Genomic DNA, 54,180 nt, shown 5'->3' with positions numbered 1-54,180 from the left:
CAGCCCAGGCCGGATTGTTCGGGTTATGGTTCAGGAAATCACGCCACAGCACTTCGGCAATGTCAGCCATACCCATCGGGGCCCCCGGGTGGCCGGATTTGGCTTTCTGTACAGCGTCCATGCTCAGGGCGCGCAGCGCGTTGGCGCATTGGCAGCGAATGGTTTTTGTCGTCTTCATCAGTCTTTATCCCTGCGGCTTACAGCATCTGCTGAATCTGTTGTTCCAGTTTCACCTGATCGACAGCAAACAGTCGGATCCCTTCCGCTAGTTTTTCCACTGCCATGGGATCCTGATGATGCTGCCAGAGAAACTCCGCCTGCGTCATCGGGCTGGGACGAGTTTCCGTCACGCAGCCGGGGGTCAACTGACGGGTCAACACTCCTTCGCTGGCCGCCAGCTCGTCCAGCAGTGCCGGAGAGATAGTCAGGCGATCGCAGCCCGCCAGCGCCTGGATCTGCTCAATACGACGGAAGCTGGCGCCCATTACCACCGTGTCATAGCCATGGGATTTGTAATACTGATAAATCTGGCGCACAGAGACCACGCCCGGATCGCTGTCCACCTGATAGGCTGACTGCGGCTGGTGCTTCTGATACCAGTCGTAGATGCGGCCCACAAAGGGCGAGATGAGAAAGACGCCCGCTTCGGCGCATGCCCGGGCCTGAGCGAAAGAGAACAGCAGCGTCAGGTTGCAGTTTATACCGCTCTGCTCCAGCTCTTCGGCAGCGCGAATGCCCTCCCAGGTGGCGGCGAGCTTAATTAGAATCCGCTCGGGACCAATGCCATTTTTTTCATATAACTGGATGAGCTTGCGCGCCTTCGCGACGCACATCCCGCGATCCCAGGCAAAGCGGGCATCCACTTCGGTGGAGATACGCCCGGGCACATGGCGCAGCACCTCGCTGCCGATATCCACTGCCACCTGATCGCAGGCGTTAATCAATTGTGTTTCTGCGCTGCCTCCCTGGCGGCGTGCCTTGCCAATCGCATCGGCAATCAGCGGCTGATACTGCGGCAGCTGCGCGGCCTTCAGCACCAGCGAGGGGTTGGTGGTCGCATCCTGGGGTGCAAACTTTTTAATCGATTCAATATCGCCGGTATCAGCAACAACCGTGGTGTATTTTTTCAGTTCGTCTAACTGGCTCATCATCTGTTCCTTATCTTACGACTGCGGAGATTAATCTCTGGCATGCTGGTGTTCGTAATAATCAATACGTTCCACTTTGGGCGCGGAGCCGCCGCCTTCATATTCGGACTCAAGCCACGCCTGAATAATTTTTTTGCCCAGCTCAGTGCCAATCACCCGCGCGCCGAGGGTAATAATCTGCGCGTTGTTACTTTTACGCGCTCGCTCAGCGGAGAAGGTATCGTGACACTGGGCGGCACGGACCCCGGGGACTTTATTGGCCACAATACTCATCCCAATGCCGGTACCGCAGATCAGAATGCCGCGCTCGTGTTCGCCCTGTTTAATCGACATCGCCACCGCATGGGCAACATCCGGATAAACGGTACTCCCCTGGCGCTTATCGCTGCTGTAATCCGCGACGTTTATTCCCAGCCCATTCAAATAAGCGACGATAGTATCGCGAAAAGCATAGGCGGCATCATCCGCACCAATAGCGATTGTTTTCATGGTTATTTCCTTAATTTAACAGTACGTCTTAATGACAATTCGGGTAAAACGAAATTTGGTCGCCGGGCTGAATAATTTGTGGTGGTTCGCCGTAAAGGTGTACCGTCCCGGGTAATTCAGCGATATCTGCGCCATCAAAATTTAGCGTGATATGGCCAAGCTGTCGTAAATTTGCCGTTGCCACACTGCCTACCGCGGTCACCCGATAATTTTTATCATTTAATTTCATTCGCTGACCGGGCGATAACTCGGCGGTCAGTTCGCTGGCCTGGTGTACGGCGCAATAACTCGCAATATCGTCGGGAACGGCATCGGAGAATAAAATAAGCCGCTGCTCCCGCAAAGAGCACTCAACATATTCCCCGACGGCGGTAATTCGTAATGAATACAACGGCACGCTCATACTATTTGTGTCCTTTGGCGGCAGGGGAAGATAATGTCACGCTCTCTTCACTTTTCGCGTCTTTCAAAGGTTCAGCGGCTGGCGCCCGCTTTTTCAGCCGTTTATCAAACCAGGCGACCAGTATCGGCGCGGTGATCATGGTGATAATGCTCGCCGTCGCCAGCTGCGCGGTGGCGGCATCCACGTACATCGCCAGCGAAGGATCCGCCTGGGCAACCATCGCCGGCGTCAGCGCTGAGCTGGCGGCGGTGGTTCCCAGCGCGGCGCCCAGCGCGCTTTTCTTCTTCAAAAACAGGTTGTAGATAAAGTAGAACACAATCCCGGTGAGCGCGGAGATAATCCCCAACAGGATCCCGGACAACCCGGCGGTGAACACCGTATTGATACTGGAATTGGCGCCGATGGCGAACGACATAATAATGATCACCAGCGGCTGCGCCGCGGCGCATAACTGTTTAAAACGTTCGTCCAGATTGCCCCACAGCATGCCAATCAGCAGTGGGATCAGCATCGACAGCAGCGCGGCGAAGGGAATATTGGCCAGGCCGCTGACGCCCAGTACCATCATGGTAACAAACGGACCATCCTTGATGCAGAACACGGAGATCGCCCCGGCATCACTGGCATCGCCATAGTTGCTGCACAATGCGATATAGAGGGAGCTGTTCGAGCTGGTCAGGCAGGCAATCAGCGCCAGGGTCGATATCCCGAGAAATCCGCTCGGGCCAAACAACGTTCCCGCGGCCCATACCGCCAGGGCCCCGGCCAGACATTTGAGAAACAGCAGCACGGCGCCTTTATAGAGCGGCAAACCGGCCTGACGGATATTGATTGAGGTTCCGCAAATGAGCAAAAATATGCCCATCATGGCGCTGGAACCGACTTTAAATAAAGCGGTGGTTGGGCCGCCAATGCTGAGCACCTGGGGAGCAAAGGTATTAATCAATATTGCCACCAGCAGTGGAATAATGATTAGCCCACCGGGCACCTTATTCATTTTCTCAAGTATATTAATATTCATAGGGTGACTCTTAAATTAAGATTTAACAGAGATAACGACGCAATACTACCCTGACGACCATTACGTCGTTTATTTTTTATTAGATGACTGGGTTATTGCTGTGCTTCTTGATAAATTCGGTCAACAATGATGCCAATAATATCTTCCGGTCCGGTTAACCCTCCTTTTCCGACACAAATTAAGCCGGCATAATCACCACCAATAATCCGCACCATATCGGTTTGCGGGATGACATAGTCAATCATTTCTATTCCGGTCGCGCCCAGCTCTTTTAGGACATTGACCATGGTGTCACCGCCGGTCATATACAATCCTTTAATTTCACCCGACGCACAGTTAAGCACCTCGCGTACAATACTGCCCAATCCGTGGTTAATATTTTGCGCAGCCTCACCGTGGGCCAGACCAAATCTCTGCTCCTCTTCCTGAAGGTTTAGCAACCGCCCGGTCAAGGCGGATTCAAAAACAAAGAGCGCGTTGTGCTGCGCCGGAACGCACTGTCGGGCATGCTGTACCACGCGATTGACTTCAATCTCAGCGGCGTTTTTCCTGTCAACCAACAGCTCGGCATCAACCGGGATATGGCAGACCCGGTCATCCCTGGCGATCAAATACTGGAGCTGTTTTTTGGTTACTGGCGTTGCGCTGCCGGCAACGATCAAAATCGAGCCGCGCTGGCCGTCCGCTGTCAGGCTCGCGGGCGCGCTGCTCCGCGCTTCGCGCATCAGGCCGCGACGAACCGCCAGCCGTTCGGTAAAGGGCCCCGGATCGACGGCCAGCACGTTCCAGTTCAGGGCCACTACCGCCCCGGCGATGGCATCGACATCGTCGACGGTTATCGCATCGACCACTATCACCCGCACGCCGCGTTGCTGTTGCTCCTGCAAATCCTGCTGGATTTGCCCTTCGCCTTTCATCACCGACGTCAGCGCGATATGCCCGACCTGATGATGGGTCTGCGCCGCCAACAGTCCCGGCACCCACGACTCGGTGACCGGGGTACGTACATCGCGAGCCACATCGGTCCGCGACAGGGCTACCGAATCAATCACCGAATAACCGCCGACGAGAATACGCCGTGACTGCGGCATCGCCGGCACCACAACCGCCACCGTCTCCTGCGGCAGTTGTTCCAGCATGGCATCGATTTCAAATCCGATGCCGCCGCGCAGCGTGGTATCAATCCGCTTGGTGAAGTAGTGCGCGCCGCGAGCCTGCAGCTGTTTCACCGCAGCGCTCACTTTGTGCTGGGCCTCCGCTTTCGGCAATGGGCGGCTGTCGCTGCTGACGACCATCGCCGGATACTCGACCTCATTGCGGGAGAAGGATTCGGTATCGAAAAACGCGGCGGTTTTTAAACCGCTACGTGCCAGCAGCACCCCGACGGTGGTCGCCCCGGTCAAATCGTCAGCCACGATCCCAAGCTTTCCGCCTTCCCCTTGTGGCCAGACCATCTCAATGCAGGCAGGCGTCACCCCGGAGACGTAGATCCCTTCGTGTATAAATTCCGCCAGCGGGCCGCTTTTGCCGGTGGGATGCAGGTTAATGGTGGGAATTCCCCGCTTCGGATAGAGTCCGCAGCGCAGCGTGCCGCCGCAGTCGATGACCATTAAACCAATCTCTTCTGCCGGCGGTTCGCCATTTTTGAATACATCAATGGAGGGCCAGCCGGTCAGTTCGCTCAGGCGGTCCACGACCGGGGGACGGATCCCCCCGGTAATGTACGCAATCTTTTTTCCCTGACCCAGCGTGATAGTCAGAGGCCCACCCCAGCCCTTACAGCCCTTGCTAATCAACAGATGTTTTTCCATTTCTCTGTCCTCGTGATTCGCATGAACCTCAGCGATTATTGATGCTTCATTTTCCAGTAACGGGCCGCCACCAGCGTCGACTCCAGCATACTGACAGTACCCGCCTTACCGGTACCGGCGATATCAAACGCCGTCCCATGGTCAACGGAGCTGCGCATAAACGGCAGGCCGAAGGTAATGGTGATTGAACGTTCAAAGTCGAGGGTTTTACAGGCGATATGCCCCTGATCGTGATACAGCGAGAGAATGGCGTCGTAGCGCCCCTGTTTGCCGAGATGGAACACGGAATCGGCCGGTACCGGCCCGATAGCGTTGATCCCCATCTCCTGGGCCGCTTTCACCGCCGGGATCAGATTGTCTGCCTCTTCGTGACCAAAAAGACCGTTGTCGGAACCATGCGGGTTCAGGGCGGCCACGGCAATACGCGGATTGTTGATGTTCAGGGCAGTAAATTCATGATGGATCTGCTGAACGCAGGCCAGCACCCGCGCTTTATTGGCATAGTCACAGGCAGCTTTTAGCGCCATATGGCGGCTCACGAAGAAGACGCGCAGGTTGTGGACGTGGAACATAGTCAAGCCATAATCAGATTGGGTTTCCACCTGATAGATTTCGGTATGGCCCGGGAGCTTACATCCCGCCAGCTTGATGGCTTCCTTATGAATAGGTGCAGTAGAGACCACGTCGATCAGCCCCGCTTTGCCCAGTTCGATCGACTTCATCACATAGTCCAGCGACATTTGCCCCGCCAGCTTCTGCACCTTGCCCCATTCGATGCTGTCGCAGTCGTAGTCGCCGGTTTCCAGGACATCCAGCGTCCCCCAGCTGAAACGGGCCTCCTGAGGATGAGCAATTTTATGGATAGCAAAATCGCAGCCCATGATTTTCATCGCCCGGCTGATAATCGGTACCGAGCCGATCAGGAACGGTTTGCACTCGTCATACACGCTTTTGTCCATCATGGTGGCCACTGTGATCTCTGGGCCGATCCCTGCCGGATCGCCGATGGTAATCGCCACAACGGGTTTTTTCTCTGCTGACATCATGCGCCTCTCTTGTCTCAGTTGATTGTTCATATGTTCATAGTCAAATCATATGCTCAAAACATTACCTGATGAATGAGCCGCCATTAGTGATGAGGATCACATAAAAAAATTCATAGATTTTTTTCATCGAAAAATGTGATCTAACATATGTTCATGTACTGATAAAAAGTTCAACCTCAATACAGGGTATGACACCCACATTTTGCAAGCGTTTGATTTTATTAACAGGAGAAGCAAAGATGACCCCGATATGGTTAGGAACCAGCTGGAAAATGAATAAGCCGCTGTCGCAGGCCATGGCCTGGTGCGAAACGCTGGCAGCGCGGATGCCAGAGGGCTGTCACCCTGCTATTCAGCCCTTCGTCATTCCCCCCTTCACCGCGATCCAACCCGTCAGCCATTTTCTGCAAATGCATCAGTTACCACTTTTGACCGGCGCGCAGAATATGCATGAAGCGGATCAGGGCGCCTGGACCGGGGAAATCTCGGCGGCCATGTTGGCAGAAACCGGCGCCACGCTTGTTGAGCTGGGACATTCAGAACGACGCGCCGCCTTTAATGAAAGCGATGCCGCGATTAATCGAAAAGTACATAGCGCCTTAGGTCATGGCCTGCGCCCACTGATCTGTATTGGCGATAGCGCCGAGGAGAAACGCTGGCAGGTGTCGCGTGAAAGCGTGGTGCGGCAGATGAAGATCGCCCTGTATGGCCTGAGCCACCAGCAAGCGCTGCAGATCCTGATTGCGTATGAACCGGTGTGGGCCATTGGCGAACATGGTACGCCCGCCTCACCGCAGGAGGCGGGCGTCATTCATCAGGCGTTGCGTGAGGCGCTTTGCGAGCGGTTTGGTCATGAGACGGGAATCCGTATCCCACTGCTCTATGGCGGCAGCGTTACACTGCAAAACGCGGTGGAACTGCTGCGCCAGCCGGAGATCAATGGCTTGTTTATCGGCCGCGCGGCCTGGGACGCACAAGGCTATTGCGACATTGTTCAACGCGTTACACAGGAATTTATTTTGCAGGCGCAGTAATATAAGAGGGACACCAGAGATGGAAATTCCAGGCCATGATTGAACAAGACTCAGATTACGCCCTGCTCACTGAAATTGCGGTGGCTTATTACGATCAGGAACAAACGCAGGAAGAGATCGCCAAACGATTCGGCATTTCGCGTATCAAAGTCGGGCGCCTGCTGAAAAAAGCGCGCCAGGAAGGGATTGTTGAGATCAGCGTCAAATACCATCCGGTCTTCAGCTCCCAGATTGAGCAGCAGTTTATTTCGCACTTTGGCATTAAGCGCGCGCTGATTGCCCTGGATCACCATGATGAAGATGAACAGCGCCAGCAGGTGGCGGCCCTGGTCAGTAACTATCTGGCTGGGGTGTTAAAAAACGATATGACCGTCACCGTTGGTCAGGGGCGCAATGTGGCCGCGGTGGCGAATCACGTCGGTGTGTTTCCTGAGCGCCACTGCCGCTTTATCTGCGGCATCGGCGGAACCAAGCGCGACAATCAGCTGATCGACGCCGACCACATCAGCCGGAATCTGGCGCGCAAATTTAACGGCTTCAGCGAAACGCTTTACGCCCCGGCCTATGTGGAAACCCCGGAGCTGCGCGCCGCCTTTATGCAAAACCGCCTGATTAAGGCCACGCTCGAACAGGCCAGCAAAGCTGACGTGGCGATCATTGGCCTCGGCGATATGAATGAAAACAGCTTTATGGTCCAGCTCGGCTGGTTTACGCCGCAGGAAATTGCCACCGCGCGTCAGGAACAGGGGGTGGTGGGCGATCTGGCGGGGTACAGCTTTTTCAATATTCAGGGCAAACCCGTCGATACGGTGATGAATGACCGGGTCATTGGCTTAAGTCTCGAACAGCTGCGGGCCATTCCCTGCGTCATCGCTATCGCCTCCGAAAGTACGAAAGCGACGGCGATCCTGGGGGCATTACGCACCGGGGTTATAGATGTGCTGGCTACCAGCGCCTCGAACGCCCGTTCGGTCATTAATATGCAAAAGGCGCTATAAATAAGCCACGGCGCAGGCGGCGGATCAGCGTCGTCCACCGTCGCGCTGGCCTTTGCCCTTCCCTTTTTCGGCTCGCTGTATCAAAAAATCATCAATGATGCCGACAACCCAGTTGAGAGGTTTCCACAGTACCAGCAGCAGCAGCATGGGGCCGTATATCCGCACACCCCCTGTCGCGATCTGACCGATGCACAGCAGGGCTAAGATATCCAGCAGCAGGGACAATGCGCTGCCAGTGCCGACGAACAGACACAGCAGGAAGAGGATCGGCCGGCTATCGGCGTGTAGCGGTAAAGCGCGCTGGCTCCAGACGCCAACGATAATGGCCGCGATCAACATGATCGCTTCGATAACCAGCGGATTATGCATGGTCTGACTCCTGTCATGACGTTTCATCCTTGTCAGCAGCGCTGCCGGAAGCAGTGGCCAGGGCCCTGGCTACCGGCAGGCGGCTTCAGTTTATAGCGGGTTTTCCTGCAGCAGCTTATCGATAAAGGCAGGCACCACTTCGCTTGCCAGCCCGTAGTGCTTCTCGGCAAACTCGCTGCCCACCTGGCTGGGTTCCAGGTTCAGTTCAACGGTATGGGCGCCGTGCAGCCTCGCCTCGTGCACAAAGCCAGCCGCCGGATAGACATGGCCGGAGGTACCGATGGCGATAAAAATATCCGCGTCGGCCAGCGCGCTGTAGATCTCATCCATCCCCAGCGGCATCTCGCCAAACCAGACTACGTGCGGACGCAGCGCCGCCGGGAACTGGCAACAGTGGCATTTGTCCTCAGCGGTGACGTCGCCGGTCCACTCCAGCACCTGGCCGCTCCACGAACAGCGCACCTTTAGCAGCTCGCCGTGCATATGGATCACCCGGCGGTTGCCGGCGCGCTCGTGCAGATTATCAATATTCTGGGTGACCAGCAGGAAATGGTCGCCCAGTAGATCTTCCAGACGCGCCAGCGCCAGATGCGCCGCGTTCGGCGCGATCTCCGGGCTCTGCAGCTGGCGACGACGGGCGTTGTAGAACGCCTGCACCAGCGCCGGATCGCGGGCGAAGCCTTCCGGCGTCGCCACATCTTCCACCCGATGCTCTTCCCACAGGCCATCCGCCGCGCGGAAGGTTTTGATCCCCGACTCTGCCGAGATGCCCGCGCCGGTTAACACCACCACTCTCGGTTTTGCCATCGCTTCAGGTTTCATCCTGTCCTCCCTAAAGAAAATCCGCTGACGCAGACGGTCACGCAACCGACGTTTATTGCGACGAAAACGGCTCAATCGATGTAAACGGCGCGACTGCATAGCTACCTCTGTGATTAATGGGTCAGGTGAAGGAAGGCCGCACCGCGCATTCCCCCGGCATCGCCGTGGCGTGCGCGCTCAATGCGCGGAACCCTGGCGACCGGCAGAAGATGGCGCGGCAATCGTTGCGCCAGCCCTTCGCTAATGGCCGTAAAGTTAGATAATCCACCGCCGAGCACCAGTAAATCCGGGTCGACAATGGTCAGTATATTCCCCAGACACACCGCCAGCAGATCGAGATAGCGCTCAACGTGCGCCTGGGCGCGCGGATCGTGCTGCTGCCACTGCGCCACTATCTCCGGCGAGGAGAGCGGTTGCTGGTAAAAATGTTCGTACAGCCAGGCGAAACCGCGGCCGGAGAGATAATTTTCAATGCAGCCCAGCTGGCCGCAGCCGCAGCGCAGCAGCGGAAAATCGCGCCCGACCACCTCCAGGGCATCCACCGGCAGGCGAATATGGCCGAACTCGCCGGTGATATAGCTATGTCCGGTAATCGATTTACCGTTCAACACCAGGCCGCCGCCCACGCCGGTGCCGAGGATCAGCCCCATCACCAGCGGGTATTGCGTAAACTCATCGTCCCACGCTTCAGACAGCGCGAAACAGTTGGCGTCATTATCGAGGCGCACATCGCGCCCCAGCCGCGCGCTGAGGTCGGTGCGCAGCGGCCGGCCGCTGGCGGCTGGCACGTTAGCGGCATACAGCGTGCCGTCTGCCGTTTCCGGCATCCCCGGAATACCGATCCCGACCGACCCCTGCTGGTCGAAGCGCTCATCGGCCTCGCGGACCAGCGCCTCCACCGCCTGGAGAAAATCCTCATAACTGCTTTTCGGCGTGGCGACGCGTTTTTCCCACTGCAGTCGCCGCTCCTGATTAAATACGCCCAGCGCTATCTTGCTGCCGCCAATGTCAAATCCATAATACATTTCAGCAATTCCTCTTGTGTCGTCAGCAAAGCCGACGATGACGATAAATTACTGGCCACTCAGCACCCTCGCCGGGTCGATGCGGCTGGCGCGGCGGGCGGGATACCAGCTGGCCAGCAAACTCAGCAACAGTGCTGTCACCAGCACATAAAAGACGTCCAGCCAGTGCAGTTCTGACGGCAGGAAGTCAATAAAATAGATGTCGCCGGAGAGGAATTTATGCCCAATCAGGTATTCGATACCGTTGATGATTGACGTCAGGTTCAACGCGCAGATCACGCCGATCACTACCCCGAACAGGCTGCCTACCGATCCGGCTAATAAACCATACCACACGAAAATCGCGCGAATTAAGCCGTCTTTTGCGCCAAGCGTGCGCAGCACCGCAATATCGCCGCTTTTGTCTTTGACCGCCATCACCAGCGTCGAGACGATGTTAAAGCAGGCCACGCCGATCACCAGCACCATCGCCAGGTACATAATGGCGCGGATCATCTGGATATCGCGATACATATAGCCATAGGTGCCGATCCAGCTCTTGATGTAGACGTAGCTGTTGGTCACCTCGCCGGCGTCGCGCACCAGCTTGTTCGCGTGGAAAACGTCGGTGACCTTGATGGCGATGCCGGTCACGCTGCTGCCCATCTCCAGGTACTGCTGCGCATCCTGCATCGGGATCATGGCAAAACTATGATCGAGCTGGCCGCTCAGCTGTAAAATTCCGGTCACATGCAGCCTGACGCGTTTTGGCTGCAGCAGTTGATGGTCGGCGTCGGCGTTAGGGATCATGATCGACACCCAGTCCCCCTGCTTCACGTGCAGCGCATCGGCGACCCCTTTCCCCAGAATCACCTGCTGTTCGCCGGCCTTGAATCCGGCCCACGCGTTATTCTGCACAAAGGTGGGCAGCGCGCTGAGCCGGGTTTCCTGCTGCGGGTCGACCCCTTTCACCTGGATGGCGCGCATATTGCTGCCGCTCTCCACCAGGCCGGTGAAGTTAATATAGGGCGCTGCCGCGACAATCCCCTTCACCTTCTGCACCTTCGCCAGCGCCTCCTGCCAGTTATTCCACGGCTGGTTCACGGGTTCGATTTCGCCGTGCGGCACCACCGCCAGCACGCGGTTGTTCAGCTCGCGTTCAAAACCGTTCATCGCGCTGAGGCCAACGATCAGCACCGCCACCCCCAGCGCAATGCCGATGGTGGAGATCACCGAGATCAGCGACACCATGCCGCCGCGCCGCCGTCCGCGGCTGAAACGTAATGCAATCAGTAACGATAACGGAGACGCCATTACTCGGCCCCCATCAGGGTCAGGTCGGCGGTCAGACGGCCATCACGCATCTCCAGCTGGCGGCTCATGCGTTTCGCCAGCTGCAAGTCGTGGGTCACCACCAGAAACGCGGTGCGCTGCGCGACGTTCAGTTCGCCCAGCAGCTGGAAGATGCTGTCGGCGTTGCGAGCATCAAGGTTACCGGTCGGTTCATCCGCCAGCACCAGCCGCGGTTTATTCACCAGCGCGCGGGCAATCGCCACCCGCTGGCGTTCACCGCCGGAGAGCTCCGACGGACGGTGATGGCTGCGGTGTTCAAGCCCGACCGCCTGCAGCATCGCTTTCGCCTGGCGTTCAATATCCGCTGGCTTCTTTTTGCCAATCAGCAGCGGCATCGCCACGTTTTCCAGCGCGCTAAAGTCCGGCAGCAGATGGTGGAACTGATAGATAAAGCCCAGCTCGCGGTTACGCAGGTCGGCGCGCGCGGCGGTGGAGAGTTTACTCATCGGCTGGCCGGAGAAAATCACGTCGCCAGAGGTGGGCGTATCCAGGCCGCCGAGCAGATGCAGCAACGTACTTTTGCCAGAGCCGGAGGTGCCGACAATGGCCATCATCTCGCCTTCACCAATGCTGAAGCTGACATTGTGCAGGACATCGGTTTGCACATTGCCTTCCTGATAGCGTTTGCACAGGTTGTCGCATTGCAGCAGGATCTTATTCATAACGTAAAGCCTCAGCGGGTTGGGTGGCGGCAGCGCGCCAGGAAGGGTACAACGTAGACAACAAGGCCAGCACCATCGCCACCAGGGCGATAACAATAACCTGCAGCGGCTCAATCGCCACCGGCAGCGCCGCGCCGTCAAGGAAGGCGCCGATGATCGGCATTAAATTATTCAACTGGCTGGCGAGCAGCGCGCCAAGCACGGCTCCCAACAGCGCGCCGACGATCCCGGCGCTGGCGCCCTGCACCATAAAGACGGCCATGATCTGCCGCGGCGTCAGCCCTTGAGTTTGCAGGATAGCCACTTCGCCCTGCTTCTCCATCACCATCATCCCCAGCGAGGTAATAATGTTGAAGGCCGCGACGGCGACGATCAGGCTCAGCAGCAGGCCCATCATGTTTTTCTCCATGCGCACCGCCTGGAACAGTTCGCCCTTGCGCTCGCGCCAGTCCTGCCACTGGGTACCTGGCGGCAGCGTCTGCTGACTCAGGGTATCCACTTGCAGCGGTTTATCCAGCCACAGGCGCCAGCCGGTGATATTCCCCAGCGGATAACGCATTAAACGAGAGGCGTCGTCGATGTTGGTCAGCATCTGATAACCATCGACTTCGCTGTTGGCGGCGAAGGTGCCGATAACCGTGAACAGACGCTGGCTCGGCACGCGGCCCATTGGCGTAAACTGACTGGCGGAAGGAACCATCACACGAATTTGATCGCCACGATTAACCCCCAGCTGGCCCGCCAGCTGTTCGCCGAGAATAACGTTATATTTGCCCGCCTGCAGATCGCTCTGTTTGACGTTCACCAGGTACGGAGTCAGGGGATCGTTCTGCGCCGGATCAATGCCCAGCATGACCCCGACCGCCACGCTGCGCGCGCTCTGCAGGACGACGTCACCGGTGGTGATCGGCGCCACGCGGGTCACCCCCTGGAGTTTCGCCTCGCGCTCCGGCAGTTGCTGAGGGTTCACCGAGCCCTGTTTGGCGCTAAGAATGGCCTGCGGCATCAGCCCCAGGATATTGTTTTGCAGCTCGCGTTCAAAGCCGTTCATCACCGACAGGACCGTCACCAGCGCCATTACGCCAAGCGTAATGCCGATGGTTGAGAGCCAGGAGACGAATCGACCGAAGCGGTCGGCTGCGCGCCCGCGCATATAGCGCAGGCCGATAAAGAGTGCGGCAGGTTGGTACATGTCATCCATCTGGTTGCTGATAGCCGATGCCCGAGTATATAAGCGAATACGAGCAGCGTAAATGACTGATACCTGACGACTTTATTAGCAATAATCCTAAAAACCAAGCAAATACAATTGGATAGATAAGACCTTGCTGATATATCTTTACGCTTATCCGCAACCCGGATGTTTGTTGAACCAACACCTGATGGCAATTCGGGTTGGCGAATCCAGACCAATCGCGGATAATCTCACTATTGAATATCAGCGAGTTGCCCTCCATATCGGCAGAGCGAATCCCCAAGAGACCATGAAACCGTCTATGCCTGAACAATATCGATACTCATTGCCGGCCAAAGCCGGTGATCTGCGCCAGCTTGGCGAGTTGACCGGCGCGGCCTGCGCTACCCTGGTGGCAGAGATGGCCGAACGCCACAAAGGCCCGGTGGTGCTGGTGGCACCTGACATGCAAAACGCGCTGCGTCTGAATGACGAGATCAGGCAGTTCACCGACAGCATGGTGATGGGGCTGGCTGACTGGGAAACGCTCCCCTACGACAGCTTCTCGCCGCACCAGGATATCATCTCCTCCCGTCTAGCCACCCTTTACCAGTTACCCACCATGCAGCGCGGCGTACTGATCGTCCCGGTCAGCACCCTGATGCAGCGCGTTTGCCCGCACAGCTTCCTTCACGGGCACGCGCTGGTGATGAAAAAAGGCCAGCGCCTGTCGCGCGATGCGCTGCGCGATCAGCTGGAGGGCGCCGGCTATCGCCATGTCGATCAGGTGATGGAGCACGGCGAATATGCCACCCGCGGCGCGCTGCTCGACCTGTTCCCGATGGGCAGCGACCAGCCCTACCGCCTCGATTTCTTTGACGATGAAATCGACAGCCTGCGCCTGTTCGACGTCGACAGCCAGCGCACGCTGGAGGAAGTGGCGGCCATTAACCTGCTGCCGGCGCACGAGTTTCCCACCGACCAGACCGCCATCGAGCTGTTCCGCAGCCAGTGGCGCGACCGTTTTGAGGTGAAGCGCGATGCCGAGCATATCTATCAGCAGGTCAGTAAAGGGACACTGCCTGCCGGTATCGAATACTGGCAGCCGCTGTTCTTCAGCGAGCCGCTGCCGCCGTTATTTAGCTATTTTCCGGCCAGCACCCTGATCGTCAACACCGGCGATCTCGAGGCCAGCGCGGAGCGTTTCCAGAATGAAGCCCGCGCCCGCTTTGAAAACCGCGGCGTCGATCCGATGCGCCCGCTCCTGCCGCCGGAACTGCTGTGGCTGCGCAGCGATGAGCTGTTCGGCGAACTGAAAAAATGGCCGCGCGTACAGCTGAAAACCGAGCGCCTGGCGGACAAAGCGGCGAATACCAATCTGGGCTACCAGACGCTGCCGGACCTCGCGGTGCAGGCGCAAAACAAAGCGCCGCTGGATAATCTGCGCCGCTTCCTCGAGTCCTTTACCGGCCCGGTGATCTTCTCCGTGGAAAGCGAGGGTCGCCGTGAAGCGCTGAGCGAAATGCTGGCGCGGATTAAAATTGCGCCAAAACACGTGCTGCGTCTGGAAGAAGCCACCGGCAATGGCCGCTATCTGATGATTGGCGCCGCCGAACACGGGTTTATTGACAGTCAGCGCGGCCTGGCGCTGATTTGCGAAAGCGACCTGCTCGGCGAGCGCGTGGCGCGCCGCCGGCAGGATTCACGTCGCACAATCAACCCTGACATCCTCATTCGCAACCTTGCCGAACTGCATATCGGCCAGCCGGTTGTCCATCTGGAGCACGGCGTGGGCCGCTATGCGGGAATGACCACCCTGGAAGCCGGCGGCATCACCGGCGAATACCTGATGCTGACTTACGCCAACGATGCCAAGCTATACGTTCCGGTATCCTCCCTGCATCTTATCAGCCGTTACGCCGGCGGGGCGGAAGAGAACGCGCCCCTGCACAAGCTGGGCGGCGATGCCTGGACCCGGGCGCGACAAAAAGCGGCTGAGAAAGTACGCGACGTGGCGGCAGAGCTGCTGGATATCTACGCCCAGCGCGCGGCGAAGGCGGGCTTTGCCTTTAAACACGACCGCGAACAGTATCAGCTGTTCTGCGACGGCTTCCCGTTTGAAACCACGCCGGATCAGGCGCAGGCGATTAACGCCGTCCTCAGCGATATGTGCCAGCCGCTGGCCATGGACCGCCTGGTGTGCGGCGATGTGGGCTTCGGTAAGACCGAAGTGGCTATGCGCGCCGCCTTCCTCGCCGTGGAGAACCACAAGCAGGTGGCGGTGCTGGTGCCGACCACCCTGCTGGCTCAGCAACACTATGACAACTTCCGCGATCGTTTCGCCAACTGGCCGGTACGCATCGAAATGCTCTCCCGCTTCCGCAGCGCTAAAGAGCAGGCGCAGATCCTCGAGCAGGCCGCGGAAGGCAAAATCGATATCTTAATCGGCACCCATAAGCTGTTGCAGAGCGAGGTGAAGCTGCGCGATCTGGGGCTGCTGATCGTCGACGAAGAGCACCGCTTTGGCGTTCGTCACAAAGAACGCATCAAAGCAATGCGCGCCGATGTCGATATCCTGACCCTCACCGCCACGCCGATCCCGCGGACGCTGAACATGGCGATGAGCGGGATGCGGGACCTGTCGATCATCGCCACGCCGCCGGCGCGCCGTCTGGCGGTGAAGACCTTCGTTCGCGAATACGACGCCCTGGTGGTGCGCGAGGCGATCCTGCGCGAAACGCTGCGCGGAGGCCAGGTCTACTATCTGTTTAATGACGTCGAAAACATCCAGAAAGCCGCCGACAAGCTGGCGGAGCTGGTGCCGGAGGCGCGGATAGCCATCGGCCACGGCCAGATGCGGGAGCGCGAACTGGAGCGGGTGATGAATGACTTCCATCACCAGCGCTTCAATGTGCTGGTGTGCACCACCATCATCGAAACCGGGATCGACATTCCCACCGCCAACACCATCATCATCGAACGCGCCGACCATTTTGGCCTCGCCCAGCTGCACCAGCTACGCGGCCGCGTTGGCCGTTCGCATCATCAGGCCTATGCCTGGCTGCTGACGCCGCATCCGAAAGCGATGACCACCGATGCGCAAAAGCGCCTTGAAGCCATTGCGTCGCTGGAAGATCTCGGCGCCGGCTTTGCGCTGGCGACCCACGATCTGGAGATTCGCGGGGCCGGGGAACTGCTCGGCGAAGATCAGAGCGGTCAGATGGAAACCATCGGTTTCTCTCTGTATATGGAGCTGCTGGAGAACGCAGTCGATGCGCTGAAAGCCGGACGCGAACCCTCGCTGGAAGATCTCACCAGCCAGCAGACGGAGGTCGAACTGCGCATGCCTTCCCTGCTGCCTGACGATTTCATCCCTGACGTCAATACGCGACTGTCATTCTATAAGCGCATTGCCAGCGCCAAAAACGAACTCGATCTGGAGGAGATCAAAGTCGAGCTGATCGATCGTTTTGGCCGCCTGCCCGATGCCGCCCGCAACCTGCTGGATATTGCCCGTCTGCGTCAGCAGGCGCAGAAACTGGGGATCCGCAAACTGGAAAGCAACGAAAAAGGCGGCGTGATTGAATTTAACGAGAAAAACAACGTCAATCCGGTGTGGTTGATCGGCCTGCTGCAGAAGCAGCCCCAGCACTTCCGGCTGGACGGGCCGACGCGCCTGAAATTCATGCAGGATCTGGAAGAGCGTAAAACGCGGATGGACTGGGTTCGCCAGTTTATGCGTCAGCTGGAAGAGAACGCCGTCGCCTGACTGGCAGGAGATACGGCCCCCTGGCCGTATCTCCCTTCTTACATACCTGGCAATCTTTACAAACATTTTGCAATCCGCCTGGATTTCCCCACACAGACTCACGCCATAATCTCATCTGCTTTTCATATAAAAATAACCACTTATATATTTTGGAGTTATGGTAATGAGAAACCGTTTCCCCGTTACGCTCTGGCTGGCGCTGGTCGCGCTGGTCGCCGCGCTGGCTCTGCCCGCGCGTGCCAACACCTGGCCCCTTCCCCCGCCGGGCAGCCGGCTGGTAGGTCAGAATACGTTCCACGTGGTGCAGGATAACGGCGGTTCGCTGGAGGCGATTGCCAAAAAGTACAATGTCGGTTTTCTGGCCCTGCTGCAGGCCAATCCCGGGGTTGACCCCTATGTTCCCCGCGCCGGCAGCGTGCTGACCATCCCCCTGCAGACGCTGCTGCCCGATGCGCCGCGCGAAGGGCTGGTGATTAACCTTGCCGAGCTGCGCCTCTACTATTACCCGCCGGGTAAAAATGAAGTGACCGTCTACCCGATCGGCATCGGCCAGCTGGGCGGAACCACCATCACGCCGACGATGGTCACGACCGTGTCTGACAAGCGGGCCAATCCGACCTGGACGCCCACCGCTAACATTCGCGCCCGCTACAAGGCAATGGGGATTGAGCTGCCGGCGGTGGTGCCAGCCGGTCCTGACAACCCGATGGGCCATCACGCCATCCGCCTTGCCGCCTATGGCGGAGTCTATCTCCTGCACGGCACCAATGCCGATTTCGGCATCGGCATGCGCGTCAGCTCCGGCTGTATTCGTCTGCGCGACAACGATATCAAGGCGCTGTACAACGCCATTTCGCCAGGCACTAAGGTGAATATCATTAACACGCCGATCAAGGTATCGGTAGAGCCGGATGGCCGCCGTCTGGTTGAAGTCCATCAGCCGCTGTCTGAGCATATCGATGACGACCCGCAGACCTTGCCCATTACGCTTAACGCGACCATGACGGAGTTCAAACAGGCGCCGCAAACCGACGGGACGGTGATGGAGCGCGCGATGAATTACCGCTCGGGCATGCCCATTGACGTCACGCGTCATGCTGCCCCTGGACCGCAGTCGTTGTAGTCTTACGCTGCACAAAACAAAAAACCCGCCTGATGGCGGGTTTTTTGTTGGCAAGGGTCAAACAGGGGTACAACAGGGTCTTACTCATCGCTGTCCGGTGAAGGGGGCCGGGCAACGACGCATCGGGCTTACTTGTAGATAACAGCGGTGCCGTGAAGGGTATTCGGACCGGTTACCGAAGTAATACGGAATGAGGTGGCGCCCATCTCATCCGCTTTCTGCGCCAGCTGATCTTCCAGCGAGCCCAGGTTAGTCCCGGCAGAAGCAGAGATGGTGCCTACTTTATGCTGACCCGCTGGGGTGGACTGCACCTCAACAGCGGCAAAGCTGGCGAAAGAGAGTGAGCTAAGAACGGCGGCAATAGCCAGAGTATTAACGGTTTTCATGATTATTATACCTGTGCAGATGAATTTTTTAGTAGGGTCGTAAGTATTAACTTAACGATCGATAGGTAAATAGTAATGTGATCTACATCACACGTCAACGCATTTTTATAACGATCGTTTAACTATTTATAAAATGCTTAAATTTCATACGCATATGATTTATTTATTTTTAAACCAACAGCGCTGGCCCCGGCGATCGTTTATTTTTATAATGGCTTTTCACCAAACCAACATAGGTACAACGGCACCATGACAACTGACGTTCAAAGTTGCGCCAAAAAAAGCCGTGGCCGACCGAAGGTGTTCGACAGGGATGCGGCGCTGGACAAAGCCATGACACTCTTCTGGCAGCACGGCTATGAGGCGACCTCGCTCGCCGATCTGGTCGAGGCGACAGGAGCAAAAGCCCCCACCCTGTATGCGGAATTTGTGAATAAAGAAGGCCTGTTCCGCGCAGTGTTGGATCGTTACATTTCGCGCTTTGCCGCGAAGCACGAAGCCGTGCTGTTGGCCGAAGGGAAATCCGTCGATCAGGCGTTGCGCGACTACTTCACGGCGGTCGCCACCTGCTTTACCAGCAAAGAGACGCCGGCCGGCTGCTTTATTATCAATACCTCCGCCGCGCTGGCCGCCTCCTCGACGGATATCGCCAATACCATCAAATCCCGCCATGCGATGCAGGAGCAGGCGCTCACTCAGTTTCTGCAGCAGCGGCAAGCGCAGGGCGAACTCCCCGCGGGCCGCGACGTCGCGCCGCTGGCGCAGTTTCTCAACTGTGTCCTGCAGGGGATGTCGATTAGCGCGCGGGAAGGCGCGGATTTCGACAAGCTGATGCAAATCACCGACACCACTCTCCGTCTCTGGCCGCAGATCCTCGAGTCCTGATGTGCCCTGCCTCCGGCGGTATTCTGCCGCCGGATCCACTCTCCTGTTGGCTTTATCCCCACAAAATAGATTGATTTTTATTACCTTTTCTCGTGCAAGATAAACGCAAATGATATTGATTGCGATATTCATTATGTGCAAAATCCTTTTTTGAGTTTTTCCAGATGTTTCGCATTGTAACTAATGCCGACCCGGCGTCGGCCTATAACAACGACAAAGCAACTTGCTCATAAAAGGAATGGATATGAAAAAGCGCCTCTGGGTGCTCCACCCCCTGCTGCTGGTCAGCTCGCTGCCTGCGCTGGCGGCTCAGTCTGATGAAGACAGCATCATCGTTAGTGCAAACCGCACCCATCGCACCGTGGCCGAAATGGCCCAAACCACCTGGGTCATTGAGGGCCAGGAGATTGAGCAGCAGGTCCAGGGCGGGAAAGAGTTCAAAGACGTGCTGGCGCAGCTGATCCCGGGCATCGATGTCAGCAGCCAGGGGCGCACCAATTACGGGATGAACATGCGCGGGCGCGCCATCGTCGTGCTGATCGACGGCGTCCGGCTCAATTCCTCACGCACCGACAGTCGCCAGCTCGACGCCATCGACCCCTTTAACATCGAACATATCGAAGTGATCTCCGGGGCGACCTCGCTGTACGGCGGAGGCAGTACCGGCGGGCTTATCAACATCGTCACCAAGAAAGGGCAGCAGGATCGCCAGGTCGATCTCGAGGTGGGCAGCAAGAGCGGGTTTGCGAACAGTAACGATCACGATGAGCGCATCGCGGCGGCCGTCAGCGGCCGGACAGACCATGCATCCGGGCGCTTATCGGTAGCCTATCAGCGTTTCGGCGGCTGGTACGATGGCAATAACGATGCGCTGATCCTCGATAACACGCAAACGGGGCTCCAGCACTCTGACCGCCTCGACGTGATGGGGACGGGGACGATTGAGATCGATGACAACCGCCAGCTGCAGCTTGTCACCCAGTATTATAAAAGCCAGGGCGATGATGACTACGGCCTGTGGCTCGGGAAGAACATGTCCGCTGTCACCAGCGGCGGCAAAGCGTACACCACCGACGGGCTCAATTCCGATCGCATCCCCGGTACAGAGCGGCACTTAATCAGCCTCCAGTACTCCGATGCCGACTTCTTCGGCCAGAATCTGGTGAGCCAGGTATACTATCGCGATGAGTCCCTCACCTTCTATCCGTTCCCGACGCTCACGAAAGGCCAGGTCAGTAGCTTCTCCTCGTCGCAGCAGGATACCGATCAGTATGGGGCAAAGCTGACCCTTAACAGCCAGCCGCTGGCGGGATGGGACCTCACCTGGGGTCTCGACGCCGATCATGAGACCTTCAATGCCAACCAGATGTTCTTCGATCTGCAGCAATCGCTGGCGTCGGGCGGGCTGCACAACGAATCGATCTACACCACCGGCCGCTATCCGGGATACAGCATCTCCAACGTCGCGCCGTTCCTGCAGTCCAGCTACGATCTGAACGAGATCTTTACCCTCAGCGGCGGGGTTCGCTACCAGTGGACCGAAAATCGGGTTGACGACTTTGTCGGCTACGCCCAGCAACAGGATATCGCCAACGGCAAAGCGCGCTCCGCCGACGCCATCAAAGGCGGCAAAACCGATTACGATAACTTCCTGTTTAACGCCGGGATCGTGGCGCATCTGACCGAGCGTCAGCAGACCTGGTTTAACTTCTCGCAGGGCGTCGAGCTGCCGGACCCCGGTAAATACTACGGCATCGGTAAATACGGCGCGGCGGTCAATGGCCATCTGCCGCTGATCTCCAGCGTCAACGTCGATGACTCGCCGCTGCAGGGGATCAAAGTTAACTCGTATGAGCTGGGCTGGCGCTACACCGGCGATAACCTGCGCACCCAGCTGGCGGCGTATTACTCGACTTCGGATAAGACCATCGTCGTCAACCGCACCGACATGACCATCGACGTGCAGTCCGACAAACGGCGTATTTACGGCGTTGAGGGAGCGGTCGATTACTTTATTCCGGACAGCGACTGGAGCGTCGGCGGTAACTTCAACGTGCTGAAATCACAGGTGCAGACCGACGGCCGCTGGCAAAAATGGGATGTCACCCTCGCCTCACCGTCCAAAGCCACCGCCTGGGTGGGTTGGGCGCCGGATCCGTGGAGCCTGCGCGTGCAGAGCCAGCAGGTGTTTGACCTCAGCGACGCCGCCGGTAACAAGCTGGAAGGCTATAACACCGTTGATTTTATTGGCAGTTACGCGCTGCCGGTGGGGAAACTGACCTTCAGTATCGAAAACCTGCTTAACGAAGACTATGTCACCATCTGGGGCCAGCGGGCGCCGCTGCTCTACAGCCCGACCTACGGCAGTTCATCGCTGTACGAATACAAAGGCCGTGGCCGTACCTTCGGTCTGAATTACGCGTTAACCTTCTGATAAAAAAAGCCCCTCAGCCTGAGCGATTGAGGGGCTAATCAATACATAAATCTGTTTTTAGATTTTGTTGTTCAGGACCAGCTGGCCGTTGTTGTCCAGCGGGATCTGGCTGCCAGGATTGTGATCCATACGGATTTTCCCCTGCTGATCGCCTATTTTATAGGTCACATCGTAGCCCAGCATTTTATCGGATTTGTCATACACCGTTTTACAACGCTGCTGGGTGGTAGTGTAGGTATCGTTGTCCTGCATCGCCCCCTGGAGCTGGTTGCCGGCATAGCCGCCGCCCAGCGCACCTACCACCGTCGCTACACTACGTCCGCGACCGCCGCCAAACTGGTGGCCAATCACCCCACCGGCCACCGCGCCGAGTACCGAACCGGCGATACGGTTTTCATCCTGGACCGGACGACGATGGGTCACCGTGACATTGCGGCATTCCTGACGCGGCGTTTTCACGGTTTCTTTAATCGGTGTACTGGAGACCACTTGCGCATACTGCGGGCCGCGATCTAACACGTTGAGACCAGCGACAGCTGCAACGCCCAGCGCGGCAGCCACGCCTATCCCTATACCCGCCAACATAGATTTATTCACGGGAGATCCTCCTTTGTTGCTGTTGATACAATTTTGCAACCGGAGCCGGGAGGGCGCAAATCAGATAGCGGATGAAAAGTGCGAGAATTCGCAGCAAATCAAGGGGATTCAGAGGATTCCGAGCGGGATCGCCGCGGTTTCAGCAGAAGAGCCCGGAGCGCCGTCAGGGCGGCTCCGGGTAAAGACAGCGTATTAGTGCAGCTTAAGACGCGGGCGAATGATGCGGTTGATACGCCCGACCAGCATCATCAGGCCGGTTTTGAAATAGCCGTGCAGGGCGATCTGGTGCATACGGTACAGGGAGATGTACACGAAGCGCGCAATACGCCCTTCCACCATCATCGAGCCGCGCATCAGGTTACCCATCAGGCTGCCGACGGTGGAGTAATTGGACAGTGACACCAGCGAGCCATGGTCTTTATAGGTGTACGCCTTCAGCGGTTTGCCTTTCATCTGCGCCAGGATGTTGTTCAGCGCGCAGGTAGCCATCTGGTGCGCCGCCTGGGCCCGCGGAGGGACAAAGCCGCCTTCCGGACGCGCACAGGAGGCGCAGTCGCCGATGGCGAAAATATCCGCATCGCGGGTGGTCTGCAGCGTCGGCTCGACCACCAGCTGATTGATACGGTTGGTTTCGAGGCCGCCGATCTCTTTCATGAAATCTGGCGCTTTGATCCCGGCCGCCCAGACCATCAGATCCGCTTCAATATATTCGCCATCTTTGGTGTGCAGACCGCCTGCATCCGCGCTGGTGACCATGGTCTGCGTCAGCACCCGTACGCCCAGCTTGGTCAGCTCATTATGCGCCGCCCCGGAAATGCGCGGCGGCAGTGCGGGCAGAATACGCTCGCCCGCCTCGACCAGCGTGACGTTCAGCGCTTCGTTAGTCAGCCCTTTGTAGCCGTAGCTGTGCAGCTGTTTCACCGCATTATGCAGTTCAGCGGAGAGTTCCACGCCGGTGGCGCCGCCGCCGACAATGGCGATGTTCACTTTACCGTTGGCACCCAGGTTGGCGGAGTATTTGAGGAACAGGTTGAGCATTTCCTGATGGAAACGACGCGCCTGATGCGGGTTGTCGAGGAAAATGCAGTTCTCTTTCACGCCAGGGGTGTTGAAGTCATTCGAGGTACTGCCCAACGCCATCACCAGCGTGTCGTACGGCAGTTTACGCTCAGCCACCAGCAGCTCGCCTTTTTCATTACGCAGCTCGCCGAGGGTGATGGTCTTCCCTTCGCGGTTGATATCCACCACCGAGCCCAGCTGGAACTGGAAACCGTGGTTGCGGGCATGGGCCAGATAGCTCAGCGCATCGACACCTTCATCCAGAGAACCGGTCGCCACTTCATGCAGCAGCGGCTTCCACAGATGGCTGTGGTTACGGTCCACCAGGGTGATTTTCGCTTTTTTATGGCGCCCTAACTTTTTCCCCAGCTGAGTTGCCAGTTCCAGTCCGCCAGCGCCGCCACCCACAATTACGATTTTTTTCAATGGCGTAGTCATGTGTACCCCTAAAATTATTAACCAATTGTTAAATAAAAGTTATGATAATAGCCTTTATTTAACAACAAGTTACGTCAATGAAACCATTCAGCACCGTCGAGAATACCATGAACGGTGCATTGGTCATACCAAAATTGATATGCATCAAGTTTTGTCGCGTATTTTTTCAGCGAAACCAATAAGTGTAGGCATAAAAAAACCCGCGCGGTGAACACGGCGCGGGTTTGGCGACAGGGGAAAAGGCTTAACCGAGGGTTTTAAACGCTTTCAGCCGCTGCAGGTGCGGCGAGATGTTTTTAAATTTATGGGTCTGCTCTTCATCCCAGATAATTTCATAATAGTGGTGCAGAAGATCGGCGGAACGCTGGCTGTCCAGCGCTTCGTCCTGCCGGGAAAGCACCACCAGACAGCGATCGCGATTCTTCTCACGGAAGTTGGTTACACACTTGGTGGCGATGTCAGCATACTCTTCCGGGCGGTCGATTTTGCCTTCCATGTTCTCATGCGGAAACAGGTTTGGATTGAACACCGCCTGGCGGATATCGCACAGAAAACCAATCCGCTCCGCCCAGTAGCCGCCAAGGCCGACGCCGCAGATCAGAGGCCGGTCATCGGCGGTAAGCTGCAGCATTTTATCGACCTCTTTCAGCAGATGCTGCATGTCGTGCTTGGGGTGGCGCGTGCTGTAGCTAATCAACCGCACGTCCGGGTCGATAAACTGCAGCTGCATCACCTTCTCATGGTTACCGGGGCTGTTCGAGTCAAAACCGTGTAAATAGATAATCATCGCATCCTCACCAGACAACAACGCCCCGCAGAGCGTTACGCGGACTTCGCCTCTTGCCAGCGCGCATGAAGCTGCTCCAGCTGGGCACTCACCGTTTTCCAACGGGCTGAATCCCTTAACTCCTGACGGGAAAAGGAACCTTTATGATACAATTTCGTAACACGCTCTGCTTTGATCGGCGACAGGTTATCCAGCACACTGACCGCGCCTTTACGATTATTGCAGACCAGTATCATATCGCAACCGGCGTCAAGCGACGCCTGACCGCGTTCGGCATAGCTGCCCATGATCGCCGCCCCTTCCATCGACAGATCGTCGGAGAAAATCACCCCGTCGAAGCCCAGCTCGCCGCGCAGCACCGTTTTTAACCAGTACGCTGAGCCGCTGGCCGGACGCGGGTCGAGCTCCGGGTAAATCACATGCGCGGGCATGATGGCATCCAGACGCTGTTCGGCGATGAGGCTTTTGAATACCGCCATATCGTGGTCGCGAATCACCGATGCCGGCCGCGGATCGAACGGGGTCACTTTGTGCGAATCGGCAGTCACCGCCCCGTGCCCCGGAAAGTGTTTGCCGGTGGTTTTCATGCCCGCGGCGTGCATCCCGTCAATAAAGTGACGCGCCATCGTCAGCGCTTTCTGCGGATCTTCATGATAAGAACGTTCGCCGATCGCGGCGCTGATGTGGCCGACGTCCAGCACCGGCGCAAAGCTGATATCGATGTCCATGGCGATCATTTCGCTGGCCATCAGCCAGCCGGCTTCGGCGGCCAGTTTGCCCCCCTCTTCCATCCCCAGCAGCGCGGCGAAAGACTGGGCCGCCGGTAAACGGGTAAAGCCTTCGCGGAAACGCTGAACACGCCCCCCTTCCTGATCCACCGCCACCACCAGATGGTTCCGGGAGGCATCGCGGATCTGGCGCACCAGCTCCCGCAGCTGCGCCGGATCGTGATAATTACGGGTAAAGAGGATCAACCCTCCCACCAGCGGATGCGCCAGAATCTCTCGCTCTTCCGCATCCAGTTCATACCCTTCGACATCCAACATGACTGGGCCCACACTGACCTCTCTTATCCTTTACGTTCGTTGTCTAACTGACACCATATTTCATCTGCCAGCGTGATAAATTGCCGATCGCCGCTCTGCTGCCAGCGCATTTCATACCATCCCGCCATCAGCAGCAATACCCACGGGCGCCAAAGTACAACCTGCCGCCAAAGCTGCTGCGCGTCGATGGCCGCCCGCCGGGCATACGCCGCCACCAGCTGGCGGCGCTGGTGAGGGGAAATCCACACCGCGGCCAGCTCCAGCGCGATATCGCCATCGCCGGCATATTCCCAGTCGATCAGCCTCAGGCCGGACTCGCTGTGGATAATATTGCCGGCATGGACGTCCATATGCAGCGGCGCCAGCCGCAGAGGACGGGGCTCGCCCCGGCGGCGCAGCCGCTGATGCCAGCGCAGCCAGCGCGGCGTGCGCCGTGCCGGATCGCACGTCTGCCAGTACTGGGCCAGCAGCGGTGCGAGGGTAACACGCCAGCCGAATCGCGGTTGCTGATGCACGTCATACAATAAGTCTGACAGCATAGGGCAGGCCGGTAACTCGCTTTTCACCTCCCCTGCGCAATATTCCACCACCATCCAGCAGGGTGAGTAAAACAGCGGGGCTGGCGCCAGCCTGGCAGGCAGTCGGCGGAGCGCGCGATACTGACGGCGGAAATAACAGGAAGCGGCTGACGGGTCGTGCGGCTGACGTAGCACGTGCCGCTGGTCGCCGTCGCTGATAATCACACTGCCGCCGCTGAGGCCATTCTGGCTCAGCGAGGCGACAGGATGATAGCGGGGGAAGAAGCGCGACAAGAGCTCATCGCGCGTCAGCTTATTGTTGCTGAACAGCACCTTTACCTGACCAGATAATCTCGCCGGTTTGCACCAGCATCAACTGCATCTTCAGTTCAGGCGCGTTGACGTTGCCGGTGGCATTGGAGTAAAGCACATACTGCGCGCCCACGTTGCGGGCGATCCCCATGGCTTTGCTGCGGCTGCCGAGGCTGTCCTGCGGCGACAGGCCCAGCTGCTGTTTGGCGACCCCAAGCTGCTGCGCCGAGACCAGCGTAAACTTACCGTTGCCGGCCAGCGCATTACGCAGCGCGGTAGTGGCTTCTCCCGCATTCAGCGTACCATTGGTGCGGTTGTTCACGCTGTCAACCAGCAGAATACTGCCCGCATTGACGCCGCTGGCCTGCAGCATCTGCCCCACCAGCGGCTGGACCGCGCCGTTCCAGTCATAATGACGCACGCGCGGCGCCGGCTGGCCAGACTGCTGATCCTGATGCTCAATGGGCCCCGGCTGCGACGGTACGGCAGGAACCGCCGGTACCGTCGGCACCGTGGGCTGCGGCTGCGCAGGCTGCTGCGGCTGCGGTTTGGCCTCTTCGACCGGCGCAGGCTGCTCACGTAACCCCGCACAGCCTGCGAGGAATATCGCCAGTGCTGTGATTAACGCATAGCGACACATTTTCATCATTATAATTACCCCTTACAGATAAAGATAAAGGCGGGCCTTATGCGCCCCCAGGATATTGGCGCTACCATACAATGTCACCGAAGAGCGTGCCGGAACCACGATGGTGCGCGGCGCTTCCAGCGGATGCATCTCCAGCCCTCGGGCGTCATACCAGAAAAAACGATAGTGCACGGTGACCGGCTGCTGGCGCTCGTTATACAGCGTTGAGGAGGCGGTAGCCTGAATCTCCGTCGCCACCACGGCAGGCTCGCTGGCGCTGATCCCGGCCGCCAGCACGCTCGACTCCATCACCAGCGCCTGCTGGTCAGAAACCGGGATCTCCGGATGTGAACTACACCCGGCCAGCAGTCCCGCCGCCAGGCAAGCGCCCAAAAGGGTCCTGAGCATGGCGTTAGCCTTTATGCGCCAGCATCGGGCCCAGCGGACGACCGCCCAGCAGATGCATGTGGATATGGTAAACTTCCTGGCCGCCGTGGCGGTTGCAATTAACGATCAAACGGTAGCCATCGTCGGCAAGACCTTCATCGCGGGCGATCTTCGCCGCGACGGTCATCATCCGGCCCAGCGCCAGCTCATGTTCGGTGGTGACGTCATTCACGGTAGGAATCAGAACATTCGGGACAATCAGAATGTGGGTGGGTGCCTGCGGGGAGATGTCGCGAAAAGCGGTCACAAGCTCATCCTGATAGACAATATCCGACGGGATCTCCCGGCGAATGATTTTGCTGAAAATCGTTTCTTCTGCCATGACTGATTCCTTATTAGTTTTATCCCATACGCTGGCCTGCTTCTGCAGATAAACGCGGACGCACAGGTTCAGATAAGAGTATGAGCGACATCCTCCCTCTCTTTCAACCTGAAAGCAGTTTTTCTTATTCAACTATAGACTTAGCTGCTGAGGGATTAAGCATTTGCCGGATACTCTTCAGGGTTATCGCCTCAGAAAACCTCACCTCGTAACGTAAAAAAGGCAGCCAATAGGCTGCCTTAGTCTCCCCGATACTACGTCTTAACTGTTACGGATGTACTCATCCATTTCAGTTTTCAGGTTATCGGACTTGGTACCGAAGATGGCCTGTACGCCAGAACCTGCCACTACCACGCCAGCGGCGCCCAGTTTTTTCAGGCCAGCCTGGTCAACTTTCGCTACATCCGCCACGCTAACACGCAGACGAGTAATACATGCGTCGAGGTTGGTGATGTTCTCTTTACCGCCGAAAGCGGCGATCAGAGCCGGAGCCATCTCGCTGGTTGCGCCAGCTTTGCTCTCTTCGGTGGTATCTTCACGACCCGGTGTTTTCAGATCCAGGGCTTTAATCAGCACGCGGAAAATGACGTAGTACACGATCGCATAGCAGATACCGACAATCGGGAACAGCCACAGCTTGCTGCTGTTACCGGACAGGACGATAAAGTCGATCAGGCCGTGAGAGAACGAGGTACCGTCACGCATACCCAGCAGGATACAGATCGGGAACGCCAGACCCGCCAGAATGGCATGGATAACGTACAGGATCGGCGCCACGAACATGAAGGAGAACTCGATCGGCTCGGTGATACCGGTCAGGAACGAGGTCAGTGCGGCGGAGATCATGATACCGCCCACTTTGGCGCGGTTTTCCGGTTTAGCAGAGTGCCAAATCGCGATTGCCGCTGCCGGCAGACCGTACATTTTGAACAGGAAGCCGCCAGACAGTTTGCCCGCGGTCGGGTCGCCTGCCATGTAGCGCGGGATATCGCCGTGGAACACCTGACCAGCCGCGTTGGTGTATTCGCCGATCTGCATCTGGAAAGGAACGTTCCAGATGTGGTGCAGACCAAACGGCACCAGGCAACGCTCGATGAAACCGTAGATACCAAACGCTACCACCGGGTTCTGATAAGCAGCCCACTGGGAGAAGGTCTGGATCGCGGAACCGATCGGCGGCCAAATGAAGGAGAGGATCACGCCGGTGAAGATAGCGGCCAGACCAGAGATAATCGGTACAAAGCGCTTGCCCGCAAAGAAGCCCAGGTATTCTGGCAGCTTGATACGATAGAAGCGGTTGAACATGTACGCGGCGATAGCACCGGAGATAATACCGCCAAGCACGCCGGTATCAGCCAGGTGTTTTGCCGCAATCTCTTCAGCAGGTAAATGCAGCACCAGCGGCGCAACCACCGCCATGGTTTTCACCATGATGCCGTAAGCCACGACTGCAGCCAGTGCGGATACACCGTCGTTATTGGTGAAGCCGAGGGCCACACCGATAGCGAAGATCAGCGGCATGTTGGCGAAAACTGAACCGCCTGCTTCTGCCATAACGTGGGAGACCACGGCTGGCAGCCAGCTGAAGTTTGCGGAACCGACGCCCAGCAGGATACCTGCGATAGGCAGTACGGATACCGGCAGCATCAGCGATTTACCGACCTTCTGCAGGTTAGCAAATGCATTCTTAAACATAATTGAGAGTGCTCCTGAGTATTTGGTACTTTTTTACGTTTTCACGCATTGGCCCGGGGGGAGAACCGTGCCGTGGACAGGACATCTAAGCGCCCTTTATTTATTACACAGAGTAAAATAATTAACGGGATGATTGTTTGACGGCTATCACGTTTCAATCAGCCTTACGGTAAAAATTTACATCAGCTTACATAAGTTGTATCCAGATGTTGCCAAAAAACCTTCACCGCCACTTTTGTGGCGGTGAACTTTACTCGCTTTGGTTATTAATTACGAGCCTTAAAATAATAAGCAGATCAAGCAGGTTGTAAGCGGGCGGGGTCAATATGGAACAGAGTGGCAAAATTATCGGTGGTCTGCTGGGCCAGTTGCTCCAGCGACACGCCTTTCAGTACCGCCATGTATTCCGCAACGTCACGGACCAGCGCCGGCTGGTTCTCTTTGCCGCGATGGGGGACTGGCGCCAGGTACGGCGAATCGGTCTCCACCAGCAGGCGATCCAGCGGAACATAGCGCGCCGCATCGCGCAGCTGCTCGGCGTTACGAAAAGTGACGATACCGGAAAACGAGATATAGAACCCCATGTCGAGCAATTTACCCGCTGTCTCCCTGTCCTCAGTGAAACAGTGTAGTACGCCACCGCAATCCGTCACCTTTTCTTCGCGTAAAATGGCCAGGGTATCGGCGCGCGCGTCGCGGGTGTGGACGATCACCGGCTTATTCAGCTCGCGGCCAATGCGTATGTGGTCGCGAAACGAGGTTTGCTGCTGGGCTTTGGTTTCCGGGGTATAAAAATAATCCAGACCGGTCTCCCCCATCGCCACAACGCCCTCTTCCGCCGCCAGCGTGCGCAGGGTCTCCACCTCGTAGGCTTCGTCCTGGTTTAACGGATGCACGCCGCAGGAGAAGACGACGTTGTCACGCGTCCCCACCAGCTCACGCATACTGCGGTAGCCGGGCAAGGTCGTGGCGACCGCCAGGCAGAATTTCACATCGCGCGCGGCCGCTTTTGCCAGCACGTCGTCGACGTTTTTGTGCAGAGTTTGATAATCCAGACCATCAAGATGGCAGTGGGAGTCGACTAAAAACATAATGTCTCACTCAGAGGTGGGATACGGGTAAAACCGTCCCGGGTTGCAGGTAATGTTCCCAGCGCAGCAGGCGCTCGGTGAGCAGCAGTTCGCGGTTGACGCCGACGACGTTCAGCAATTGCTCACGGCAGGTACAGACGTCATGGGCGATCGCCTGCAGCCGGGCGGCGGGCAGGCTGTGCGCCAGCTGCTCCAGCAGCGGCCAGACGTCCGGGTTACTCACCAGGGCAATCCCCTGCTGTCGTTTTTGCGCATCGACCAGCAGCGATGCCAGCCAGTGCAGGCGAACCGCCGCCTGTTCATGATTGAGTATCGGCAGCAATGCCAGCCAGTCACCACTCGCCAGGGTGGCCGCCAGCGCCTGACACAGCTGCTGCCGCGCCGTCCACTGCGGTTCCTGTAATAGTTCGAGCGCCGCGGCCGGCGCGCTGGCGCACAGACGCAACGCGGTCAACAGCGACTCCTGCGGCAGGTTCACCTCTCGCTCCAGCCAGGCCAGGGCATAAGACTCCGACGGCGGCGCCAGGTGGTGCAGGCGACAACGGCTGCGCAGAGTCGTCAGCAGACGCGCCGGCTCCTGGCAGGCGAGGAAGAACCAGGTATTCTCCGGCGGCTCTTCCAGCGTTTTCAGCAACGCGTTGGCGGCGGCATCGGTCAGCAAAGCGGCATCGCTAATCCACACCACTTTCGCCCCACCGAGGCGCGCGCGCTCATAGAGCTTTTCATTGACATCGCGCACCGCATCAATGCCCAGCGCACTCTTGCCCTTTTCGGGGATCAGCGGATAGTAATCGGGATGTGTGCCGGCCTGCATCAGCTGGCAACTATGGCAGTGGCCGCAGCTTTTATGTCCTTCGGGCTGGCGGCACATCAGGAAGCGGCACAGCGCGTAAATCAACGCCTCACCGCCCATCCCGCTCAGAGACTGTAACAGCAAGGCGTGGTGGCCTCGTCCGGCCTGATAGCTTCCGACCAGTTGCTCGAACGACGGGCGCAGCCACGGATACCATTTCATGCCGGTTGCTCCGCCATCCACTGGGCGATTGTGGCGCGTATGTCGCGAGCGACGGCGTCGAGCGGCTGGGTCGCGTCAACCGTACGGATCGACGGGTCTGCAGCGGCCAGCTCAAGGTAGCGCGCGCGGGTGCGATTGAAGAAGTTCATGGACTCCTGCTCAATGCGATCCAGTTCGCCGCGGGCCCGGGCGCGCTGCAGCCCCACTTCCGGCGTGACGTCGAGGTACAGCGTCAGATTGGGGCGGAAATCGCCGAGTACCGCGTCGCGCAGCGTCGCCAGCATCGTACGGTCAATTCCCCGGCCGCCGCCCTGATAAGCCTGAGTCGACAGATCGTGACGATCGCCGATCACCCACTGGCCGCGGGCCAGCGCGGGCTTAATCACGGTCTCCACCAGCTGGACGCGCGCCGCGTAAAACATCAGCACTTCCGCTTTATCATTAATGACCTCATCACCCGTGGACTGGATATCCAGCACCAGGCTACGCAGTTTTTCGGCAAGGACAGTGCCCCCCGGCTCGCGGGTAAACACCATATCGTGAATACCTGCCGACTGCAGCGTCTCCACCACCAGCTGACGTGCGGTGGTCTTCCCGGCGCCCTCCAGCCCCTCGATGACGATATAGTTACTGCGCATTTTTTTCCTTAAGTACTTTCAGATAGTCCTGCACCGCACGGTTATGACTGACCAGGTTTGTGGTAAACGTATGGCCCCCTTTCCCGTCGGCGACAAAATAGAGGTATGACGTTTTCGCCGGATGGGCGGCCGCCTTCAGCGACGCCGCGCCCGGCACTGCGATAGGACCAGGCGGCAGGCCGCTGATGGTATAAGTGTTGTATGCGGTCGGCGTCTCGAGATCCTTACGCGTTAACTTACCAGTATACCCCTCGCCCATCCCGTAGATCACGGTCGGATCGGTCTGTAAGCGCATACCGATGCGCAGGCGATTGATAAATACCGACGCGACGCGGTCGCGCTCTTCCGCCACCGCGGTCTCTTTCTCAATAATCGAGGCCATGGTCAACAGCTGGTTCTGATCGGCATAGGGCAGATTGTCCATCCGTCCTTCCCAGATCTTCGCCACTTCGGCGACCATTTTCTGATGCGCGCGCTTGAGGATGGCGATATCGCTGGTATTGGCGGTGTACATCCAGGTATCCGGCCAGAACCAGCCCTCCACCCAGTCGGCATGCTCAAGACCTAACGCCTTAGCCACCGTCGCATAGCTATCATCATCGAGAGTGTGCTTCACGTACGGGGCATCGCGCAGCTGGCGCAGGTAGTCGCTAACGCGCATACCTTCGACAAAGCGCAGCGGAAACTGCGCCTCTTTACCGCTGGCCAGCAGCTGCAGCATCTCGCGCACCGTCATCTGCGGCGTGAAGCGATAGGTCCCGGCTTTGAAGTGAGACAGCTCAGGTTCCACCCGCAGCAGCCACTGGAAAACGCGCGGGCGGTTGATCACCTTCTCGCGATAAAGATCCTGGCCCAGCGCCAGACGGCCGGTACCGGGCTCCAGGGTGAAGATGGTCTCTTCTTTAATCAGCAGCTTGCTGTCCGCCAGCTGGCGTACTTTCCACATGCCTGCCGCCGCGGCGATGCCCAGCACCACCACTAACAGCAGAATAAAACGTAACATTTTCTTCATACTAACCAGACAGCTCACACAAAGGGGCTAAAAAATGGTAAAGCTCGCGCGAGGACCAGACGGTCTCCTCCCAGCGACGAACCGGCACCAGCGGCATCAGCGCATTGCAGATCAGCACTTCATCGGCTTCACGCAATACCTCAGGACGCGCTGTCACTTCGACAACGCGAAACGCCGATGGTGCCAGCTGTGCGATACAGCGCTGCCGCATAATGCCGTTGACCCCGGCGTAATCGAGCCGCGGAGTAAATACATCCCGTCCCTGACGCCAGAATAAATTCGCGGCACAGCATTCCGTAAGCCACCCGTCACTGTCAAGGACCAGCGCCTCATCGGCGTCCGTCTGCTCAAGATGAGAGCGGATCAGTACCTGCTCAAGGCGATTAAGATGCTTCAGTCCGGCAAGCCACGGGTTGCGCCCCAGGGGCACCGGGCTCTGGGTCAGGGTAATGCCCTCCTCCCGCCAGCGCGCATAATGCGCCGGGAATGGAGAGACACTGAGAATGCGGGTGGGCGACACGCAGCCCGCCGTACTGTATCCCCTTCCCCCAACGCCGCGGGTGAGGATCACCTTCAACACGCCCTGCGCGTGCGGCCGCGCCAGACGCTGCATCTCTTCGCTCAGCGTCAGCCAGTCGTGAAATGGTATTTGTAATTTTTCACAGGTTGTCTGCAAACGCTGCAGATGGGCGTCCAGTAGCGCAACCTGCCCCTGCTGAATGCGGGCGGTAGTAAAACAGCCGTCGCCAAACTGGGTGGCGCGATCGTTCGCTGCCAGCGTGTCCTGTGCAACGCCATTTATCAAGAACATAAAGGACTCCTTTTCACTGGTCGGTCAGTGTCTCAGGACCCAGAGCAGAGGACAAGCGGAGAAAACTGAATAAAAAAAGGCCCGACAAACGGGCCTTTTGTTAAAGCAGTACCGGGGCAAGCCCTGTCACACTTTTTTGAAGATCAACGAACCGTTAGTGCCGCCAAAGCCGAAGGAGTTGCACAGGGTGTACTCCATACCGGAAACCTGACGCGCTTCGTGTGGCACGAAATCGAGGTCGCAGCCCTCATCCGGGTTGTCGAGGTTGATCGTCGGCGGAACCGCCTGGTCGCGCAGCGCCAGGATAGAGTAGATCGACTCTACGGCCCCTGCCGCGCCCAGCAGGTGCCCGGTCATGGATTTGGTGGAGCTCACCATGACGCGGCTCGCCGCATCACCGAAGACTGACTTAACGGCCTGCGCTTCTGCTTTATCGCCAGCCGGCGTCGAGGTGCCGTGGGCGTTGACGTAGCCAATCTGGCCCGGTTCGATGCCCGCATCGCGAATGGCATTCACCATCGCCAGCGCGGCGCCCGCACCATCTTCCGGCGGTGACGTCATGTGGTAAGCATCGCTGCTCATGCCGAAGCCAACGATCTCGGCGTAGATTTTGGCACCGCGTTTTTTAGCATGCTCGTACTCTTCCAGCACCACCATACCCGCGCCGTCGCCCAGCACGAAGCCGTCGCGATCTTTATCCCACGGACGGCTCGCCGCCTGCGGGTTGTCATTGCGCGTGGAGAGCGCACGCGCCGCGCCGAAGCCGCCCACGCCAAGCGGGGTACTGGCTTTTTCCGCACCGCCTGCCACCATCGCATCGGCATCGCCATAGGCGATGATGCGCGCGGCCTGGCCGATGTTGTGCACGCCTGAAGTACATGCGGTCGCGATAGAGATGCTTGGCCCACGCAGACCAAACATGATGGTCAGATGCCCGGCCACCATGTTAACAATTGTGGAAGGAACGAAGAATGGGCTGATCTTACGCGGTCCGCCGTTAACCAGCGAACTGTGGTTTTCTTCGATCAAGCCGAGACCGCCAATACCGGAGCCGATAGCGGCGCCAATACGGGTTGCATTCTCTTCCGTCACTTCAAGGCCAGAATCCTGCATGGCCTGAACGCCAGCGACAATTCCATATTGAATGAAGGCATCCATCTTGCGCTGTTCTTTGCGCGAGATAATGTCATCACAGTTAAAATCCTTTACTAAGCCAGCAAATTTCGTTGCATAGGCGCTAGTATCGAAATGGTCGATCAGGCTGATGCCACTCTGACCGGCAAGGAGAGCTTTCCAGGTAGACTCTACGGTATTGCCGACAGGAGACAACATGCCCAGTCCGGTCACAACTACACGACGCTTAGACACGTTTGTCCTCCAGGGAGGGAAAATAGATTCTTGTGGGACAATAAAAAGATAAAACTCAGGCGGTCGAATGACCGCCTGGAGATGTTCACTTACGCCTGGTGGCCGTTGATGTAATCAATGGCAGCCTGAACGGTGGTGATTTTCTCAGCTTCTTCGTCCGGAATCTCAGTATCAAACTCTTCTTCCAGAGCCATTACCAGCTCAACGGTGTCAAGAGAATCAGCGCCCAGGTCTTCAACGAAGGAAGCATTGTTGGTAACTTCTTCCTGCTTAACGCCCAGCTGCTCGCCGATAATTTTCTTAACGCGTTCTTCGATAGTGCTCATACTCTTAAATTTCCTATCAAAACTCGCTTTCGCGATGGTTTTCGTAGTGTATAAAATGTTGAAAAATTTGCAACTAAATCCCGGCAGGTCTTACCACGATTTTGCGCTATTTTGAGGCCGTTTGCCCTAAGAACGCAAATCTTTTCGCACAAAACCGCACAGGGAACCGTGCGAAGTGCGCGGTTCCTGAACGTTTTGCACAAATCTCGGTCAGACCATGTACATTCCGCCGTTGACGTGCAGCGTTTCACCAGTGATGTAACTTGCTTCGTCAGAGGCTAAAAATGCAACCGCGCTGGCGATTTCATTTGGGGTGCCAAGGCGCCCCGCAGGAACTGCCGCCAGCGTACCCGCACGCTGCTCATCGGTCAGCGCACGCGTCATGTCCGTTTCAATAAAGCCCGGAGCAACAACGTTTACAGTAATACCGCGGGACGCAACTTCACGCGCCAGTGATTTACTGAAGCCGATCAGACCCGCTTTCGCCGCAGCGTAGTTGGCCTGACCCGCATTTCCCATGGTACCAACCACAGAACCGATAGTGATAATACGTCCATGACGCTTTTTCATCATAGCGCGCATTACCGCTTTTGACAGACGGAAAACCGATGACAGGTTGGTTTCGATAATATCGTTCCACTCGTCATCTTTCATGCGCATCAACAGATTGTCGCGAGTGATCCCGGCATTATTCACCAGGATATCCACTTCGCCAAACTCTGCGCGCACATTTTCCAGAACAGATTCAATAGATGCCGGGTCGGTCACATTCAACATCAGACCTTTACCGTTGGCGCCTAAATAGTCGCTGATGGCCTGCGCGCCGCTTTCGCTGGTCGCAGTACCGATAACTTTCGCGCCACGAGCGACGAGCGTTTCAGCGATTGCACGGCCAATACCGCGGCTTGCACCGGTAACCAGCGCGATTTTTCCTTCAAAACTCATGGTTTTCCTCTTTTATTGCTCAAGCGCCGCAGACATCGCCGCCGGCTCGTTAAGCGCGGAAGCGGTCAGGGTGTCAACAATACGTTTGGTCAGGCCGGTGAGGACTTTACCCGGGCCAACTTCATACAGATGCGTTACGCCCTGCGCCGCCATAAACTCAACGGTTTTGGTCCACTGGACCGGGCTGTACAGCTGGCGTACCAGCGCGTCGCGAATGGCGTCCGGCGTGGTTTCGCATTTCACGTCGACGTTATTCACTACCGGAATCGTCGGCGCGTTGAAGGTGATTTTCTGCAACTCCAGCGCCAGTTTTTCTGCAGCTGGCTTCATCAGCGCGCAGTGGGACGGCACGCTCACCGGCAGCGGCAGCGCGCGTTTGGCGCCAGCGGCTTTACAAGCGGCGCCAGCGCGTTCAACGGCCTCTTTATGCCCGGCGATAACCACCTGGCCCGGGGAATTGTAGTTCACCGGAGAGACAACCTGCCCTTCGGCCGATTCTTCACAGGCTTTGGCGATAGAAGCGTCATCCAGGCCGATAATCGCGGACATGGCGCCGGTACCTTCCGGTACGGCTTCCTGCATGAATTTCCCGCGCAGTTCAACCAGACGAACGGCATCAGCGAAACCGATAACCCCTGCGCAAACCAGCGCGGAGTATTCGCCGAGGCTGTGGCCCGCCAGCAGGGTCGGCGCTTTGCCGCCCTGCTGCTGCCAGACGCGGTATAGCGCCACGGAGGCGGTCAGCAGCGCCGGCTGAGTCTGCCAGGTTTTATTCAGTTCTTCTGCCGGACCCTGTTGAGCCAGCGCCCACAGATCGTAACCCAACGCTGCGGACGCTTCACCGAAGGTCTCTTCAATCACCGGCCAGGTGGCAGCCATATCGGCCAGCATGCCTACGGCCTGGGAACCTTGTCCCGGGAACACAAAAGCAAATTGCGTCATGTTTAAATCCTTATACTAAAAACGAACCAGCGCGGAACCCCAGGTGAAACCGCCACCAAAGGCTTCCAGCAGAATCAACTGACCGCGTTGGATACGGCCATCGCGAACGGCTTCATCCAGCGCGCAAGGGACTGACGCCGCGGAGGTGTTGCCATGGCGGTCGAGGGTCACAACGACGTTATCCATCGACATGCCCAGTTTCTTCGCCGTCGCGCTGATAATACGCAGGTTTGCCTGGTGCGGCACCAGCCAGTCCAGCGCTGAACGTTCAAGATTATTCGCTGCCAGCGTCTCATCAACGATGTGCGCCAGCTCGGTGACCGCCACTTTGAAGACTTCATTGCCGGCCATCGTCAGATAGATCGGGTTTTCCGGATCGACGCGATCGGCGTTCGGCAGGGTCAGCAGTTCGCCATAGCTGCCGTCAGCATGCAGATGCGTCGAGATAATGCCTGGCTCTTCGGAAGCGCCCAGAACCACCGCGCCCGCGCCATCGCCGAAAATAATAATCGTGCCGCGATCCGCCGGATCGCAGGTACGCGCCAGCACATCGGCGCCAATCACCAGCGCATAATCCACCGCGCCGTTCTTCACGTACTGATCGGCGACGCTCAGCGCATAGGTGAAACCGGCGCAGGCAGCGGCGACATCAAACGCCGGGCAACCCTTAACGCCCAGCATAGACTGGATCTGGCATGCCGAACTCGGAAACGCGTGCGTGCCGGAGGTGGTCGCAACGATAATCAGACCAATCTGCTCCGCGGACACGCCCGCCATCGCCAGCGCCTGCTTTCCGGCTTCAAAGCCCATCGTAGCAACTGTTTCATGCGCTGCGGCAATACGACGCTCACGGATACCTGTGCGGGTGACAATCCACTCGTCAGAGGTCTCTACCATTTTTTCCAGGTCGGCGTTTGTACGCACTTGCTCGGGCAGATAGCTGCCGGTACCAATAATCTTCGTATACATGTACGCTCAGTCACTCTTGGGTAATATACCCGCCTCTTTCAACCTGCCGCGGCGTCAATCGTGGCCATTCGTCCCGCTTTGCTGTCGGGAGTTCACGTCACTGTCGCTTTCCGGCAGCGCGAAACCAGCTGGGTATAAAGATTCCAGGCGCGCGGCGATCCGTTGAGGAATTTGCCGCTGCACCGCCTGCACTGCCTGCTCTATCGCGACGCTAAAGGCGCGTTGATTGGCAGCACCATGACTCTTGATCACGGAACCGCGCAATCCTAACAGACAGGCGCCATTATACTGGTCGGGGTTGAGGTGACTGAATCGCCTCGCCAGGCTTTTTTGTAACCAACGTTTTAATAACAGCAGCCACCACGACCGTTTTTTGCCCTCTCCCTGAGATTTCAGCAGTGAAAGGAACATTCTGACAACACCTTCCATGGTTTTTAATGTGACGTTGCCCGTGAATCCATCACAAACCAGCACATCGGTTTTTCCGGTCAACAGTTCATTGGCTTCAAGATAGCCGATGTAGTTGAGGGAAGGCAGCGTTTTCAGCACTGCGGCAGCATCGCGAATGCTGCTGAGGCCTTTCATCTCTTCTTCGCCGATATTCAGCAAGGCGACGCGCGGGTTGGTCATGCCAACCACTTCCTCCGCCAGCACCGCGCCCATGACGGCGAACTGCACCAGCATCGTGCTGTCACAATCGACGTTGGCGCCGAGATCCAGCACCACGGTTTTGCCCTTCTGCTGGTGCGGCAGAACCGTCACCAGCGCCGGCCGCTCAATACCTTCGATCGGTTTGAGCAACAGTTTCGCCAGTCCCATCAGCGCGCCGGTGTTGCCGGCGCTGACGCAGGCTTCCGCCCGCCCTTCTTTCACAAGCTCCAGCGCCACGCGCATTGAGCTTCCGCGACTGCTGCGGATAGCCTGTGCGGGTCGCGCATCACTGGCAATAACTGACTGCGCAGGAATAATCTGCAGACGCGAACGTTGTTCGAAGTCAGCTTTGGCAAGTAATGGCGTGATGGCGTCGGGGTCGCCGACTAAAAGAAGTGTGAGTTGCGAATTAGAGTTCAGTGCCTGCAGTGCTGCAGGCACCGTCACGGATGGGCCAAAATCGCCCCCCATGACATCTAACGCCAGGGTTAGACGTGTCAAGGTATCGTCGCTGCCCGGTTCGGTGATTCCCCAGTTGCCCGGGGAGTCCTCACTAAGCTTCATCACGCTGGCACTCGCGAATGTTCACGCTGCAGACGCAACAATTCGGGCATTGATGCCCCTGGTGATCGGGTTAACCGAATGTCCAGGGACGCACACGCCCGCCATGGCCTGCAACGGGAAATCCTGCGAGTATCGCGTGATTACTTAGCGATAACCTTGCGACCGCGGTAGAAACCGTCGGCAGTGATGTGGTGACGCAGGTGTTTCTCACCAGAAGTTTTGTCTACAGACAGGCTGGTGACTGCGGTCAGCGCGTCATGGGAACGACGCATGCCACGTTTGGAACGGGTTGGTTTATTCTGTTGTACGGCCATGGACCTTACTCCTCAATTACTTACGCTTTAAGCTGGCTAATACGGCAAATGGGTTTGGTTTTTGTGCCTCTTCAGGCAGTTCGCCAAAGACCATGTCCGCGTCGGACACTTCACAGTGTTCAGAATCATGCACCGGAACTACGGGCAGGGAGAGGATAATTTCATCCTCGACCATTGCCTGCAGGTCGATTTCACCGAATTCGTTAACCTCAATCGGCTCATACGCTTCCGGTAGTGCTTCGGCCTGTTCGTCATTTCTGACGGGGCTAAAACAATACGTGGTGTGGACGTGATGAGGGAACGGTTTCCCGCAACGCTGGCATTCGAGGGTTACCGTCACCTTTGCATCGCCAGTGATGACGGCGAGACGCTGGTTATCGATAGCGAACGACATGCTGCATTCCACATCGCTGTCCACGCTGACTACAGAATCGGCTACACGTTCAACCTGATCGCGGGCATAGATGCCTTCGTAATCAAGGCGTTTTTGAGCCGTGCGGACCGGATCAAGAGTCAGGGGTAATTTTACCTTTTGCATAGGGCGCGCATATTAACTTTGTAATGTCATAGAGTCAAAGAAAAAGGCAGCCTCAGGTTGCCTTTTGCCATTTATTCGCACACATTGCGGCGCATAGTTTAAGATGATGCTCTGCGAAGCGCTATATGTGGATGAAAAAATATGTCTGAACTTATCCTCGCGTCAACCTCTCCCTGGCGGCGCATGCTGCTGGAAAAACTGGGGTTACCGTTTGAATGTGCCGCGCCTGACGTTGACGAAACGCCGTTGCCGGAAGAATCCGCGCGTCAACTTGTCGCCCGACTGGCGCAAGCCAAAGCGCAAAGCCTGGCCTCCCGCTATCCGCACCACCTTATTATAGGCTCCGATCAGGTTTGCGTATTAGACGGTGAAATCACCGGCAAACCGCACACCGAAGAAAATGCCCGCCGGCAGTTGCGAAAGGCCAGCGGGACCATCGTCACCTTTTATACCGGTCTGGCGCTATACAACTCCGCCACCGGCCATCTGCAAACCGAATGCGAGCCCTTTGACGTTCACTTTCGCCATCTCAGCGATAAAGAGATTGAAGGCTACGTCCGCAAAGAGAACCCGCTGCAATGCGCCGGGAGTTTCAAGAGCGAGGGGTTAGGGATTACGCTATTTGAACGACTGGAAGGCCGCGACCCGAACACTCTGGTCGGTTTACCCTTAATCGCGCTCTGTCAGATGCTGCGCCGCGAGAATAACAATCCGCTGTTAGGTTAAAGCAAAAAAAACGGCGGAACTGATTCCGCCGTTGCGCTTATTTGCTCTTACGTAGCACCTGTAAACAGTGCTTCAGCTGGTTATCCAGCGGCGCCTCAACGCGCATCACCTCCCCGCTCCCCGGGTGGGTAAACTTCAGCGCCGCCGCGTGCAGGAACAGGCGGTTTAAGCCGGTACCGGACAGCTGCTTGTCGAACTCGCGGTCGCCATAGCGATCGTCAAAAGCGATAGGATGCCCGGCATACTGGGTATGAACGCGGATCTGATGCGTGCGGCCGGTGACCGGGCTGCAGCGCACCAGCGTGGCGAATTCGTAACGCTCTTCCACTTTAAAGCGCGTCTCCGACGGCTTGCCTTCCTGACTCACGCGAACGATACGCTCCCCACTCTGCAGAATATTCTTCAACAGCGGGGCCTGGACCACTTTGGTATGCGACTGCCACTGGCCGCGCACCAGCGCCAGGTAGTCTTTCTGCATGCCTTTATCGCGCAGCTGCTCGTGCAGCGAACGCAGCGCCGAGCGCTTTTTCGCCACCAGCAGCACGCCGGAGGTATCGCGGTCGAGACGATGCACCAGCTCAAGGAAACGTGCCTCCGGGCGCAGGGCGCGCAGCCCTTCAATCACGCCAAAGCTCAGTCCGCTGCCGCCGTGTACCGCAGTACCGGAAGGTTTGTTGAGTACCAGAATATGATCGTCTTCATAGAGGATCACCTCAGAGAGCGCGGCCACTTTCTGCAGATGCGGCGATACCGCCTCTTCTTCACGCTCCGCCACGCGCACCGGCGGGATACGGACTTCATCACCCGCTTCCAGCTTATACTCCGGCTTCACGCGCTTTTTGTTTACCCGCACCTCGCCTTTACGCAGGATGCGATAAATCATGCTCTTCGGTACACCTTTCAATTGGGTACGCAAAAAGTTGTCGATACGTTGCCCCGCTTCATCAGCAGCAATGGCAACCATTTTTACGGTTGGGGTCTCAGTTTTCATGGTGCGCGATTCTAAATAGCCGGACGCATTAGCGCCACTCATTTTTATATGCTTATATTTATCATTATCCTGTTTTCACGGTTTACCTGACCGCCATTTTGTTTGTTATTAGAACAATCTGTATGGGCAGGTGATAAAACTGTGAGTAACCGGGTGATAAAAGGTGAAAGTCAACTTGCTATAACAAGGTTAGCAATGGAATAATGAGACCGTTTTCCGTATTGCATCTTGTTAGAACAAGACATTAGCGGAATGACCAATTTTGTCTGACCGATCGCCCACGCAGCAATGGCGTAAGACGTTGTGATCTTTCAGACAGTTAGCGGGCTGCGGGTTGCAGTCCTTACCGGTACAGGCTCTATGGATTTCAAGTCGCAGGAAGGCGTCAACTCCGGGACTCCCGGGAGCTCATCTGGATCCTTTGATCGAGGTGAGCAGGTTAAGCCACCATGCCTGCAACGCGAAAGACGACGAGTATAAATGGAATATTCTCTGGTGATACATCCCAGGCTGTTCCCCTGAATAATTGCGCTGTGTTTCCGTTTGAAACACAGGCGACCGACACTCTGCGCCTCTTAAGCGCGCGACAACCGTGAGGTTGGCGACGTGAACCAGACACGAGGCCATCGGTTTTCCCCCGGAAAGGCATTACTCTGCCCGCAGCTTAGTCGTCAATGTAAGAATAATGAGTAAGTTACGATGAAAAGAATGTTAATCAACGCAACTCAGCAGGAAGAGTTGCGCGTCGCCCTTGTTGATGGGCAGCGCCTGTACGACCTGGATATCGAAAGCCCCGGGCACGAACAGAAAAAAGCGAACATCTACAAAGGCAAAATCACCCGCATTGAACCTAGCCTTGAAGCCGCGTTTGTCGATTACGGCGCCGAGCGTCATGGTTTCCTCCCCCTCAAAGAAATCGCCCGCGAATACTTCCCTGCTAACTACAATGCGCACGGTCGTCCTAATATCAAAGACGTGCTGCGCGAAGGTCAGGAAGTTATCGTGCAGATTGATAAAGAAGAACGCGGCAACAAAGGCGCTGCGCTCACCACCTTTATCAGCCTGGCAGGCAGCTATCTGGTCCTGATGCCGAACAACCCGCGCGCGGGGGGAATTTCCCGCCGTATCGAGGGCGACGACCGCACTGAACTGAAAGAAGCGCTGGCGAGCCTGGAGCTTCCGGACGGCATGGGTCTTATCGTTCGCACCGCTGGCGTCGGCAAATCTGCCGAAGCCCTGCAGTGGGACCTGAGCTTCCGCCTGAAGCACTGGGAAGCGATTCAGAAAGCCGCGGAAAGCCGTCCGGCGCCGTTCCTGATCCACCAGGAAAGCAACGTGATTGTCCGCGCATTCCGCGATTATCTGCGCCAGGACATCGGCGAAATCCTGATCGATAACCCGAAAGTGCTCGAGCTGGCGCGCCAGCATATCGCCGCACTGGGTCGTCCGGATTTCAGCAGCAAAATCAAACTGTACACCGGTGAAATCCCGCTGTTCAGCCATTATCAGATTGAATCGCAAATTGAGTCCGCCTTCCAGCGTGAAGTGCGCCTGCCTTCCGGTGGGTCTATCGTTATCGACAGCACCGAAGCGCTGACCGCGATCGATATCAACTCCGCCCGCGCCACCCGCGGCGGCGATATCGAAGAGACAGCCTTCAATACCAACCTTGAAGCGGCTGACGAGATTGCCCGCCAGCTGCGTCTGCGCGACCTCGGCGGCTTGATCGTTATCGACTTTATCGATATGACCCCGGTTCGCCACCAGCGTGCGGTGGAAAACCGTCTGCGTGAAGCCGTTCGTCAGGACCGCGCGCGCATTCAGATTAGCCATATTTCGCGCTTCGGCCTGCTGGAGATGTCTCGCCAGCGCCTGAGCCCGTCGCTGGGCGAATCCAGCCATCACGTCTGCCCGCGCTGCTCCGGCACCGGTACCGTGCGTGATAACGAATCGCTGTCGCTCTCTATTCTGCGTCTGATTGAAGAAGAGGCGCTGAAAGAGAACACCAAAGAAGTCCACGCCATCGTTCCGGTACCGATCGCCTCTTATCTGCTGAACGAAAAACGTGCCGCAGTGAGCGCAATCGAATCCCGTCAGGGCGATGTCCGCGTCATTATCGTGCCAAACGACGAGATGCAGACGCCGCACTACTCCGTCCTGCGCGTGCGTAAAGGTGAAGAGACCTCAACGCTGAGCTATCTGCTGCCGAAGCTGCATGAAGAAGAGATGGCGCTGCCTGGTGACGAGGAGCCAGCAGAACGTAAACGTCCGGAGCAGCCTGCGCTGGCCGCCTTTGTGATGCCTGACGCCCCACCGGCACCGATGCTGGAAGAGCCTGTGGCTGCCCCTGCGGTCGCCGCTGCCCCGGTCGCGGCCGCCGCGCCGGCCCAGCCGGGACTACTCTCACGCTTCTTCAGCGCGCTGAAAAATATCTTCTCTGGCACTGAAGAAGCCAAGCCGGTTGAAGTTCCGGTCGAGAAGAAAGCGGAAGAAAAACCGGAGCGTCAGCAGGAGCGCCGTAAACCGCGGAGCAACAACCGCCGCGATCGCAACGACCGCAACGATCGCCGTGATAACCGCGACAATCGTGACAACCGTGATAACCGTGACAATCGCGACACCCGTGCGGACAATGCCGAGGGTCGTGAGCCGCGCGAATCGCGTGAAGAAAACCGTCGCAATCGTCGCGAAAAGCAGCCGCAAAACGTAGAAGCGCGTGACGCTCGCCAGACCGTCGGCGATGACGCGGACAAAGCCAAATCCCGCGACGAGCAGCAGCCGCGCCGCGAACGCTCCCGCCGCCGCAATGACGATAAACGCCAGGCGCAGCAGGAAGCCAAGGTGCAGACGCGTGAAGAGCCGGAAGTACAGGAGACTGAGCAGGAAGAGCGCGTGCAGACTCTGCCGCGTCGTAAACCGCGTCAGCTCTCCCAGAAAGTACGCATTGAGTCAGCCGTTGCCGAGCAGACTGCCGAGATCGCGCCTGAGACCGTTGTGGCTGAAGTCGCCGCCCCGCGCAGCGAGCCGGTGAAAGCCGAACTGCCGGCGGTAGCGGAAAACGTAGTGGAACACGATGAAAACGGCGAATCCCGTGAAGCGAACGGTATGCCGCGCCGCTCTCGTCGTTCCCCGCGTCATCTGCGCGTGAGCGGTCAGCGCCGTCGTCGCTATCGTGACGAACGCTATCCGACCCAGTCGCCTATGCCGCTGACCGTCGCCTGCGCCTCGCCGGAGATGGCTTCCGGTAAAGTCTGGATCCGCTACCCGGTCGTTCGTCCGCAGGACCAGCAGCCGGAAGAGGTTCCGGTTCAGGACACCAGCGCCATTGAAGCCATCGAGGCTGTTGCGACACCGGTTGCCGTGGTTGAAACCGTCACTGCCGCGCCAGTTACCGTCGAGCCGGCGACCATGGAGCCCGTTACCGCTGAGCCGGTGGTCGTCGAACCTGTCGTAGCCGCCGAGCCGGTTATCGTTGATACTCCGGAAATTGTCGAGCCAGCCGCTGTCGAGCCAGCGCCGGTCGAAGCGCCAGCTGTCGAAGCGCCTCAGGCTATTGCGCCAGTGACGATCGACGCCGAGCCGGTCACGGTTGAACCTGAAGTGGTGGAAACGGCGCCTGTCGTTGAAGCGCCAGTGGAAACCATCGTTCCGGCCACGGAAACCGTGGTGGAAGCACCGGTGACCGAAGCCGCCCCAACAGCCCCTGCCGAACCGGTCAAAGCTGAAACGCCGGTAAGCAAACCCGTGGTTGTGGCTGGCGATCGCCATGCTACCGCGCCGATGACCCGGGCGCCTGCTCCGGACTATGTCCCGGAAGCGCCGCGCCACAGCACCTGGGTGCGCCCGCCGTTCGCTTTTGAAGGTAAAGGCGCCGCCGGTGGTCATAGTGCGACGCGTAAAGCCACCGCAGAACCGACCCGCCCACAGCCCGTCGAATAAGCGTGCTTAATAAAAAAACCGGCCTCTGGCCGGTTTTTTTATGCGCTTTGCGGACGCTGCATCCCGGCCAGATCCGGCATGATCTCCCGCATCAGGTCAAGGAACTTACGCAGGCGTGTCGGATAATAGCGCGCCCAGGGATAAACCAGATGAACCGGTAGCGAGGCGGGGCGCCACTGCGGGAACAGCTCAATCAGCCGTCCGGCGGCAATATCCTCCACGACCGTCCAACTGGACACCATCGCCACCCCCAGCCCCGCCAGCGCGGTATTTCGCGCGACGTACAGGCTGTCAGTGCTCAGGCAGGGGGTGATGGCCGTCGAGACGATTTGCCCACTTTCCAGATGCCGGAGCCGTACCTCATGCTGATAAAAGGTATTAATGGCGATCCACGGCAGGCCGGATAGCGCCTCCAGCGAGGTTAACGGCGGGTACTTCGCCAGGAGTTCAGGGGAAGCCACCACGCAGCGCGGCACTTCCGCCAGCAGCACGGATACCGTGGCCGGATCCACCTCCGCGCCAACGCGGATGGCGCAGTCGATATTATCGCTGAGAAAGTCGACGGTATTATCATTCAGCATCCACTCGACCGACAGTTGCGGATGACGCTGCAGAAATGCGACCAGCGGCGCCAGCAGCTGTTGCTGGCCAAAAGCATGGGGCGCCCGTACCCGCAGCACCCCCACGGGCTGATCGTCGGCAATACGCAGATCATCCTCCAGCGCCAGCCAGGCGTCCACGACCTGACGGGCATGGCGATAACAGCGTTCGCCATCGTCAGTGAGCTTCATCGCATGAGTGGTGCGCAGGATCAACTTCACCCCCAGCAGTCCTTCCAGGGACTGCAGGCGGCGGCTGACGGTTGCCTGGGTGGTATCCATCTGCCCCGCGGCGGCGGAGAGTGAGCCGGCCTCTATAATACGAATATAGGTGCGCATCAGCTCAATGCGGTCTATACGCTCCTGTCTTTTCATTTTTCTTTTGCCTATACGTGCCACGTATAACCGTTTTACCACCAGCCCGGCTACCGCGCCAGCTGCATTCAGGGAAAAATAGCGCCATCGCATCTATGAGGTACTGATCATGACACCGACTTCCCTTTCCACCCGCGACGCAGGCTGGATTATCTTCATTCTCGCGCTCGGCGCCGGCTTTAGCGTCGCCTCTATCTATTATGCGCAGCCGCTACTGCCGCTGATGGGCGCCAATCTCCATCTGTCGGTAGAAGGGATGGGGCTGGTTCCTACCCTGACGCAGGCTGGCTACGCGCTCGGCATTCTCTTCCTGCTCCCGCTCGGCGACCGTCACGATCGCCGCCGGCTGATCCTGCTGAAGAGCGCAATGCTGGCGATCCTGCTGTTCCTGTGCAGCCTTACCGGCCAGCTCACCTCACTGCTGGTGGTCAGTCTGCTGATCGGTATGGCGGCCACCATGGCGCAGGATATCGTCCCGGCGGCGGCGATCCTCGCTCCGGCAGGCAAGCAGGGAAAAATGGTGGGCACGGTGATGACCGGGCTGCTGCTGGGGATCCTGCTTTCCAGGACGGTCAGCGGCGTAGTGGGCGCCGTATTCGGCTGGCGGGTGATGTATCAGGCGGCTGCAGTCAGCGTGGCGCTGATTGGCGTGGTGATGTGGCGGGTCCTGCCGCGCTTCGCCATTCACTCGACGCTGAGCTATCCGCAGCTGATGGCCTCAATGGCGCATCTGTGGCTGCGTTATCCGGCGTTACGCCGCGCTGCGCTGGCTCAGGGGGCGCTCTCTGTCGCCTTTAGCGCTTTCTGGTCGACGCTGGCGGTGATGCTCTCAGAACAGTATCACATGGGGAGCGCAGTAGCGGGTGGCTTTGGTATCGCCGGTGCCGCCGGGGCGCTGGCGGCACCGCTGGCCGGCGGACTGGCCGATAAGTTTGGCGCCGGTAAAGTGACTCAGATGGGCGCGGCGCTGGTCACCCTCTCCTTCGCCCTGATGTTTATGCTGCCGCTGCTCCCTCTGCATGGCCAGCTGGCGCTGATTGCTCTCTCGGCTATTGGCTTCGATCTCGGCCTGCAGTCAAGCCTGGTGGCACATCAGAACCTGGTTTACAGCCTGGAGCCGCAGGCCCGTGGCCGCCTGAACGCTCTGCTGTTCACCGTGGTCTTTATCGGGATGTCGCTGGGGTCGGTGCTGGGCAGCAAGCTGTACGTGCTGGCCGGCTGGAACGGAGTGGTCACCCTCGCCGTCGTCAGCGGGGCAATTGCCCTGGCGATCCGCCTGCTGGAGAATGCGCGCCTCATCGCAGCCGAACGCCGCACATCATAAAAAAAACCCGCTTCGCCTGAGCGAAGCGGGTTTCCTCTTTCCGTCGCAATGGCTTACGCTGTGCGACGGGCAAACTCTTTTACGCGGAAGCCCAACACCAGCAGCGTAGCGAAATAAGCCACTACTCCGGCGACCACCACCACCAGCAGGCGCATCAGGCGGAACGGCATCGTCCCCTGAGACCACTCCGGCATGAGATGCATGACGCCCAGCAGCGCCGCGGCCATCACCACCACCGCCGCGACCAGACGCAGCAGGAAAGTCAGCCAGCCGGGCTGTGGGGTGAAAATTTTCTGTTTACGCAGTTGCCAGTAGAGCAGCGCGGCGTTCAGGCAGGCCGCCAGCCCTATGGACAGTGACAGGCCCGCGTGCTTGAGCGGGCCGATAAACGCCAGGTTCATCACCTGGGTCATAATCAGGGTGACAATGGCAATCTTCACCGGCGTTTTGATGTCCTGACGGGAATAGAAGCCCGGCGCCAGCACTTTCACCACGATAAGCCCCATCAGCCCCACGGAATAGGCCACCAGCGCGCGCTGGGTCATCGCCGCGTCAAAGGCGCTGAATTTACCGTACTGGAACAGGGCCACGGTCAGCGGTTTAGCGAGGATCCCCAGCGCCACCGCGCTCGGCAGCGCCAGCAGGAAGCAGAGTCGCAGGCCCCAGTCCATCAGGCGGCAATACTCGTCATGGTTACCACTGGCGAAGCTTTTCGACAACGACGGCAGCAGGATGGTGCCAAGCGCCACGCCCAGGACACCTGACGGAAACTCCATCAGACGGTCGGCATAGTACATCCATGACACCGATCCCGACACGAGAAACGAGGCGAAGATGGTATTGATGATGAGGGAGATCTGGCTTACCGACACGCCAAGGATCGCCGGCCCCATCTGCTTCACTACCCGCATCGCGCCAGCATCTTTCAGATTAATTCTGGGCAGAACCAGCATACCAATCTTCTTCAGGTGCGGCAACTGGTAGGCCAGCTGCAGCACGCCGCCGACCGTCACCGCCCAGGCCAGCGCCAGCACCGGCGGATGGAAGTACGGCGCGGCAAACAGCGCAAAGCCAATCATGCTGACGTTGAGGAACGTCGGGGCAAAGGCCGGCACCGAGAAACGGTTCCAGGTATTGAGGATCGCCCCCACCAGCGAGGCCAGGGAGATCAGCAAAATATAGGGGAAGGTAATGCGCAGCAATTGGGTGGTCAGCGCAAATTTATCGGCGGTATCAGCAAACCCGGGGGCGGTGATGGTGATCACCCACGGCGCCGCCAGCATCCCGATAACGGTGACGATCGCCAGGGCCAGGGTCAGTAATCCGGAGACATACGAGACAAACACCCGGGTGGCATCTTCGCCCTGCTTGCTTTTATATTCGGCAAGGATCGGCACAAACGCCTGCGAGAAGGCGCCTTCGGCAAAAATACGCCGCAGCAGATTAGGCAGTTTGAAGGCGACAAAAAAGGCATCGGTCGCCATCCCGGCACCAAAAATGCGCGCCACAATCGCATCGCGGGCAAAGCCCAGCACGCGCGAAAACATGGTCATCGAACTGACGGCCGCCAGTGATTTTAAAAGATTCATTACGCTGTTATTCCAAACCCTGGAGTAAAACGCCCGCAAATGCGGGCGCTGGAAAGTGGCGATAGTCTACCGGGTTCAATATGAATTACTACTGTCAGTTGTTACAACGGATTATTCGCTGATGGCGTCACGCCAGAGTTTGTCAACCACCCGCTGAGCCAGCAGCGCCTGTTCGCCAGCGGTTTCCGGAACCGTCTGATTTTGCACGCATTCGATGAAATGTCGCGCGCAGCCGACAAAACCGCGCTGCTCGAGGGTGGTTTGCCAGCCCGCCACCGGGCGCTGGACCACGCCAAGACCACACTCCTCCTGCCATTCGCGCATCTCACTCACCGCATATAACCCGCCATCGGTGACCGCCTGCACCCACTCACGCTGGCTTCCAGCGCGGCGGTGCATGCTGGTGGTAACCTGCAGCCGGGGCGAACTGAACTGGTGTTCGGCATAGAGCATTTCACCCTGAGGAGTGATCTGCAACGTGCCGCCGCGCAGGCGCGCCTGACCATCAGCCAGCCACAACGCAGTATCCACCACGTGCAGATAGTCATCGAGAAGGGTAAAGCGCAGATCGTTGCCTACGCTGTCGTTACGATGCTTATCCATCCGCAGCGAGGCCACCTCGCCCAGCCGCCCCTTCAGTTCACGATAGAGTGGCGCAAAGCGGCGATTGAAACCGACCATCAGCGTCAGATGACGCCGGGCAGCCAGCTCGACCAGCGCTTCCGCCTCGCTCAGCTTGTCCGCCAGCGGTTTATCCACACAAACATGAACCCCGGCATTCAACAAGTGATTCACTACTTCATGATGTGAAGCCGTCGACGTATGGACAAAGACCGCATCGCACTGCGCCGCCAGGGCATCCAGCGAATCAGCATACGGGATCCGCCAGGTTTCGCAGATGCGCAACGCCTTCTCTTTTCCCGGCGACCAGGCTGCCTGCAGCGTCCAGCTTTCCGCAGCGCCTAACACCGGCAGCCACGCTTTCTGCGCGATGCCCCCTAAGCCAACCACCCCAATGCGCAGTCTTGTCCCCACGTTTAGTCCCCCAGATGGTGTAACAGCGAGTCAAGGCGCGCTTTCAATTCCGCCACCTCGCCTTCCAGTGCTTCAACCCGGGCACGCAGATCGTCATCGTCTTCCAGCGGCGAGAGTGCTTCCACCGTGGTGATCAGCGTGTCCATGTCATCGCAAAACAGATGCATATAGCGGCTTTCCCGTTTCCCCGGTTCCCGTGGCAGGCGGGCAACAAAAGGACCATCCTCGCGCGTCGCTAACCCTTCCAGCACGCTTTCCACTTCCGCCATATCGCTGAACTCATGCATCCGCTGCGCGCGGCTACGGAGTTCACCCGGCGTCTGGGCGCCGCGCAGCAGTAGCGTCGTCACCACCGCTACTTCGCCGGCGCTGAGTTTCAGATCGCCAAATTCAGAGTTGCAAAAGCGCTGCTCATACTTGGTCACTCGATTGCCGAATCCGCTGACCGTGCGTAAATAGTGGCGCTTCACCAGGGTATCCAGCAGCGTCTGGACCTCGCCTTCGCTCAGCGACATCACCGGTTCGCGGTTGGTTTTCTGATTGCAGGCGGTCACCACGGCGTTCACCGACAGCGGGTACTGCTCGGGCGTGGTAACCTGCTTTTCCAGCAGACAGCCAATGACGCGCGCTTCGTGCGCGGTTAACTGATATTTCATCCTCTCTCCTTAGCGCCCTGCTGACCAGTCCGGCGTCGTTAGCGCCGTCAGTACATGGTCACGCCACTGCCCGTCAATCAGCAGATAATCTTTGGCGTAACCCTCTTTTTCGAACCCCAACCGCGCCAGCAGCGCGCCGCTGCGCTGATTATGCGGCATATAGTTGGCCATAATGCGATGGATATGCTGCGTGCGCTGCATATAGCGAATCGCGGCGGTCAACGCTTCAAACATCAGCCCCTGCCCTTGCCACTTCTCGCCAATGGAGTAGCCGAGATAACAGGCATGGAATGATCCGCGAACTACGTTGGAGAAATTCGCCACGCCAACGATCTCTTTTTCCTCCGCATCGAGCAGCGCGAAATAAAATGCAGACCCCTGCTTATGAAACTCGCCGATCATTGACAGACGCGCCTGCCACCCGGAGGGATAGCAGTGGCTGTCGTCACGTACCGGCTCCCAGGGTTTTAAGAACACTTTATTCTCGGCGTAATAATCGGCCAGACGCCAGGCGTCACGATCGTGGACCAGGCGCACCACCAGCCGGTCCGTCGTCAAACGCACCTTCGGCACGTTACTGCGATAGCCAAACATTTCCTTTTCAGTCCCCCTGACTTCAATCTTGCTCTCATCACTATACCTGTCCTGCACGATAGTGTGAAAACAGCAACATACCATTTTCTGCGCCATCTCCTCTTTTCGATGAATAGGCTCAATCGAACTTGCTTTTTGATAAAAAAATATTGTCGCAAGGGTGCTGGGAAAAGCAGCAGATTGCCCGCAGAATATCCTCGCTTATCTCTATTTTTCCCTGGAGGGGAAATGTCCCGCGTCTCGCAGGCAAGGAGCCTGGGTAAATATTTCCTGTTAGTCGATAACATGCTGGTCGTGCTGGGCTTTTTTGTCGTTTTTCCGCTGATTTCCATCCGCTTTGTCGATCAGATGGGTTGGGCAGCGCTGATGGTCGGCATTGCGCTCGGCCTGCGCCAGCTGGTGCAGCAGGGATTAGGCATTTTTGGCGGTGCCATTGCCGACCGCTTCGGCGCGAAACCCATGATTGTCACCGGCATGCTGATGCGCGCCGGCGGCTTCGCGGCGATGGCCGTCGCCCATGAGCCCTGGGTGCTCTGGCTCTCCTGTATCTTGTCCGGGTTGGGCGGCACGTTGTTCGATCCGCCACGAGCCGCGCTGGTGGTCAAACTGGTGCGCCCGCATCAGCGCGGCCGCTTTTTCTCCCTCCTGATGATGCAAGACAGCGCCGGCGCGGTGATTGGCGCCCTGCTGGGCAGTTGGCTGCTACAGTATGACTTCCGTCTGGTGTGCAGCGCCGGCGCCGCGCTGTTTATCGCTTGCGCCGCGTTTAACGCCTGGTATCTGCCAGCATGGAAACTGTCCACGGTGAAAACGCCAGTCCGCGAGGGGCTGGGACGGGTGCTGCGGGATAAGCGCTTCGTCACCTATGTCCTGACGTTAACAGGCTATTACATGCTGGCGGTGCAGGTGATGCTGATGCTGCCGATCATGGTGAACGACATCGCCGGTTCGCCGGCCGCCGTGAAGTGGATGTACGCCATCGAAGCCACCATTTCACTGACCCTGCTCTATCCCATTGCCCGCTGGAGCGAGAAACGCTACCGCCTTGAGCACCGGCTGATGGCCGGTCTGCTGGTAATGACGCTGGCGATGCTGCCGATTGGCATGACCAGCAGTTTGCAGCAGTTATTTACCCTGATCTGCCTGTTTTACATCGGTTCGATCATCGCGGAACCCGCCAGGGAGACGCTGGGCGCCTCGCTGGCGGATGCCCGGGCGCGCGGCAGCTATATGGGGTTCAGCCGCCTGGGTCTCGCCTTCGGCGGCGCGCTGGGTTACGCGGGCGGCGGCTGGCTGTTTGATGCCGGCAAAGCCGTGGGCCAGCCCGAACTGCCGTGGCTGATGCTCGGCGCCATTGGGTTTATCACTTTCCTTGCCCTGTGGTGGCA

General features: G+C 58.0%; 54 protein-coding genes and 1 pseudogene. 11 read left to right on the top strand and 44 right to left on the bottom strand.

Features of this window, described 5'->3' with window-relative positions; translation table 11 throughout:
- The 7 genes from CW267_RS18605 to pdxA form a co-directional block, all read right to left on the bottom strand.
- A partial coding sequence (locus CW267_RS18605) for a hypothetical protein (RefSeq protein ID WP_168712793.1) occupies window positions 1-178 on the bottom strand: 178 nt, incomplete at its 3' end.
- 19 nt (window positions 179-197) lie between these two features.
- Window positions 198-1,148 (bottom strand): transaldolase, encoded by a 951-nt coding sequence (gene tal, locus CW267_RS18600; protein WP_004147958.1) that lies wholly within the window; start codon window positions 1,146-1,148, stop codon window positions 198-200.
- A gap of 30 nt (window positions 1,149-1,178) precedes the next feature.
- Complete coding sequence (gene rpiB, locus CW267_RS18595) at window positions 1,179-1,637, bottom strand: ribose 5-phosphate isomerase B (protein WP_008806013.1); 459 nt, start codon at window positions 1,635-1,637, stop codon at window positions 1,179-1,181.
- A gap of 28 nt (window positions 1,638-1,665) precedes the next feature.
- Window positions 1,666-2,040 carry a PTS glucitol/sorbitol transporter subunit IIA gene (locus tag CW267_RS18590; RefSeq protein WP_023297368.1) on the bottom strand — a complete coding sequence of 125 codons (375 nt, stop codon included), beginning with the start codon at window positions 2,038-2,040 and terminating at the stop codon, window positions 1,666-1,668.
- Between the two features lies 1 nt (window position 2,041).
- Window positions 2,042-3,061 carry a 2-keto-3-deoxygluconate permease gene (locus tag CW267_RS18585; protein ID WP_004204602.1) on the bottom strand — a complete coding sequence of 340 codons (1,020 nt, stop codon included), beginning with the start codon at window positions 3,059-3,061 and terminating at the stop codon, window positions 2,042-2,044.
- Window positions 3,062-3,153: 92 nt separating this feature from the next.
- Window positions 3,154-4,872: a four-carbon acid sugar kinase family protein gene (locus CW267_RS18580; RefSeq protein WP_012968563.1), complete on the bottom strand. Its 1,719-nt coding sequence runs from the start codon at window positions 4,870-4,872 to the stop codon at window positions 3,154-3,156.
- Window positions 4,873-4,907: 35 nt separating this feature from the next.
- Window positions 4,908-5,915 (bottom strand): 4-hydroxythreonine-4-phosphate dehydrogenase PdxA, encoded by a 1,008-nt coding sequence (gene pdxA, locus CW267_RS18575; protein ID WP_008806010.1) that lies wholly within the window; start codon window positions 5,913-5,915, stop codon window positions 4,908-4,910.
- Window positions 5,916-6,157: 242 nt separating this feature from the next.
- Here pdxA and CW267_RS18570 point away from each other — a divergent pair, with 242 nt between their 5' ends.
- Together CW267_RS18570 and CW267_RS18565 are read left to right on the top strand one after the other, a co-directional pair.
- Window positions 6,158-6,952, top strand: coding sequence for a triose-phosphate isomerase (locus CW267_RS18570; protein ID WP_008806009.1), 795 nt, complete (start codon window positions 6,158-6,160; stop codon window positions 6,950-6,952).
- A gap of 35 nt (window positions 6,953-6,987) precedes the next feature.
- Window positions 6,988-7,950 (top strand): sugar-binding transcriptional regulator, encoded by a 963-nt coding sequence (locus CW267_RS18565; RefSeq protein ID WP_004140612.1) that lies wholly within the window; start codon window positions 6,988-6,990, stop codon window positions 7,948-7,950.
- A gap of 24 nt (window positions 7,951-7,974) precedes the next feature.
- Here the strand turns inward: CW267_RS18565 and CW267_RS18560 are convergent, their stop codons facing one another.
- The 7 genes and pseudogenes from CW267_RS18560 to CW267_RS30715 all read right to left on the bottom strand — a co-directional run.
- The gene (locus CW267_RS18560) at window positions 7,975-8,319 is read right to left on the bottom strand and encodes a hypothetical protein (protein ID WP_032729963.1); all 345 of its coding nucleotides are present in this window, start codon (window positions 8,317-8,319) and stop codon (window positions 7,975-7,977) included.
- Window positions 8,320-8,409: 90 nt separating this feature from the next.
- The gene (cobB, locus tag CW267_RS18555) at window positions 8,410-9,240 is read right to left on the bottom strand and encodes a Sir2 family NAD+-dependent deacetylase (RefSeq protein WP_008806007.1); all 831 of its coding nucleotides are present in this window, start codon (window positions 9,238-9,240) and stop codon (window positions 8,410-8,412) included.
- Between the two features lie 14 nt (window positions 9,241-9,254).
- Window positions 9,255-10,166, bottom strand: coding sequence for an N-acetylglucosamine kinase (gene nagK, locus CW267_RS18550; protein WP_008806006.1), 912 nt, complete (start codon window positions 10,164-10,166; stop codon window positions 9,255-9,257).
- A gap of 48 nt (window positions 10,167-10,214) precedes the next feature.
- Window positions 10,215-11,459: a lipoprotein-releasing ABC transporter permease subunit LolE gene (gene lolE, locus CW267_RS18545; protein WP_012542227.1), complete on the bottom strand. Its 1,245-nt coding sequence runs from the start codon at window positions 11,457-11,459 to the stop codon at window positions 10,215-10,217.
- Window positions 11,459-12,160, bottom strand: a complete 702-nt coding sequence (lolD, locus tag CW267_RS18540) for a lipoprotein-releasing ABC transporter ATP-binding protein LolD (RefSeq protein ID WP_002900798.1) — start codon at window positions 12,158-12,160, stop codon at window positions 11,459-11,461. Before lolD ends, lolE begins: the two co-directional genes overlap by 1 nt.
- Complete coding sequence (lolC, locus tag CW267_RS18535; protein ID WP_012542228.1) at window positions 12,153-13,352, bottom strand: lipoprotein-releasing ABC transporter permease subunit LolC; 1,200 nt, start codon at window positions 13,350-13,352, stop codon at window positions 12,153-12,155. The genes lolD and lolC overlap by 8 nt, the downstream gene beginning before the upstream one ends.
- A 142-nt stretch (window positions 13,353-13,494) precedes the next feature.
- Window positions 13,495-13,617, bottom strand: a pseudogene (locus CW267_RS30715) (hypothetical protein); the annotation flags it as partial.
- Window positions 13,618-13,656: 39 nt separating this feature from the next.
- On the opposite strand from CW267_RS30715, the gene mfd reads away from it, so the two are divergent.
- Entirely contained in the window at window positions 13,657-17,103 is a 3,447-nt protein-coding gene (mfd, locus tag CW267_RS18525; RefSeq protein WP_012542229.1) for a transcription-repair coupling factor, read from the top strand.
- A 163-nt stretch (window positions 17,104-17,266) separates the two neighbouring features.
- Window positions 17,267-18,226, top strand: a complete 960-nt coding sequence (gene ldtC, locus CW267_RS18520; protein WP_012542231.1) for a L,D-transpeptidase LdtC — start codon at window positions 17,267-17,269, stop codon at window positions 18,224-18,226.
- Between the two features lie 128 nt (window positions 18,227-18,354).
- Here ldtC and bhsA read toward each other — a convergent pair whose 3' ends face one another.
- Window positions 18,355-18,612, bottom strand: coding sequence for a multiple stress resistance protein BhsA (gene bhsA, locus CW267_RS18515; protein WP_012542232.1), 258 nt, complete (start codon window positions 18,610-18,612; stop codon window positions 18,355-18,357).
- Between the two features lie 133 nt (window positions 18,613-18,745).
- Here bhsA and CW267_RS30710 point away from each other — a divergent pair, with 133 nt between their 5' ends.
- Together CW267_RS30710 and CW267_RS18510 are read left to right on the top strand one after the other, a co-directional pair.
- Window positions 18,746-18,865 (top strand): hypothetical protein, encoded by a 120-nt coding sequence (locus tag CW267_RS30710; protein ID WP_046622381.1) that lies wholly within the window; start codon window positions 18,746-18,748, stop codon window positions 18,863-18,865.
- Window positions 18,862-19,497 carry a TetR/AcrR family transcriptional regulator gene (locus CW267_RS18510; protein ID WP_008806001.1) on the top strand — a complete coding sequence of 212 codons (636 nt, stop codon included), beginning with the start codon at window positions 18,862-18,864 and terminating at the stop codon, window positions 19,495-19,497. The genes CW267_RS30710 and CW267_RS18510 overlap by 4 nt, the downstream gene beginning before the upstream one ends.
- A 52-nt stretch (window positions 19,498-19,549) precedes the next feature.
- Here CW267_RS18510 and CW267_RS30705 read toward each other — a convergent pair whose 3' ends face one another.
- Window positions 19,550-19,672 carry a hypothetical protein gene (locus CW267_RS30705; RefSeq protein ID WP_012542233.1) on the bottom strand — a complete coding sequence of 41 codons (123 nt, stop codon included), beginning with the start codon at window positions 19,670-19,672 and terminating at the stop codon, window positions 19,550-19,552.
- 69 nt (window positions 19,673-19,741) lie between these two features.
- Here CW267_RS30705 and CW267_RS18505 point away from each other — a divergent pair, with 69 nt between their 5' ends.
- Window positions 19,742-21,931: a TonB-dependent siderophore receptor gene (locus CW267_RS18505; RefSeq protein ID WP_100781584.1), complete on the top strand. Its 2,190-nt coding sequence runs from the start codon at window positions 19,742-19,744 to the stop codon at window positions 21,929-21,931.
- Window positions 21,932-21,988: 57 nt separating this feature from the next.
- Here CW267_RS18505 and CW267_RS18500 read toward each other — a convergent pair whose 3' ends face one another.
- From CW267_RS18500 to yceD, 22 genes are all read right to left on the bottom strand, one after another.
- On the bottom strand, window positions 21,989-22,528 hold the full coding sequence (locus CW267_RS18500) for a glycine zipper 2TM domain-containing protein (RefSeq protein ID WP_008805999.1): 540 nt from the start codon (window positions 22,526-22,528) through the stop codon (window positions 21,989-21,991).
- Between the two features lie 192 nt (window positions 22,529-22,720).
- Window positions 22,721-24,025, bottom strand: a complete 1,305-nt coding sequence (locus tag CW267_RS18495) for an NAD(P)/FAD-dependent oxidoreductase (RefSeq protein WP_008805997.1) — start codon at window positions 24,023-24,025, stop codon at window positions 22,721-22,723.
- Window positions 24,026-24,269: 244 nt separating this feature from the next.
- Complete coding sequence (gene ycfP, locus CW267_RS18490) at window positions 24,270-24,812, bottom strand: alpha/beta hydrolase YcfP (RefSeq protein WP_002900775.1); 543 nt, start codon at window positions 24,810-24,812, stop codon at window positions 24,270-24,272.
- A gap of 35 nt (window positions 24,813-24,847) precedes the next feature.
- Complete coding sequence (gene nagZ / locus CW267_RS18485; protein WP_162993254.1) at window positions 24,848-25,858, bottom strand: beta-N-acetylhexosaminidase; 1,011 nt, start codon at window positions 25,856-25,858, stop codon at window positions 24,848-24,850.
- Between the two features lie 23 nt (window positions 25,859-25,881).
- Complete coding sequence (gene thiK / locus CW267_RS18480; protein ID WP_016160619.1) at window positions 25,882-26,709, bottom strand: thiamine kinase; 828 nt, start codon at window positions 26,707-26,709, stop codon at window positions 25,882-25,884.
- Window positions 26,690-27,328 carry a penicillin-binding protein activator LpoB gene (lpoB, locus tag CW267_RS18475; RefSeq protein WP_162493324.1) on the bottom strand — a complete coding sequence of 213 codons (639 nt, stop codon included), beginning with the start codon at window positions 27,326-27,328 and terminating at the stop codon, window positions 26,690-26,692. Before lpoB ends, thiK begins: the two co-directional genes overlap by 20 nt.
- 21 nt (window positions 27,329-27,349) lie before the next feature.
- Complete coding sequence (locus CW267_RS18470) at window positions 27,350-27,724, bottom strand: YcfL family protein (protein WP_023322316.1); 375 nt, start codon at window positions 27,722-27,724, stop codon at window positions 27,350-27,352.
- Between the two features lie 4 nt (window positions 27,725-27,728).
- Window positions 27,729-28,085 (bottom strand): purine nucleoside phosphoramidase, encoded by a 357-nt coding sequence (hinT, locus tag CW267_RS18465; protein ID WP_004204571.1) that lies wholly within the window; start codon window positions 28,083-28,085, stop codon window positions 27,729-27,731.
- A gap of 261 nt (window positions 28,086-28,346) precedes the next feature.
- Entirely contained in the window at window positions 28,347-29,780 is a 1,434-nt protein-coding gene (gene ptsG / locus CW267_RS18455) for a PTS glucose transporter subunit IIBC (protein WP_008805993.1), read from the bottom strand.
- A 296-nt stretch (window positions 29,781-30,076) separates the two neighbouring features.
- Entirely contained in the window at window positions 30,077-30,871 is a 795-nt protein-coding gene (locus CW267_RS18450; RefSeq protein WP_008805992.1) for a metal-dependent hydrolase, read from the bottom strand.
- Window positions 30,872-30,881: 10 nt separating this feature from the next.
- Window positions 30,882-31,886: a DNA polymerase III subunit delta' gene (gene holB, locus CW267_RS18445; protein ID WP_008805991.1), complete on the bottom strand. Its 1,005-nt coding sequence runs from the start codon at window positions 31,884-31,886 to the stop codon at window positions 30,882-30,884.
- A complete protein-coding gene (tmk, locus tag CW267_RS18440; RefSeq protein WP_008805990.1) occupies window positions 31,883-32,524 on the bottom strand; it encodes a dTMP kinase in 642 nt (213 codons plus the stop codon). The genes holB and tmk overlap by 4 nt, the downstream gene beginning before the upstream one ends.
- The gene (yceG, locus tag CW267_RS18435) at window positions 32,514-33,536 is read right to left on the bottom strand and encodes a cell division protein YceG (RefSeq protein ID WP_100781582.1); all 1,023 of its coding nucleotides are present in this window, start codon (window positions 33,534-33,536) and stop codon (window positions 32,514-32,516) included. Before yceG ends, tmk begins: the two co-directional genes overlap by 11 nt.
- 1 nt (window position 33,537) lies before the next feature.
- Window positions 33,538-34,347 carry an aminodeoxychorismate lyase gene (gene pabC, locus CW267_RS18430; RefSeq protein ID WP_100781581.1) on the bottom strand — a complete coding sequence of 270 codons (810 nt, stop codon included), beginning with the start codon at window positions 34,345-34,347 and terminating at the stop codon, window positions 33,538-33,540.
- 126 nt (window positions 34,348-34,473) lie between these two features.
- Entirely contained in the window at window positions 34,474-35,715 is a 1,242-nt protein-coding gene (gene fabF, locus CW267_RS18425) for a beta-ketoacyl-ACP synthase II (RefSeq protein ID WP_012542241.1), read from the bottom strand.
- 89 nt (window positions 35,716-35,804) lie between these two features.
- Window positions 35,805-36,041, bottom strand: coding sequence for an acyl carrier protein (acpP, locus tag CW267_RS18420; RefSeq protein WP_000103754.1), 237 nt, complete (start codon window positions 36,039-36,041; stop codon window positions 35,805-35,807).
- 210 nt (window positions 36,042-36,251) lie between these two features.
- The gene (fabG, locus tag CW267_RS18415; protein WP_002899294.1) at window positions 36,252-36,986 is read right to left on the bottom strand and encodes a 3-oxoacyl-ACP reductase FabG; all 735 of its coding nucleotides are present in this window, start codon (window positions 36,984-36,986) and stop codon (window positions 36,252-36,254) included.
- 12 nt (window positions 36,987-36,998) lie between these two features.
- Window positions 36,999-37,928, bottom strand: coding sequence for an ACP S-malonyltransferase (gene fabD / locus CW267_RS18410; protein ID WP_012542242.1), 930 nt, complete (start codon window positions 37,926-37,928; stop codon window positions 36,999-37,001).
- A 15-nt stretch (window positions 37,929-37,943) separates the two neighbouring features.
- Window positions 37,944-38,897 carry a beta-ketoacyl-ACP synthase III gene (locus CW267_RS18405; RefSeq protein WP_043875538.1) on the bottom strand — a complete coding sequence of 318 codons (954 nt, stop codon included), beginning with the start codon at window positions 38,895-38,897 and terminating at the stop codon, window positions 37,944-37,946.
- Window positions 38,898-38,951: 54 nt separating this feature from the next.
- Window positions 38,952-40,049 carry a phosphate acyltransferase PlsX gene (gene plsX / locus CW267_RS18400; protein ID WP_012542244.1) on the bottom strand — a complete coding sequence of 366 codons (1,098 nt, stop codon included), beginning with the start codon at window positions 40,047-40,049 and terminating at the stop codon, window positions 38,952-38,954.
- A 203-nt stretch (window positions 40,050-40,252) separates the two neighbouring features.
- On the bottom strand, window positions 40,253-40,426 hold the full coding sequence (gene rpmF, locus CW267_RS18395) for a 50S ribosomal protein L32 (RefSeq protein ID WP_000290724.1): 174 nt from the start codon (window positions 40,424-40,426) through the stop codon (window positions 40,253-40,255).
- 16 nt (window positions 40,427-40,442) lie between these two features.
- Window positions 40,443-40,964, bottom strand: a complete 522-nt coding sequence (gene yceD, locus CW267_RS18390) for a 23S rRNA accumulation protein YceD (protein WP_008805983.1) — start codon at window positions 40,962-40,964, stop codon at window positions 40,443-40,445.
- A 141-nt stretch (window positions 40,965-41,105) separates the two neighbouring features.
- Between yceD and CW267_RS18385 the strand changes: the two genes are divergently transcribed.
- A complete protein-coding gene (locus CW267_RS18385) occupies window positions 41,106-41,690 on the top strand; it encodes a Maf family protein (protein ID WP_008805982.1) in 585 nt (194 codons plus the stop codon).
- Window positions 41,691-41,727: 37 nt separating this feature from the next.
- Here CW267_RS18385 and rluC read toward each other — a convergent pair whose 3' ends face one another.
- A complete protein-coding gene (rluC, locus tag CW267_RS18380) occupies window positions 41,728-42,681 on the bottom strand; it encodes a 23S rRNA pseudouridine(955/2504/2580) synthase RluC (RefSeq protein ID WP_012542245.1) in 954 nt (317 codons plus the stop codon).
- Between the two features lie 699 nt (window positions 42,682-43,380).
- On the opposite strand from rluC, the gene rne reads away from it, so the two are divergent.
- Entirely contained in the window at window positions 43,381-46,620 is a 3,240-nt protein-coding gene (rne, locus tag CW267_RS18370) for a ribonuclease E (RefSeq protein ID WP_100781580.1), read from the top strand.
- A 38-nt stretch (window positions 46,621-46,658) separates the two neighbouring features.
- Here rne and CW267_RS18365 read toward each other — a convergent pair whose 3' ends face one another.
- A complete protein-coding gene (locus tag CW267_RS18365) occupies window positions 46,659-47,687 on the bottom strand; it encodes a LysR family transcriptional regulator (protein WP_008805978.1) in 1,029 nt (342 codons plus the stop codon).
- A gap of 16 nt (window positions 47,688-47,703) precedes the next feature.
- On the opposite strand from CW267_RS18365, the gene CW267_RS18360 reads away from it, so the two are divergent.
- A complete protein-coding gene (locus CW267_RS18360) occupies window positions 47,704-48,918 on the top strand; it encodes an MFS transporter (protein WP_100781579.1) in 1,215 nt (404 codons plus the stop codon).
- A 53-nt stretch (window positions 48,919-48,971) separates the two neighbouring features.
- On the opposite strand, the gene murJ is transcribed toward CW267_RS18360, so the two are convergent.
- From murJ to rimJ, 4 genes are all read right to left on the bottom strand, one after another.
- Window positions 48,972-50,507, bottom strand: a complete 1,536-nt coding sequence (gene murJ / locus CW267_RS18355) for a murein biosynthesis integral membrane protein MurJ (RefSeq protein WP_008805976.1) — start codon at window positions 50,505-50,507, stop codon at window positions 48,972-48,974.
- Window positions 50,508-50,618: 111 nt separating this feature from the next.
- On the bottom strand, window positions 50,619-51,530 hold the full coding sequence (locus CW267_RS18350; protein WP_165787452.1) for a Gfo/Idh/MocA family protein: 912 nt from the start codon (window positions 51,528-51,530) through the stop codon (window positions 50,619-50,621).
- A gap of 14 nt (window positions 51,531-51,544) precedes the next feature.
- Window positions 51,545-52,198, bottom strand: a complete 654-nt coding sequence (locus CW267_RS18345) for a YceH family protein (RefSeq protein WP_012542247.1) — start codon at window positions 52,196-52,198, stop codon at window positions 51,545-51,547.
- 9 nt (window positions 52,199-52,207) lie between these two features.
- Window positions 52,208-52,792 carry a ribosomal protein S5-alanine N-acetyltransferase gene (rimJ, locus tag CW267_RS18340; RefSeq protein ID WP_008805973.1) on the bottom strand — a complete coding sequence of 195 codons (585 nt, stop codon included), beginning with the start codon at window positions 52,790-52,792 and terminating at the stop codon, window positions 52,208-52,210.
- Window positions 52,793-53,020: 228 nt separating this feature from the next.
- Between rimJ and mdtH the strand changes: the two genes are divergently transcribed.
- On the top strand, window positions 53,021-54,180 hold a 1,160-nt coding region (gene mdtH / locus CW267_RS18335), incomplete at its 3' end, for a multidrug efflux MFS transporter MdtH (RefSeq protein WP_101148645.1).

The sequence above is a fragment of the Klebsiella sp. X1-16S-Nf21 genome (genome assembly GCF_002837615.1).
In the GTDB taxonomy this organism is placed as follows: Bacteria; Pseudomonadota; Gammaproteobacteria; order Enterobacterales; family Enterobacteriaceae; genus Klebsiella; species Klebsiella variicola.
This window is presented reverse-complemented; position numbering and strand designations above follow the sequence as displayed.

Coding starts and splice junctions, on each gene's coding strand:
- tal (WP_004147958.1), bottom strand. CDS start 1,148: ATGAGCCAGTTAGACGAACTGAAAAAATACACCACGGTTGTTGCTGAT.
- rpiB (WP_008806013.1), bottom strand. CDS start 1,637: ATGAAAACAATCGCTATTGGTGCGGATGATGCCGCCTATGCTTTTCGC.
- CW267_RS18590 (WP_023297368.1), bottom strand. CDS start 2,040: ATGAGCGTGCCGTTGTATTCATTACGAATTACCGCCGTCGGGGAATAT.
- CW267_RS18585 (WP_004204602.1), bottom strand. CDS start 3,061: ATGAATATTAATATACTTGAGAAAATGAATAAGGTGCCCGGTGGGCTA.
- CW267_RS18580 (WP_012968563.1), bottom strand. CDS start 4,872: ATGGAAAAACATCTGTTGATTAGCAAGGGCTGTAAGGGCTGGGGTGGG.
- pdxA (WP_008806010.1), bottom strand. CDS start 5,915: ATGTCAGCAGAGAAAAAACCCGTTGTGGCGATTACCATCGGCGATCCG.
- CW267_RS18570 (WP_008806009.1), top strand. CDS start 6,158: ATGACCCCGATATGGTTAGGAACCAGCTGGAAAATGAATAAGCCGCTG.
- CW267_RS18565 (WP_004140612.1), top strand. CDS start 6,988: ATGATTGAACAAGACTCAGATTACGCCCTGCTCACTGAAATTGCGGTG.
- CW267_RS18560 (WP_032729963.1), bottom strand. CDS start 8,319: ATGCATAATCCGCTGGTTATCGAAGCGATCATGTTGATCGCGGCCATT.
- cobB (WP_008806007.1), bottom strand. CDS start 9,240: ATGCAGTCGCGCCGTTTACATCGATTGAGCCGTTTTCGTCGCAATAAA.
- nagK (WP_008806006.1), bottom strand. CDS start 10,166: ATGTATTATGGATTTGACATTGGCGGCAGCAAGATAGCGCTGGGCGTA.
- lolE (WP_012542227.1), bottom strand. CDS start 11,459: ATGGCGTCTCCGTTATCGTTACTGATTGCATTACGTTTCAGCCGCGGA.
- lolD (WP_002900798.1), bottom strand. CDS start 12,160: ATGAATAAGATCCTGCTGCAATGCGACAACCTGTGCAAACGCTATCAG.
- lolC (WP_012542228.1), bottom strand. CDS start 13,352: ATGTACCAACCTGCCGCACTCTTTATCGGCCTGCGCTATATGCGCGGG.
- mfd (WP_012542229.1), top strand. CDS start 13,657: ATGCCTGAACAATATCGATACTCATTGCCGGCCAAAGCCGGTGATCTG.
- ldtC (WP_012542231.1), top strand. CDS start 17,267: ATGAGAAACCGTTTCCCCGTTACGCTCTGGCTGGCGCTGGTCGCGCTG.
- bhsA (WP_012542232.1), bottom strand. CDS start 18,612: ATGAAAACCGTTAATACTCTGGCTATTGCCGCCGTTCTTAGCTCACTC.
- CW267_RS30710 (WP_046622381.1), top strand. CDS start 18,746: ATGCTTAAATTTCATACGCATATGATTTATTTATTTTTAAACCAACAG.
- CW267_RS18510 (WP_008806001.1), top strand. CDS start 18,862: ATGACAACTGACGTTCAAAGTTGCGCCAAAAAAAGCCGTGGCCGACCG.
- CW267_RS30705 (WP_012542233.1), bottom strand. CDS start 19,672: ATGCGAAACATCTGGAAAAACTCAAAAAAGGATTTTGCACATAATGAA.
- CW267_RS18505 (WP_100781584.1), top strand. CDS start 19,742: ATGAAAAAGCGCCTCTGGGTGCTCCACCCCCTGCTGCTGGTCAGCTCG.
- CW267_RS18495 (WP_008805997.1), bottom strand. CDS start 24,025: ATGACTACGCCATTGAAAAAAATCGTAATTGTGGGTGGCGGCGCTGGC.
- ycfP (WP_002900775.1), bottom strand. CDS start 24,812: ATGATTATCTATTTACACGGTTTTGACTCGAACAGCCCCGGTAACCAT.
- nagZ (WP_162993254.1), bottom strand. CDS start 25,858: ATGTTGGATGTCGAAGGGTATGAACTGGATGCGGAAGAGCGAGAGATT.
- lpoB (WP_162493324.1), bottom strand. CDS start 27,328: ATGTGTCGCTATGCGTTAATCACAGCACTGGCGATATTCCTCGCAGGC.
- CW267_RS18470 (WP_023322316.1), bottom strand. CDS start 27,724: ATGCTCAGGACCCTTTTGGGCGCTTGCCTGGCGGCGGGACTGCTGGCC.
- hinT (WP_004204571.1), bottom strand. CDS start 28,085: ATGGCAGAAGAAACGATTTTCAGCAAAATCATTCGCCGGGAGATCCCG.
- ptsG (WP_008805993.1), bottom strand. CDS start 29,780: ATGTTTAAGAATGCATTTGCTAACCTGCAGAAGGTCGGTAAATCGCTG.
- CW267_RS18450 (WP_008805992.1), bottom strand. CDS start 30,871: ATGTTTTTAGTCGACTCCCACTGCCATCTTGATGGTCTGGATTATCAA.
- holB (WP_008805991.1), bottom strand. CDS start 31,886: ATGAAATGGTATCCGTGGCTGCGCCCGTCGTTCGAGCAACTGGTCGGA.
- tmk (WP_008805990.1), bottom strand. CDS start 32,524: ATGCGCAGTAACTATATCGTCATCGAGGGGCTGGAGGGCGCCGGGAAG.
- yceG (WP_100781582.1), bottom strand. CDS start 33,536: ATGAAGAAAATGTTACGTTTTATTCTGCTGTTAGTGGTGGTGCTGGGC.
- pabC (WP_100781581.1), bottom strand. CDS start 34,347: ATGTTCTTGATAAATGGCGTTGCACAGGACACGCTGGCAGCGAACGAT.
- acpP (WP_000103754.1), bottom strand. CDS start 36,041: ATGAGCACTATCGAAGAACGCGTTAAGAAAATTATCGGCGAGCAGCTG.
- fabG (WP_002899294.1), bottom strand. CDS start 36,986: ATGAGTTTTGAAGGAAAAATCGCGCTGGTTACCGGTGCAAGCCGCGGT.
- fabD (WP_012542242.1), bottom strand. CDS start 37,928: ATGACGCAATTTGCTTTTGTGTTCCCGGGACAAGGTTCCCAGGCCGTA.
- CW267_RS18405 (WP_043875538.1), bottom strand. CDS start 38,897: ATGTATACGAAGATTATTGGTACCGGCAGCTATCTGCCCGAGCAAGTG.
- rpmF (WP_000290724.1), bottom strand. CDS start 40,426: ATGGCCGTACAACAGAATAAACCAACCCGTTCCAAACGTGGCATGCGT.
- yceD (WP_008805983.1), bottom strand. CDS start 40,964: ATGCAAAAGGTAAAATTACCCCTGACTCTTGATCCGGTCCGCACGGCT.
- CW267_RS18385 (WP_008805982.1), top strand. CDS start 41,106: ATGTCTGAACTTATCCTCGCGTCAACCTCTCCCTGGCGGCGCATGCTG.
- rluC (WP_012542245.1), bottom strand. CDS start 42,681: ATGAAAACTGAGACCCCAACCGTAAAAATGGTTGCCATTGCTGCTGAT.
- rne (WP_100781580.1), top strand. CDS start 43,381: ATGAAAAGAATGTTAATCAACGCAACTCAGCAGGAAGAGTTGCGCGTC.
- CW267_RS18365 (WP_008805978.1), bottom strand. CDS start 47,687: ATGCGATGGCGCTATTTTTCCCTGAATGCAGCTGGCGCGGTAGCCGGG.
- CW267_RS18360 (WP_100781579.1), top strand. CDS start 47,704: ATGACACCGACTTCCCTTTCCACCCGCGACGCAGGCTGGATTATCTTC.
- murJ (WP_008805976.1), bottom strand. CDS start 50,507: ATGAATCTTTTAAAATCACTGGCGGCCGTCAGTTCGATGACCATGTTT.
- CW267_RS18345 (WP_012542247.1), bottom strand. CDS start 52,198: ATGAAATATCAGTTAACCGCGCACGAAGCGCGCGTCATTGGCTGTCTG.
- rimJ (WP_008805973.1), bottom strand. CDS start 52,792: ATGTTTGGCTATCGCAGTAACGTGCCGAAGGTGCGTTTGACGACGGAC.